The 52,183-nt window shown below is 36.0% G+C and carries 52 protein-coding genes and 1 other annotated feature (1 of these 53 cut by a window edge); of the genes, 20 read left to right on the top strand and 32 right to left on the bottom strand.

Annotation, left to right across the window (positions count from 1 at the left end; all coding sequences use genetic code 11):
- From MOC86_RS27575 to fumC, 3 genes are all read right to left on the bottom strand, one after another.
- On the bottom strand, positions 1-103 hold a 103-nt coding region (locus MOC86_RS27575), incomplete at its 3' end, for an IS3 family transposase (protein ID WP_419146690.1).
- Positions 104-234: 131 nt separating this feature from the next.
- Entirely contained in the window at positions 235-528 is a 294-nt protein-coding gene (locus MOC86_RS25625; RefSeq protein WP_268586717.1) for a transposase, read from the bottom strand.
- Positions 529-595: 67 nt separating this feature from the next.
- Positions 596-1,984: a class II fumarate hydratase gene (gene fumC / locus MOC86_RS25620; RefSeq protein ID WP_268586716.1), complete on the bottom strand. Its 1,389-nt coding sequence runs from the start codon at positions 1,982-1,984 to the stop codon at positions 596-598.
- 179 nt (positions 1,985-2,163) lie between these two features.
- On the opposite strand from fumC, the gene MOC86_RS25615 reads away from it, so the two are divergent.
- Positions 2,164-3,060 (top strand): LysR family transcriptional regulator, encoded by an 897-nt coding sequence (locus MOC86_RS25615; protein ID WP_268586715.1) that lies wholly within the window; start codon positions 2,164-2,166, stop codon positions 3,058-3,060.
- 147 nt (positions 3,061-3,207) lie between these two features.
- Positions 3,208-3,570, top strand: a complete 363-nt coding sequence (locus MOC86_RS25610) for a hypothetical protein (protein WP_268586714.1) — start codon at positions 3,208-3,210, stop codon at positions 3,568-3,570.
- A gap of 114 nt (positions 3,571-3,684) precedes the next feature.
- On the opposite strand, the gene MOC86_RS25605 is transcribed toward MOC86_RS25610, so the two are convergent.
- The gene (locus MOC86_RS25605; protein WP_268586713.1) at positions 3,685-4,518 is read right to left on the bottom strand and encodes a metallophosphoesterase; all 834 of its coding nucleotides are present in this window, start codon (positions 4,516-4,518) and stop codon (positions 3,685-3,687) included.
- A gap of 402 nt (positions 4,519-4,920) precedes the next feature.
- Positions 4,921-5,163 carry a YfzA family protein gene (locus MOC86_RS25600; protein WP_268586731.1) on the bottom strand — a complete coding sequence of 81 codons (243 nt, stop codon included), beginning with the start codon at positions 5,161-5,163 and terminating at the stop codon, positions 4,921-4,923.
- A gap of 311 nt (positions 5,164-5,474) precedes the next feature.
- On the opposite strand from MOC86_RS25600, the gene MOC86_RS25595 reads away from it, so the two are divergent.
- The 3 genes from MOC86_RS25595 (at position 5,475) to MOC86_RS25585 (ending at position 8,199) form a co-directional block, all read left to right on the top strand.
- The gene (locus MOC86_RS25595) at positions 5,475-5,915 is read left to right on the top strand and encodes an Rrf2 family transcriptional regulator (protein ID WP_268586712.1); all 441 of its coding nucleotides are present in this window, start codon (positions 5,475-5,477) and stop codon (positions 5,913-5,915) included.
- A gap of 88 nt (positions 5,916-6,003) precedes the next feature.
- Positions 6,004-6,885 carry an alpha/beta hydrolase gene (locus MOC86_RS25590; protein ID WP_268586711.1) on the top strand — a complete coding sequence of 294 codons (882 nt, stop codon included), beginning with the start codon at positions 6,004-6,006 and terminating at the stop codon, positions 6,883-6,885.
- Between the two features lie 573 nt (positions 6,886-7,458).
- Positions 7,459-8,199 (top strand): GntR family transcriptional regulator, encoded by a 741-nt coding sequence (locus tag MOC86_RS25585; protein WP_268586710.1) that lies wholly within the window; start codon positions 7,459-7,461, stop codon positions 8,197-8,199.
- Between the two features lie 34 nt (positions 8,200-8,233).
- Here MOC86_RS25585 and MOC86_RS25580 read toward each other — a convergent pair whose 3' ends face one another.
- The 7 genes from MOC86_RS25580 to MOC86_RS25550 all read right to left on the bottom strand — a co-directional run bounded on the left by MOC86_RS25580 (position 8,234) and on the right by MOC86_RS25550 (position 16,050).
- Positions 8,234-9,073 carry a fructoselysine 6-kinase gene (locus tag MOC86_RS25580; protein WP_268586709.1) on the bottom strand — a complete coding sequence of 280 codons (840 nt, stop codon included), beginning with the start codon at positions 9,071-9,073 and terminating at the stop codon, positions 8,234-8,236.
- Positions 9,074-9,086: 13 nt separating this feature from the next.
- The gene (locus MOC86_RS25575; protein ID WP_419146689.1) at positions 9,087-9,947 is read right to left on the bottom strand and encodes a carbohydrate ABC transporter permease; all 861 of its coding nucleotides are present in this window, start codon (positions 9,945-9,947) and stop codon (positions 9,087-9,089) included.
- Positions 9,948-9,970: 23 nt separating this feature from the next.
- Positions 9,971-10,849: a carbohydrate ABC transporter permease gene (locus MOC86_RS25570; RefSeq protein WP_268586730.1), complete on the bottom strand. Its 879-nt coding sequence runs from the start codon at positions 10,847-10,849 to the stop codon at positions 9,971-9,973.
- Between the two features lie 50 nt (positions 10,850-10,899).
- Positions 10,900-12,186, bottom strand: a complete 1,287-nt coding sequence (locus tag MOC86_RS25565; RefSeq protein ID WP_268586707.1) for an ABC transporter substrate-binding protein — start codon at positions 12,184-12,186, stop codon at positions 10,900-10,902.
- A 111-nt stretch (positions 12,187-12,297) separates the two neighbouring features.
- Positions 12,298-13,284 carry an SIS domain-containing protein gene (locus MOC86_RS25560; RefSeq protein ID WP_243520020.1) on the bottom strand — a complete coding sequence of 329 codons (987 nt, stop codon included), beginning with the start codon at positions 13,282-13,284 and terminating at the stop codon, positions 12,298-12,300.
- 142 nt (positions 13,285-13,426) lie between these two features.
- On the bottom strand, positions 13,427-14,530 hold the full coding sequence (locus MOC86_RS25555; RefSeq protein WP_268586706.1) for an ABC transporter ATP-binding protein: 1,104 nt from the start codon (positions 14,528-14,530) through the stop codon (positions 13,427-13,429).
- Between the two features lie 356 nt (positions 14,531-14,886).
- Positions 14,887-16,050, bottom strand: a complete 1,164-nt coding sequence (locus tag MOC86_RS25550) for an iron-containing alcohol dehydrogenase (protein ID WP_268586705.1) — start codon at positions 16,048-16,050, stop codon at positions 14,887-14,889.
- A gap of 232 nt (positions 16,051-16,282) precedes the next feature.
- Positions 16,283-16,514: a binding site (T-box leader), on the top strand.
- Between the two features lie 117 nt (positions 16,515-16,631).
- Between MOC86_RS25550 and MOC86_RS25545 the strand changes: the two genes are divergently transcribed.
- Complete coding sequence (locus tag MOC86_RS25545; protein WP_268586704.1) at positions 16,632-17,972, top strand: amino acid permease; 1,341 nt, start codon at positions 16,632-16,634, stop codon at positions 17,970-17,972.
- Between the two features lie 96 nt (positions 17,973-18,068).
- On the opposite strand, the gene MOC86_RS25540 is transcribed toward MOC86_RS25545, so the two are convergent.
- The 4 genes from MOC86_RS25540 to abc-f all read right to left on the bottom strand — a co-directional run bounded on the left by MOC86_RS25540 (position 18,069) and on the right by abc-f (position 22,545).
- Positions 18,069-18,581 (bottom strand): small multi-drug export protein, encoded by a 513-nt coding sequence (locus MOC86_RS25540; protein WP_268586703.1) that lies wholly within the window; start codon positions 18,579-18,581, stop codon positions 18,069-18,071.
- Positions 18,582-18,680: 99 nt separating this feature from the next.
- Positions 18,681-19,565 carry a Virginiamycin B lyase gene (locus MOC86_RS25535; RefSeq protein WP_268586702.1) on the bottom strand — a complete coding sequence of 295 codons (885 nt, stop codon included), beginning with the start codon at positions 19,563-19,565 and terminating at the stop codon, positions 18,681-18,683.
- A gap of 77 nt (positions 19,566-19,642) precedes the next feature.
- Positions 19,643-20,785 carry an N-methyl-L-tryptophan oxidase gene (gene solA, locus MOC86_RS25530; protein WP_268586701.1) on the bottom strand — a complete coding sequence of 381 codons (1,143 nt, stop codon included), beginning with the start codon at positions 20,783-20,785 and terminating at the stop codon, positions 19,643-19,645.
- 131 nt (positions 20,786-20,916) lie between these two features.
- A complete protein-coding gene (gene abc-f, locus MOC86_RS25525) occupies positions 20,917-22,545 on the bottom strand; it encodes a ribosomal protection-like ABC-F family protein (protein WP_268586700.1) in 1,629 nt (542 codons plus the stop codon).
- Between the two features lie 909 nt (positions 22,546-23,454).
- Between abc-f and MOC86_RS25520 the strand changes: the two genes are divergently transcribed.
- Genes MOC86_RS25520 through MOC86_RS25510 form a run of 3 tightly spaced genes read left to right on the top strand, consistent with a single transcriptional unit; the run spans position 23,455 to position 24,709 of the window.
- On the top strand, positions 23,455-23,994 hold the full coding sequence (locus MOC86_RS25520) for a TetR/AcrR family transcriptional regulator (RefSeq protein WP_268586699.1): 540 nt from the start codon (positions 23,455-23,457) through the stop codon (positions 23,992-23,994).
- An 11-nt stretch (positions 23,995-24,005) separates the two neighbouring features.
- The gene (locus MOC86_RS25515; protein ID WP_268586698.1) at positions 24,006-24,335 is read left to right on the top strand and encodes a DMT family transporter; all 330 of its coding nucleotides are present in this window, start codon (positions 24,006-24,008) and stop codon (positions 24,333-24,335) included.
- A gap of 23 nt (positions 24,336-24,358) precedes the next feature.
- Positions 24,359-24,709 carry a DMT family transporter gene (locus tag MOC86_RS25510; protein ID WP_268586697.1) on the top strand — a complete coding sequence of 117 codons (351 nt, stop codon included), beginning with the start codon at positions 24,359-24,361 and terminating at the stop codon, positions 24,707-24,709.
- 29 nt (positions 24,710-24,738) lie between these two features.
- On the opposite strand, the gene MOC86_RS25505 is transcribed toward MOC86_RS25510, so the two are convergent.
- Entirely contained in the window at positions 24,739-25,629 is an 891-nt protein-coding gene (locus MOC86_RS25505; RefSeq protein ID WP_268586696.1) for an AraC family transcriptional regulator, read from the bottom strand.
- Positions 25,630-25,735: 106 nt separating this feature from the next.
- On the opposite strand from MOC86_RS25505, the gene MOC86_RS25500 reads away from it, so the two are divergent.
- A complete protein-coding gene (locus tag MOC86_RS25500) occupies positions 25,736-26,686 on the top strand; it encodes a DMT family transporter (protein WP_268586695.1) in 951 nt (316 codons plus the stop codon).
- Positions 26,687-26,715: 29 nt separating this feature from the next.
- On the opposite strand, the gene MOC86_RS25495 is transcribed toward MOC86_RS25500, so the two are convergent.
- Positions 26,716-27,276, bottom strand: coding sequence for a helix-turn-helix domain-containing protein (locus MOC86_RS25495; RefSeq protein ID WP_243519996.1), 561 nt, complete (start codon positions 27,274-27,276; stop codon positions 26,716-26,718).
- Positions 27,277-27,383: 107 nt separating this feature from the next.
- Here MOC86_RS25495 and MOC86_RS25490 point away from each other — a divergent pair, with 107 nt between their 5' ends.
- Positions 27,384-28,859 carry an L-lactate permease gene (locus tag MOC86_RS25490; RefSeq protein WP_268586694.1) on the top strand — a complete coding sequence of 492 codons (1,476 nt, stop codon included), beginning with the start codon at positions 27,384-27,386 and terminating at the stop codon, positions 28,857-28,859.
- A 191-nt stretch (positions 28,860-29,050) separates the two neighbouring features.
- Here MOC86_RS25490 and csaA read toward each other — a convergent pair whose 3' ends face one another.
- The 3 genes from csaA to MOC86_RS25480 form a co-directional block, all read right to left on the bottom strand.
- Positions 29,051-29,380, bottom strand: coding sequence for a chaperone CsaA (csaA, locus tag MOC86_RS25485; protein WP_243519993.1), 330 nt, complete (start codon positions 29,378-29,380; stop codon positions 29,051-29,053).
- A gap of 143 nt (positions 29,381-29,523) precedes the next feature.
- A complete protein-coding gene (locus tag MOC86_RS27570; RefSeq protein WP_419146688.1) occupies positions 29,524-29,664 on the bottom strand; it encodes a hypothetical protein in 141 nt (46 codons plus the stop codon).
- 252 nt (positions 29,665-29,916) lie between these two features.
- Positions 29,917-30,333, bottom strand: a complete 417-nt coding sequence (locus MOC86_RS25480) for a YfmQ family protein (RefSeq protein WP_419146686.1) — start codon at positions 30,331-30,333, stop codon at positions 29,917-29,919.
- A 221-nt stretch (positions 30,334-30,554) separates the two neighbouring features.
- Here MOC86_RS25480 and MOC86_RS25475 point away from each other — a divergent pair, with 221 nt between their 5' ends.
- Complete coding sequence (locus MOC86_RS25475; protein ID WP_268586693.1) at positions 30,555-31,742, top strand: RtcB family protein; 1,188 nt, start codon at positions 30,555-30,557, stop codon at positions 31,740-31,742.
- Positions 31,743-31,793: 51 nt separating this feature from the next.
- Here MOC86_RS25475 and MOC86_RS25470 read toward each other — a convergent pair whose 3' ends face one another.
- The 8 genes from MOC86_RS25470 to MOC86_RS25435 all read right to left on the bottom strand — a co-directional run bounded on the left by MOC86_RS25470 (position 31,794) and on the right by MOC86_RS25435 (position 41,747).
- Positions 31,794-32,540: an SDR family NAD(P)-dependent oxidoreductase gene (locus MOC86_RS25470; protein WP_268586692.1), complete on the bottom strand. Its 747-nt coding sequence runs from the start codon at positions 32,538-32,540 to the stop codon at positions 31,794-31,796.
- A gap of 15 nt (positions 32,541-32,555) precedes the next feature.
- Positions 32,556-33,737, bottom strand: coding sequence for a sialidase family protein (locus MOC86_RS25465; protein WP_268586691.1), 1,182 nt, complete (start codon positions 33,735-33,737; stop codon positions 32,556-32,558).
- Between the two features lie 24 nt (positions 33,738-33,761).
- Positions 33,762-35,180, bottom strand: coding sequence for a sodium:solute symporter family protein (locus MOC86_RS25460; RefSeq protein ID WP_268586690.1), 1,419 nt, complete (start codon positions 35,178-35,180; stop codon positions 33,762-33,764).
- 146 nt (positions 35,181-35,326) lie between these two features.
- Positions 35,327-36,331 (bottom strand): 4-hydroxythreonine-4-phosphate dehydrogenase PdxA, encoded by a 1,005-nt coding sequence (gene pdxA / locus MOC86_RS25455; RefSeq protein ID WP_268586689.1) that lies wholly within the window; start codon positions 36,329-36,331, stop codon positions 35,327-35,329.
- Between the two features lie 24 nt (positions 36,332-36,355).
- Complete coding sequence (locus tag MOC86_RS25450; protein ID WP_268586688.1) at positions 36,356-37,669, bottom strand: four-carbon acid sugar kinase family protein; 1,314 nt, start codon at positions 37,667-37,669, stop codon at positions 36,356-36,358.
- Positions 37,670-37,689: 20 nt separating this feature from the next.
- Positions 37,690-38,856, bottom strand: coding sequence for an iron-containing alcohol dehydrogenase (locus tag MOC86_RS25445; protein ID WP_268586687.1), 1,167 nt, complete (start codon positions 38,854-38,856; stop codon positions 37,690-37,692).
- Positions 38,857-38,880: 24 nt separating this feature from the next.
- A complete protein-coding gene (gene dapA, locus MOC86_RS25440; protein ID WP_268586686.1) occupies positions 38,881-39,774 on the bottom strand; it encodes a 4-hydroxy-tetrahydrodipicolinate synthase in 894 nt (297 codons plus the stop codon).
- Between the two features lie 203 nt (positions 39,775-39,977).
- Positions 39,978-41,747, bottom strand: coding sequence for a sigma-54-dependent Fis family transcriptional regulator (locus MOC86_RS25435; protein ID WP_268586685.1), 1,770 nt, complete (start codon positions 41,745-41,747; stop codon positions 39,978-39,980).
- 230 nt (positions 41,748-41,977) lie between these two features.
- On the opposite strand from MOC86_RS25435, the gene MOC86_RS25430 reads away from it, so the two are divergent.
- Entirely contained in the window at positions 41,978-42,421 is a 444-nt protein-coding gene (locus MOC86_RS25430; protein WP_268586684.1) for a MarR family winged helix-turn-helix transcriptional regulator, read from the top strand.
- Between the two features lie 53 nt (positions 42,422-42,474).
- Here the strand turns inward: MOC86_RS25430 and MOC86_RS25425 are convergent, their stop codons facing one another.
- On the bottom strand, positions 42,475-42,888 hold the full coding sequence (locus MOC86_RS25425; RefSeq protein WP_268586683.1) for a GNAT family N-acetyltransferase: 414 nt from the start codon (positions 42,886-42,888) through the stop codon (positions 42,475-42,477).
- Positions 42,889-42,973: 85 nt separating this feature from the next.
- The gene (locus MOC86_RS25420; RefSeq protein WP_268586682.1) at positions 42,974-44,080 is read right to left on the bottom strand and encodes a threonine synthase; all 1,107 of its coding nucleotides are present in this window, start codon (positions 44,078-44,080) and stop codon (positions 42,974-42,976) included.
- 406 nt (positions 44,081-44,486) lie between these two features.
- Between MOC86_RS25420 and MOC86_RS25415 the strand changes: the two genes are divergently transcribed.
- The 3 genes from MOC86_RS25415 (at position 44,487) to MOC86_RS25405 (ending at position 46,447) form a co-directional block, all read left to right on the top strand.
- Positions 44,487-45,134 carry a helix-turn-helix transcriptional regulator gene (locus MOC86_RS25415; RefSeq protein WP_243519964.1) on the top strand — a complete coding sequence of 216 codons (648 nt, stop codon included), beginning with the start codon at positions 44,487-44,489 and terminating at the stop codon, positions 45,132-45,134.
- Between the two features lie 390 nt (positions 45,135-45,524).
- Entirely contained in the window at positions 45,525-45,953 is a 429-nt protein-coding gene (locus MOC86_RS25410) for a DMT family transporter (RefSeq protein ID WP_268586681.1), read from the top strand.
- Positions 45,954-45,994: 41 nt separating this feature from the next.
- Entirely contained in the window at positions 45,995-46,447 is a 453-nt protein-coding gene (locus MOC86_RS25405; RefSeq protein ID WP_243519959.1) for a DMT family transporter, read from the top strand.
- A gap of 474 nt (positions 46,448-46,921) precedes the next feature.
- Here the strand turns inward: MOC86_RS25405 and MOC86_RS25400 are convergent, their stop codons facing one another.
- Complete coding sequence (locus MOC86_RS25400; RefSeq protein WP_268586680.1) at positions 46,922-48,142, bottom strand: MFS transporter; 1,221 nt, start codon at positions 48,140-48,142, stop codon at positions 46,922-46,924.
- 141 nt (positions 48,143-48,283) lie between these two features.
- Between MOC86_RS25400 and MOC86_RS25395 the strand changes: the two genes are divergently transcribed.
- The 4 genes from MOC86_RS25395 to MOC86_RS25380 form a co-directional block, all read left to right on the top strand.
- Positions 48,284-49,261 carry a LacI family DNA-binding transcriptional regulator gene (locus MOC86_RS25395; protein ID WP_268586728.1) on the top strand — a complete coding sequence of 326 codons (978 nt, stop codon included), beginning with the start codon at positions 48,284-48,286 and terminating at the stop codon, positions 49,259-49,261.
- A gap of 137 nt (positions 49,262-49,398) precedes the next feature.
- Positions 49,399-50,871, top strand: coding sequence for a glycoside hydrolase family 32 protein (locus tag MOC86_RS25390; protein ID WP_268586679.1), 1,473 nt, complete (start codon positions 49,399-49,401; stop codon positions 50,869-50,871).
- 35 nt (positions 50,872-50,906) lie between these two features.
- The gene (locus MOC86_RS25385) at positions 50,907-51,893 is read left to right on the top strand and encodes a carbohydrate kinase family protein (RefSeq protein ID WP_268586678.1); all 987 of its coding nucleotides are present in this window, start codon (positions 50,907-50,909) and stop codon (positions 51,891-51,893) included.
- Positions 51,886-52,183 carry the 5' end (the start) of a sucrose-specific PTS transporter subunit IIBC gene (locus MOC86_RS25380; RefSeq protein WP_268586677.1) on the top strand. It continues 1,604 nt past the right edge of the window, so 298 of the gene's 1,902 nt are visible here — the first part of the coding sequence; its start codon is at positions 51,886-51,888; the stop codon falls past the right edge of the window. The genes MOC86_RS25385 and MOC86_RS25380 overlap by 8 nt, the downstream gene beginning before the upstream one ends.

Raw genomic sequence — 52,183 nt, 5'->3', positions numbered from 1 at the left:
GATTTACCTTGATTCCCTTCTTCTCAAGAACCTTTGTAATTCTTAAGGATCCATACCGCCCCTTATGTTCCTTAAATATCTCCTCTATTTCCGCACGTAACACGTTGTTCTCTAAAGCCCTTTTAGAAGGTTTTCTCTGTAAATATTCATAGTAACCTGATCGTGAGATGTTTAACGTTTTACAAGCCTTCTTGATGTTATATTTGTGTTTATTTTCTTTTAGGAATTGAAATCTTACACATTCTTTTTCTTCAAGAAGACCCGGAACTTTTTTAGTAAATCCAGCTCTTTTCTAAGTTCTTCATTCTCACGCTTGAGCTTTTTCATTTCATACTGAGAATTATAAAGTGCGCTTCCACGACCTGGAAACGCACTTTCCCCATATTCTTCATATTCACTTATCCAACGATATAGCGTATTGGGATGAATAGATAATTCGTTCGCAACCTCTTTTACAAATAGGTTCTCTTCCAGCACCAACTGAACTGCAGCCATTTTAAATTGACGATCATAAACTTTTCTACCCATAAACCGAATCACCTTTTTCTCTTAATTTAGTGTCCAGTTTATCGTACCATCTCCACCTTTATTAATATTATATAGAAGGATTAATCATGTTTTCAGGTCTTACGATGTTATCAAATTGCTCTTCTGTCAACAAGTTAAGTTTGAGAGCTGATTCTTTTAAGGTTAAACCTTCTTGATGAGCATATTTTGCAATTTTAGCTGCATTTTCATATCCAATATGAGGATTTAAAGCTGTTACAAGCATAAGGGAATTTTGTACATTCTCTTGGATTTTTTCAATATTTGGTTCGATCCCTACGGCACACTTGTCATTGAATGCTTGCATCGAATCCGCAAGAAGTCTTGCTGATTGAAGGAAGTTATAAATGATAACCGGTTTGAACACGTTAAGTTCAAAATTTCCTTGGCTTGCTGCAAAGCCGATGGTTGCATCGTTTCCCATCACTTGTGCCGCCACCATCGTCATGGCTTCACTTTGAGTAGGATTTACTTTTCCTGGCATAATAGAACTCCCAGGTTCGTTTGCGGGAATGATAATTTCTCCAATACCACATCGAGGACCACTGGCTAACCAACGCACGTCGTTAGCAATTTTCATTAAGTCTGCAGCAAGTGCTTTTAAAGCTCCGTGTGCATACACCATTTCATCATGGCTCGTTAACGCATGAAATTTATTCGGTGAGCTCTTAAAAAGTTGACCTGTAAAACGTGTTATTTCATCTGATACACCCTCTCCAAATTGTGGGTGGGCGTTAATCCCTGTTCCTACAGCAGTCCCCCCAATCGCTAGCTCACGCATCTTTTCCGTTGCTTCCACAATCATTTCTTTTGAGCGATCAAGCATATGGACCCAGCCACTAATTTCTTGTCCAAGAGTTAGAGGTGTTGCATCTTGAAGATGGGTACGTCCAATTTTTATAATGTCTTTGTATTGTTTTGCTTTTTCATCTAATGTATGACGAAGTTGATCAATTGCAGGGAGCAACTGTTCATAAATAGCCAAAACGCCTGCCACATGCATAGCTGTAGGGAACGTGTCGTTTGAGCTTTGACTACGATTCACATCATCATTTGGATGAATTGTAGTTGTAGACCCTTTTTCTTGTAACAATGTCGTCGCCAGATTTGCTACAACTTCATTCATATTCATATTACTTTGTGTACCACTTCCTGTCTGCCAAACAACAAGTGGAAAATTATCATTGTACTTACCTTTAAGTATTTCATCACAAACAACTACAATTGCTTCTGCTTTTTCACTCTCTAAATTACCAAGGCGATGATTAGCCTTAGCCGCACTACGCTTAAGTATAGAAAAGGCCTTCACCATACGTTCAGGTATTTTCTCAGTGCCTATCTTGAAGTTCTCTTTACTACGTTGAGTCTGAGCCCCCCAAAACTTATCGGCAGGCACCTTTATTTCTCCAAGGGTATCTTTTTCTATTCTATAATTCATTCCAGTTCCTCCTCTTACATGCACTAAATATCATCCGTTTTTTATAAAAACAAAATAGATTAGTCTAAAACTTTTCTAATAAAGTAATACTAGCATTGATGGTTTATGATGTATAATGCATAATAAACATGTTTTCAATGTTTATATGTAATGCAAATGTTAAAGGAGACGAATTATTAATGGAATGGGAACAACTTGAGTACTTCCAAACTCTCGCTCGGATTCAACATGTAACTAAAGCTGCTGAAATTTTATCCATTACCCAGCCTGCTCTTTCACGCTCTATCGTGAGATTAGAAAACCATTTAGGTGTTCCCCTGTTTGATAGACAAAAGCGCTCGATTAAATTAAATAAATATGGAGAAATATTCCTCAAAAGAGTCGATTCTATTATGAAAGAGTATCAAGAAGGGAAGGAAGAAATTCAGTCCCTTTTAAAGCCGGATCAAGGTGAAATATCGCTGGGGTTTTTACATACACTGGGGACCAGTATAGTTCCTAGCTTAATTGCAGGGTTCAAGAGGAAATACCCTAAAGTGCATTTTCAACTCCATCAAAACCACTCTAATTGGCTTCAAGAAAAGCTAAAATCGGGTGAATTAGATCTCTGTTTACTTGCTTCTTTCCCTATTGAACCCCCTGTGAATTGGACTCCCTTATGGAATGAAGAGCTTTTTTTGTTTCTTCCTAAGGGACATAGGCTAGCTATACGAGAACGTGTCACCATAGAGGACATTGCTGAAGAGCCCTTTATTTTAATGAGAGCAGGCTACGCTCTTCGAGTGACCATTGATCAGATTTTTGAACAGGCGAATATTCGTCCTAATATTGTATTTGAAGGGGAAGAAGCTGCTACGATCGCAGGTTTCGTTGCTGCTGGCTTAGGAGTCTCCATTCTTCCGGATCTTAAAGGATTAGATCAAACAAATCTTACAAAGGTACGCATTGTTTCACCAAGCTTTCAACGTACAGTTGGGCTTTCATGGATTGAAGGAAAATATCTATCCCCCGTTGCTGAAAGTTTCAAGCAGTATATTATTAATCATTTTGATCAAGTGAATGACATAGAAAAATAAGATGTAATATGTATTTCTAGTTAACATAACACTATTTATCGGAAATAAACCACTAAGGAGACCTTTTTAAAGTATTATATTAATCTATAAAATAAGAAGTATGTTACATTAGAAATGGTGATAATCTTTGGAGGTATTTTACTCAACATGAAATTAATTTGTAACGCTTGCAAACTAGAGGTATCTAAAAATTTAACTGAATTAAAGGATTTAAATTTACTTGACGAAAATAGTGGTAAAGATTATATTCCTCAAGGATTTTTTATAATTGACGATGGACAAGAAGATATACAAACAAAAGGTTTTATTATTATTAATGTTAAAGATTTAATAAATTCTAATTATCATTCTGACGGCAGTAGGTTAAACGGATGTTGTGGTTATGATGGGTTAGATGGCATGAATAGAGTGTGTTTGAATGACCATGAAATCGGCACTGAGAATTCAGATTGTTGGATGCCACATTATGTAGCGTTGAATCCAGATTTAATTAATTTTGTTCAATCTTAAATTAGGCCGGAGAAATAATAAGTGGGAGACCAAATATTCGTTTGGTCTCTCTTTTTTATCTATGTATGTTTTTATAAAAAAAACTTACTAACTAAACTTTATTAAACTACAGAATTAGTCATCTATTGATCTTAGTGTTACAGCAACTATTTCTGGACGATTAAATATCCTTAAAGGAATAACACTGTTTCCAAGGCCCCTATTCACAATCATTGTAGTGTTATCGGAAGTGTACTTTCCAGCTGTGTATTTTGGAAACCATCCTTGGTTAGGTGCAATTAAACCACCGACAAAAGGCATTCTAACCTGTCCCCCATGCGCATGACCCGAAAAAACTAAATCAAATTTATTCTCCACATAAAGAGAAAACATTTCCGGTCTATGGGCTAACAAAATTTTAAATGGTTCTTCTTTAAGTCCTTTAGCAGAACGTGTAATAGCTTCGTAACTGTCAATCCCCTGAGCCGGATCATCAATTCCTACAATATAAGCTTTACTCCCTCCCATAGTTATTACATCTGCTGTATTCCTCATTACGTGTACACCTATATCATTTAATTTACTTTCTAACGAGTGGAAATTCCCTGACCACCATTCATGATTTCCAGTCACAAAATAAGTAGGAGCAATTTCCACTAATTTCTCCATTAATCTCATACTAATTTCTTCATTATATTTTTCTGAGTCAACCAAATCACCTGTAAATACAATCAAGTCAGGTTTTAGCTTATTAACCTTTTGAACTAACTTGCCTTGGTTTTCCCCAAATTCCTTACTGTGAAGATCCGATAGCTGCACAATTTTATACCCATTCATATTTGATGAAATCTTTCTTGAACTAATCGTCATTTTTGTTATTGCAATAGAGTTATTTTGAAAATAACAGAAGAATAGCAAGAAAATTAGTGCAAGAAATATAACTATCCACCTCTTTTTCTTCTTTCTCAATTCTTCTCCTCCTTTGAGTTTTATTGAGTCCATAGTTAAATATCATACCGTCTTTCTCCATATTTAAAAAGATGAGGAGAAAAAAAGAGAAATAGGATTAATGCAGTAACGAGTTTACGCTTTTTCTTTTCCCTAAATTCGAACATATTAATAATTATCCCCACCACATAACTAAAACAAATATGGACCATAAAGAAATAAGTAAACCAGGAATTACAGCAACAAACCCATACAAGTTTAAGATGTTACCCTTTAGTACATTCCTTCTTTAGAGTATGTAAGTCCAGCCAATTGTAACAAGGTATAAAATATTTTACTAAATTTTTTTATCAGTGACGAAATATTCTACACTTGTTCTGTCTGGTTATACTCTACCTCAAATAGCACTGAATGACAGACTAGTTAGCTAGTATGATTATTAGTTTGTTTCCTTGAAGAAATGTCTTTTATTGCCCCCGTTATCACGGATGGAAGTAAAACAATGGCGAAAAATGCAGTGAAAAAATTTAATTGTGGCATTTCATATGGAGAAAACCATTCAGTAAAAATCTTATGGTTAGAAACAGCACCCGTTAAGGATCCATCTTTAAAATTTTGCAACCATGAAGAATTATCTAAGAGGATAAAGATTAATTGTAAAGCCAGTAATGCTATAAGGGTTTGTAACCATCTCTTTTTAAAAAAGGTTTTTGTTTTCTTTGATTATTCCTCATATCACCCTTCTCCTTCTTTCAATATAACAATTAATAAGTTTTCCTTCTTCTAAAATGTACTGTTTTCATAAATATTAACATTTTTTTAAAAAGAGAAATATAAATTCTAATAAAGTACCTATCACCTTTTCTACTTACTTATTACATACCATTTACATTGAGCTATTTTCCTATCATTGACTTACTTTTTAGTTGACAATCTTTTCCGTTGTAAGTATATTATTAACAACGAGGGGTGATAGAATGAAGATTAGTAATCGGTTCACCATTGCCGTACATATCCTTTCCCTCATTAACGTCCGCAGCGATCATTTAACTTCACAACAAATTGCTAATAGTGTAAATATTAATGCAGGTTATATCCGTCAAATCAGTGGTCTTTTGAAAAAAGCTGAATTTATTGGCATAAAACGAGGGTCAGGTGGAGCTTATTTATTAAAAGCACCAACGTCTATTTCTTTGTATGATGTTTATAAAGCTGTTGATGTAGTAATGGAAGGAGAACTTTTTCACTGGCATGAAGACCCTAATCCAAACTGTTGGGTTGGATCTAATATCCAAGAGATTTTAGATATCTTTTTATTAAAGGCTCAACAAGCTATGGAAGGGGTTCTACGAGAGGTTTCTATTCAGGAAATTACGGAATTGATTATCAAAAAAGAGAATGCTTCTACGGAAGCATAATTTTTTATATATGTTGTAAGTGAATTACTTACAACTAGCGCTGTTTTCTTAGAAAACATCATCCAACACTCAAGGAGGAATTGATTAAATGGTGAACTTTGAATCAGAAATTAAAGAGCTTAGTTGGGAACAAAACGTAAATTCCTACGTTCAACTTATTCCAAACCTTTCCTATTCTAAGATTGGAGATTCGTCCCTAAAGCTGAATTTATTGGTATATAGAAACCCAATGGATGCCTTATTTCAACGAGAAGAAAATCAAGAAGTCTATCCTTTAATCATTTATCTACAAGGCTGCGGTTGGGGGTGGAGTAATCAAGATTTGTTCGCCTTCATTCCACAATTATCTGAGATTGCTAAACACGGGTTTGCTGTGGCTAGCGTTCAATATCGTCTGAGTTCGGAAGCTCTATTTCCTACACAACTAGAAGATGTAAGGACGGCTATACGCTTTCTTAAAACAAATGCTTCCAAATTCAATATCAATCCTGAAAAAATCGGAATATGGGGAGACTCATCAGGCGGACATTTAGCTTTACTAGCAGGCTTGACAGCATCAGAGAGTAACCAAAAACATCTTCAAGACTGTCGTGTGCAAGCAGTAGTAGATTGGTTTGGCCCTACCAATTTTCTATCTATGAGTCAATATCCATCCGTATTTGACCATGATTCTCCACAATCACCAGAATCTAAACTGATAGGAGGAGCCGTTCAAGAGAATAAAACTAAAGCCCAACAAGCAAGTCCTATTGAATATGTACATACTGATGCACCTCCTATTTTAATCATGCATGGTGACGCGGATGATGTTGTGCCCTATGAACAAAGTGTAGAACTATTTAATAAACTTAGACAAGCAGGCAATGATGCTACTATGTATCGGATTAAAGGAGCAGGGCATGATGCCTTCACACAAAAGCAAACCATGGCTATTGTTAAATCATTCTTTGAATTTAAACTGAAGTCATAATATATACACTATATAAATTGAGTTAACGTAAAACATGTTAGAGATAGTAAAAAAGCACAAACCTGTTTAATAAAAACGAGTTGGCGCTTTTTTTCTATTATGAACGAGCATAATTCCCATATCCATTAATCACCTTTATATTCCATAAAAAGTGAATACAAACAAATAGTTCGCAAAATGAACGTCCGCAAAAGTGTAGGTTTACAGACTTTTCTTTTTTATAATAAATCTATCCTTTTTGATGTTCATTTAACTTAAAAATTAAATTACAAATCTCCTTGAAAACACATACACTTTTACAAACGTTTTTAATAAGAGAATAAGGAAATAAATACAAAGGGAATATAAAAAAGAAAAAAAGTCTTATTCATATTAGAACAGGACTTTTTATTACCTTTATTTAAATCAAGGTTTACATATGTATCTTCTGTATTATCCATAATATCTTCAAGACCTCCCCCATAAAATATCCAGCACCTTAAATTAAATGATTTAAACCTTGATTTGTCTTATAACATCACATGACGTTATGGTATAATCAAAGTTCAACAGTTGTTTAAAAGGAGGGAAAACATGAAGCTAAACACTCATAGTTCTACACCTTTGTATATTCAATTAAAACAAACGCTTACTGAAGATATTAATAAAGGCGTTTACTCACCAGGAGAAAAACTACCAATTGAAACAGATTTATGTGATATATATGGAGTAAGTCGTATTACTGTCAGAAAAGCTATATTGGATCTCGTCGAAGACGGTCTTCTTACACGTCAGCAAGGAAAAGGCACATTTGTACAGTACCCAAAAGCAAAAAGAGAGCTATTCGCTGTCAACGGACATGCGGAATATATGTCTGAAATGGGGAAAGTGCCTAAAACAAAAATGCTGTCTTTTGGACTTAAAGCAGCAAAAGCAAACATTGCTGATATTTTGTCCCTTTCTCCTGAAAGTGATATTCTTGAACTACAGCGTATTTTATTTTACGATGACCAGCCCCTCACCTTAGAAATTTCTCATTACTCTTTAGAACTGCTACCAAAGTTAAACGAATATGTTCATAATTCTGTTTCAATGTATGAAACCATTAAAAAGTATTATAACGTAACCCCTGTTCATAACAAAAAGTTATTAAACATGGTATTTGCCAATGCCGATGAAGCAAAGCATTTAAAATGTGAAGTAGGAGAGCCTCTTTTTAAAGTAGAGAAAGTGGCCTATGATGCCAAAAAAAGACCCATTCACTCTTCTTTTCTTTACTATCCTGCAAATCGCGTAACATTTACAATTGATAGCTCAATGTCAAATGGGGAATAAGAAAAGACTCTGCTAAACTAGGCAGAGTCTTTCTTTATTGAACCATTTTATAATTTGGATTATACTCTTTTCCATATCCAAAAGCTCCATAATTTTGACACGTTTGGGAAGCAACAGTTGCTCCTTTTTGCATTGCTTTAGCTACATCTAGCTCTTCTCCATATGAAGAAAGGAAGCCTGCAATAAAAGAATCTCCTGCTCCTAATGTATCAACAACTTCGGTAGGAATAATCGGTTGTTTGAATATCTTATCATGAGTAGAAAGCAGAGCCCCTTCTCCACCTCGTGTTATACAAACCATTTTTGTTCCTAATGAATGAGCTTTTTTCATTAGTTCCATACACTCTTCTTCAGATAAATCACTTCCTGAGAAAAAGGCATAATGAATGTATGGACACACTCTTTTTAAATAGTCATCTTCGTAGTTTGTCGAGAAATCAAACGAAATATCGATAACCTCACTCAATTGTGGTAGACGGTATTCTAAACGACTAAATACACTTGTATGAAGGAGATCATGCTTGCTAATATAATCAATATCTTGCTCATCTAAAATAAGGCCAAGCCTTGATTGAATGCCTCCTTTATTTGAACCTTCAAAAACACGGTCCCCATCTTTATCTAGTGCAACAAAAGCCATTCCATTTTCACCAATTGCCCTTCTTACTCTGCTCGTATCAACTCCCTCTTGCTTCAATGAATCGATAACATGTGCAGCACATTCATCGTTTCCGACAATCCCCATATATGCGCAAGGATCATCTGTAAGACGATTATAGAAAACCGCTACATTTAGAGCATTTCCCCCTGGATAAATCTTTCCCTGATCTCTGTAATAGTCAACAACATTATCTCCAATTCCAATTAGTTTCATTGTAAGTCCTCCCTTATTTGACACTTCCACTAGCAATGCCTCTGATAAAGTATTTTTGCATAAATAAAAACAAAATAACGATTGGTGCTGCTGATATTGTTAAGCCTGCTAGCAGTACGCCCCAGTCTGTTTGCAAGGCATCTCTGAACTGCATTAATCCAGCTGGAATCGTGCGTAAGCTATCATCATCAATAAAGATGATTGCAAACATAAACTCATTCCACGTGTAGTACGCTGTCAAAATGGTTGTTGTTAACAAAATAGGTACGCTCATTGGAATAAAAATCCTAAATAAAATACCTATACTTGTACAACCATCAAGACGAGCTGCTTCTTCTAATTCTTTTGGAATGGATAGAAAATAAGCTCTAATAAGCAAGATTGTCAGAGGGATGCGATATGCCACATAAGGCAAGATCAAAGCCCAATGTGTGTTATAAAGTCCTAGTTTTTGAATAATGTTATATAAAGGAATTAAGCTGACTTGAGGTGAAAGCATTAATCCTCCTAAGCAAATCACAAGAATAAACGTTTTTCCCTTAAATTCAAAACGCGATAATCCATAGGCACCTAGCGCACTAACAAAAACCGTCAATATGCAAGACAAGCCTGTAACGATTACACTGTTTAAGAAATAGGAAGAAATTCCGCTCTCCCATGCAGCTACGTAATTTTCAACTAACCATGTTTCCGGAAGTGACCAGCTGTTTGTGAAGATTTCCTCTGTACTTTTAAAAGAGCTCATTACCATCCATAATAATGGATAAGCAATAATAAGAAAGTAGAAAATTAACCCAGCATAGACGAATGTTGCGCTTCCGTATCCTTTCTTTCTTTTTACTCTTTTCACATCACGTATCGTTTCTGGAGTCATCATACTTTGTTTAGGAACTTGCATCATTCATCCCCCTTCCCTGTTTTAAATGCTTTCATTTGAAAGAGTGAAAGAAGTAGCGTAATGATTAAAATAATTGTAGCAATTGCAGAAGCATAGCCCATCATATCTTGAGAAAAAGCCGTTTTATAAAGATACGTACTAAGAACCTCAGAAGAAGTACCAGGTCCTCCTCCTGTTAAAATATAAGGCTCATTAAAAACCGTAAAGGCTCCTGTAAGAGTCAAAATAACAGCTACAAATGTCATCTCTTTTGTTTGGGGCACTGTAATATGAAAGAAACGACGAATTTTATTTACGCCATCAATTTCTGCTGCTTCATATAGCTCAGGCGGAATCTTTTGAATAGCAACAATGTACAGCATCGCAATATAACCGATAGACTGCCATTGAGACACTGCAATAACAGCATAAATAGCTGTATCACTATCTCCTAACCATGGTTTTGCTAGACTTTCTAACCCAATCATTTTAAGAAACTGATTTAACAATCCAACTTCAGGGTTATAGAAAAAAGTGAAAAGTAAAGCAATAACAGTCATCGAGACAACGACAGGTAAGAAATAAACTGTTCTAAAAAGGGGTGAGAATCTACGAATTAATTTATCTTCTAATATAGCGGCAACAACTAATCCTCCGAAAACTTGAAAAACAATCGAGATTACAGCATAAAGGACGTTATTTTTTAAAGCCTCATAAAAGACAGGATCTTTGAAAAGGGTAATATAGTTATCTAATCCTACAAATGCTTTTTCAGGAGAAAAGGTACTCCATTCGTATAAGCTATCAAAAATATTTTGAAAGATTGGAATGTAAACAAGTAATAAAAACGCTAAGGCTGGAAGAAGATATAAGTACGGTATTAATCGATTTAACTTCATTCTCATTTTTTCACTCCCTTATAAAAAAGGAAGGAAGAGTAACTCTTCCTTTACTTTTTAGATTCCGCACGCACGCTATTTGCTGCTTTTTGCACATCCTTCATTACTTGCTTTGGTGTTTTATCTCCGTTTAACATAAGCTGTGTTCCTGTTAAATACGCATCCGCAATACGGCTATCAATCGCCATATCAAACCATGGCGCCATTTCCTCTGCTTTTAAGATCTTATCTACAGCATCAAGCTGTTCTGGCGTTGTATTTTCACTATTTGCCGTATTTTGTACAGCACTATATTTCCCAACATCTTTGACAAGCTTCTCTCCCATTTCTTTAGAAGCTAGAAACTTAAGAAATTCCATTGCTTCTTCAGGATGCTTTGTTTTAGAAGAAATCATAAATCCTTCTGGTGCTCCTGTTAAGTTGGTTTGATTTCCTTTTCCATCTTCTACTTTAGGGAAATTAAACATGCCTAATTCAAACTTGATTGGTCCAAAAAGCTTAATCTCTGCTGTTTCAGCAAAAATCATGGCTGCTTTTCCATTTGAAAATTGCTGTCTTGCATATTCATGATCAATCGAGTTTGTATTTTTATTAAAATAAGGGGTTAGTTCTTTAAACTTTTCGAGAGCTTGTATGTAGCCTTTGTCTGTGAACTTGCCTGTCTCACTTTTATAATCTTTTGCAAGCACGTTTTCTTTTACAATACGCTCATTTAATGTTCCAACATAGTGAGAAATTGTCCACGTGTCTTGACTACCAAACTGTAATGGCGTATATCCATTCTTTTTTAATACTTTTAATACGTTGATAAGTTCATCCCATGTTGCGGGTGGTTTTAAATTCAATTTTTCGAAGATTGATTTGTTGTAGAAAAACATTTTTCCGTCCATTGTGACAGGAACACCGTAAATTTTTTGATCTACTGTGTACGGTTTAACTTGGGATTGGACGAGTTGAGAAGACCATTTGGCGTCTTTTTCATAGTAAGACGTTAAATCTAAAGCTTTATTTCCTCGTACAAATTGGCGAGCAAATTCATCGCTCCAAGAGAAATAAATATCAGGCGGGTTGTTTGTTCCAGTCATGACTTTAATCTTATCTTTGTAGGAATCATTTAAAACAGCTTCTGTTTTAATTTTAATATTAGGGTGTTGTTTCTCAAATTCTTTCACAACGTCATTGAAGTATGTTTTTTCTGGCTCTTTTGGCCATCTATGAAAGAATGTTAACACCGTCTTTCCATTCTCTGACTCCGAAGTTGTTTCTTTGCTAGAACATCCACCAAGCAGAAGTGCAAAACTTAAAAGCAAAAGTAACATAACTTTTGTCTTTTTCATTTCTTATCCCTCCTTCAATAAGATCATATACTATTAAGTTATACTATAATGTTATAAAACATTATAGTATAACTCGTAAGTAAAATATACAGATTTTTCAGTATGTTTAACTTAATATTCGACTTTCCACATGTAGCGTCTTTTACTTAAAGGATGATTGCGTGCTTCTGCTAGTTCCTCTGCATACTGTCTGAGGACACGATTTAAAATAAGTGGAGCAATGTAACCTTTCATTTCTTCGTCAATACCTGAAAGGTCATATTCTTTTGCATCGAGTACAGTCAGTTTCTTACCGTATCGTTTTGAGAAAGATAGAGCTCTTTCTTCAAGTGGGCGCGTTTCATCTAAGCCTAGTAAAATCATGAATGGTACATTTTCATCAATAATTTCAAACGGTCCATGGAAGTATTCCCCTGCATGAATAGCATGTGAGTGAATCCACTGCATTTCCATCAAAATGCAAATGCTGAAAGAGTATGCCGCTCCATAGTTTGCACCGCTTGCCATTGTATAAATCACAGGTTCTTCCTTGTTGGCTTCAGCATATTTTCTTGCGTTTTCTTTCTCATATTGAAGTGCTTTTTCATAAACAGATTGCAAGTTTTCTAGAGAAGAAACAGCTTTAGCGAACTTTTCGTTGTTTTCTACAACAGATAAAACACCGAAAACAAGTTGATAAAGAACACCTAGATTTGTTTCAAATGCATCAACATCATTGCCCCACTCATATTTAATTACGCTATCTGCATTTTGAGCAAGTGGAGAAGTTGGTTCGTTTGTTAGTGCAACAGCGTAAGCTCCTTTACTTTTAGCAAACGTTGCTGCTTCTGCTGTTTCAGGAGTTGTGCCAGACATGGAGCATAAGATGACGAGAGATTCTTTTCCTAGTTGTCGAGGGTTACGATGAATGAATTCATTTGAGCTGTATAAGTCTGAAGTAAGGGTTGTAGCTTCCCGATCTAGTACATATTTTGCTGGATACATAATGGCTGAAGATCCTCCGCATGCTACAAAGAAAATGTTTCGAATGTTTTTGTTTTCTAATTCATTTAACACCGCTTGCACATCACTTTTTACATTTACAACAGTTCTACTCATACTTTCACTCCTCTAATTTTTATTAAGATATATAACATTATATATTGTTATATATTGTTATATTAAGCTTTAAAGACTCAGTCGTCAATATATTTATCAGAAAATTTAAAAATATCTTTAAATCTCCTTTTTCTATTTGATACTAATATTTATGGTCGCTAATACACTCTTCTGTATCAACATCAAAGAAGCTAGCTTTTCCTAACTGAAAATGAAAATGAATTGTCTCCCCTATAGTGAATTCTTTTGGAGAATTTACGCGAGCTACAAAAGATTGATCTTCTATATGTGTATATAAAATAGACTCTGCTCCAAGCATCTCTACGACTTCTAGCTTTGCCGCTACTTTGGCTGTATTTTCAAGCTGAACATCGCTATAAACAATATGCTCTGGGCGGATACCTATAATGACTTCTTTTTTATCATACTTTCGAGCTTTTAACATTTCTAACTTGCTTTGTGGAATTCTCATTTTCGTTTTTCCGACAATAAAATAACTGTCTTCAATCATCCCCTTGAAAAAATTCATAGCAGGAGAACCAATAAAGCTTCCAACAAATACGTTTTTAGGATGATGATAGATTTCTTGCGGAGTTCCTATTTGTTGAATTACTCCATCTTTCATGACAACTAAGCGAGTAGCCATTGTCATTGCTTCAACTTGGTCATGTGTAACGTAGATTGTTGTTGTTTGCAATCTTTGGTGAAGCTTAATAATTTCAGCACGCATTTGCACTCTTAGTTTTGCATCTAAATTAGAAAGCGGCTCATCCATCAGAAAAACCTTTGCGTCTCGTACAATAGCTCGTCCTAAAGCAACACGCTGACGTTGTCCACCAGAAAGCGCTTTTGGTTTTCGATTTAAATAGGTTTCTAATCCTAAAATTTTAGCGGCTTCATTTACACGTCGTTTAATTTCTTCTTTCTTTACCTTTTTCAATTTCAATCCAAAAGCCATGTTATCATAAACTGTCATATGTGGATAAAGAGCATAATTTTGAAAAACCATGGCAATGTCCCTGTCTTTTGAAGCAACATCGTTCATTCGTTCTCCATTAATGTAGAAATCTCCGTTTGAAATTTCTTCTAGCCCTGCAATCATTCTAAGAGTTGTTGATTTGCCGCATCCTGATGGTCCAACAAAAACAATAAACTCTTTGTCTTGAATATGAAGATTAAAGTCCTGTACGGCAATATTCTTTTTGTCATACACCTTTTGAACCTTCTCCAAATCTAAAACAGCCATATCAAATCACTACCCTTCTGAATATTCAGATATCTTTTAAAACATTCCTACTTTTTCGTTACTTTCCTTAAAAATAGGTTCTCTAACTTACTCACTATCTTAATGAAATATCGTTTAAGGAGAAATAACTGTGTAAAGTATCATAACAAAAAATATCCAAACTGTGTTATATGTTTTTTAAATTTAAGACAAAACCTCCTTAATCTCAGTTTGTAAACGTTTCCATGAACCTATTATAGGAGAGGTTGTGAGAAATGTAAATATTCATCATTTAAAAAAATAAAATGCTCTTTTGCCTTCTCTTCTCAAAATAGGTTCAGTAAAAAAAGAGTCGCTTTGAAAAACGACTCCCTTTTTTAAATTTGATTATACGCTCTTTCTAGTATTTTTTGATAATCTTGGGCCGTTATTTTTCGAACATTGCTACTCGTTGAACCGTTTTGTACAGCGAGTTTCACAAGGTGAGTAAAATCTTTTTCTTGTACATGGGGTAAGTCTTTTAGCTTTGGAATATCTAGCTTTCTTGTAAAATGTTCAATTCCCTCTATCAACTTTTCGGCTGCAACTTCATCCTTATCATTATCTTCAGCAAAAAGCATATAGCGTGCAATATCAGCATGCATTTTTTTATTTTCTTCAGCGTTAAATTTTAAGACGTAAGGAAGAAAAACCGCATTTGCTATTCCATGTGGGGTATCATAAAGACCACCAAGCGCTTCTGCCAAGCAGTGCACAGCTCCTACATCAGAAGAACCAAAACAAAGACCTGCAAGTAAACTGCCTTCTAACATGTGAAATCGAGCTTCTTTATTTCTTCCATCTTCATATGCAAGCGGCAAGGAAGAAACAATTTTTTTCATTGCACTCGCGCCTAGCGCTTGTGAAATAGGGTTTGTTTTTTTACATGTGTATCCTTCAATGGCATGAACAAGAGCATCAACTCCTGTTGCAGCCGTTACTGAAGAAGGAACCGTAAACGTTAATTCTGGATCAAGCACAGCTAAAACAGGACGCAACATCTCATGTTTTAACGTTATTTTACGATGTGTTATTGCTTCTGTAATAACAGACGACCGTGTTACTTCTGATCCTGTTCCAGCTGTTGTGGGAACACAAATAAGCGGCGCTATATTTTCGTAGCTTCGCTTTCCATCAGCATAATCCGTTGGCGTTCCTCCATTTTTTCCGCACAGTGCAATGGCTTTTGCCGTATCCATTGCACTTCCTCCTCCAACAGCGATAACGGCATCAGCTGTGAAATCTTGAAATTGCCTCGCTCCTTCTACACAATGAGCAAAACGAGGGTTTTGTGCGACAGAATCAAAGACTGAAACACGATAGCCATAAGCTTCTAAATCGTGTTGAATCGGCGTTACAAGTCCTGCTTGAATAACTCCAGGATCGCTTACAAGCAAGATTGAAGAACCAATCTCTAGAGATACCAACAACTGTGGTAGTTTTCGTGAAATTCCATTTCCCATTTCAATTCGCGTCGAACAAAAATAGCTGTATGATTCCATTTATATTCCTCCTGTTATGTAAACAAAGTGTTTCCTTTTTATTTCTACTGTTCTACTCTTTTCCCTTTTAACGCACATTTTAACAATTGAAAAAAATAAAATTTAAAACCACGTGGAACATCTTAAACATACCCTTTTAAGAGAATTTATTGAAAATTGATTGTTGACAAAAAATAATTCGTCCTTTATAGTGATTATTAATTCGAAAGACCTAACAAACACAACTACATGTATAAACGCAATGAATGGGAGTAGTAAAAGTTTTTCATAGATTCAGAGAGCTGCGGGTTGGTGCAACGCAGTCTATAAACGCTTTGAACTCGCCCAGGAGCAGCAAGATAGAACGGAGTGAAAATCCCCTATATTTTGACGAATAACCTACGTTATAAGGTATACGAGCAGGATTCGAAAAGAATCAACAAGAGTGGTACCGCGGTTTGCCTAAGAAGCTTATCGTCTCTTTTTTCATTCAAAATGAGAAAAGAGACGATAAGCTTTTTTGTTTTTTAAAACGTTATCCGGCCGGAATAAAATATTGAGATATTAGAAAGCTTGATTATGGAAAAGTGGAGGTAAGTGTTATGAGAGACAACCAGAATTTACAACGCACAATGACTTCTCGTCATATTATGATGATGGCATTAGGAGGAGCTATCGGGGCAGGTTTATTTAAAGGAAGCAGTTCAGCCATTGATATGGCAGGTCCCTCTGTTGTTATTGCATATCTTATTGGAGGCATTATTTTATTATTCATTATGCAAGGTCTCGCTGAAATGGCGGTACAAAACAATAAAGCAAGAACATTTCGTGATCTTGTTCAGTCTCATTTAGGCAAATATCCCGCTTATTTCTTAGACTGGATTTATTGGAAGATGTGGGTGCTAAACATTGCAGCTGAAGCTGTAGTTTCCGCAATATTCTTACAATATTGGTTTCCACAGTATCCAATTTGGTTTTTGACATTACTTGTTTCTGTACTAGTTACTGTTGTAAATCTACTTTCTGTAAAAGTTTTTGCAGAAACAGAGTATTGGTTAGCTTTGATTAAAATTAGCGTTATTATCTTGTTTATCTTAGCAGGTGTATTGCTTTTATTCGTATCATTTGGCAGTCATGAAGCAGTTGGATTTTCAAATTTAACAAAGCATGATGGATTTTTCCCGAATGGTTCTGTTGGCTTAATTACAGCAATGCTTGTTGTTATTTATTCTTACGGAGGAACAGAGATTATCGGCGTTACGTTAGCAGAAACTAAAAATCCTGAGAAAGTGGTTCCAAAAGCGGTTCGCAGTACGTTAACACGTATTATTGCCTTTTACATTTTTCCATTTTTTATTATCGTCAGCTTGATTCCTTGGAATGAAGTAAATGGTGTTCAAGAAAGTCCGTTTGTAATGGTATTTAAAATGATTGGAATTCCTGGTGCAGATCATATTATGAATGCGGTCATTTTACTTGCTATTATTTCCTCTATGAATTCAGGGTTATACGGTTCATCTCGCGTTCTATATACACAAGCTGTTGATGGTCGCCTTCCAAAAGTATTTGCTAAACTATCAAAAAGAAAAGTTCCTGTTTATGCAATTTTAACATGTACCTCTTCTTTATATGTAGGAGTAATCATTTCCCTTGTTGCAGGAAGTAAAACGTTTGATTACTTAATGGGCTCGTTAGGATATACTGTTCTATTTATTTGGTTAATCATTGGTCTTGCTCATGTGAAGTCACGTAAGAATTCATTTGAAGTTAACTCTTATCATGTGAAATGGTTTCCTTACACAACGTGGGTTGCGGTTATTGCTTTGCTTTTAATCTTAGTTGGCGTTATTTTTACAACTTCTTTTATTATTACAAGTATCACCCTTGCTATCTATCTTTTGATTACTTTAACGTATTTTTTCAAACTACATCAAATTCAATAAGGTATTGTGAAAGTGTTACTTCATATAATTATTTATTAAGTAGACCGTTCTTTATAACTAGCAAAAAAGCATGGTGGTTATGTCCATGCTTTTTTGCTAGTTTTTTAACCATTGATAGGCATCTATTCCATAGAAAAGTAAAAGCCCGCTGCCTATCCCCCATACGCTGATGCTTATGACTTGCCACAGCACTATATTTTCTTTTCTCGCACCTGCTACCACAGATACTAGTGCACTAATATGATTAGCTCCAACAATTGGACCTAAAAGCGCTAGACCAGGTACTCCATACTTATCAAAGTAATGTCTTGCTTTTGCAAACCGTCTGTTTATAGAAGGATAACGGTCATGGTGATTTAATTTATCCTTAATAAGAGTAACAATCAAGACAACAAGTAACACGGAGATAATATTTCCTCCAATACCTAAAAATGCGGTTAAAACGAATGGTAACTCCAATAAAACTCCTAAAGGAACTGCTACATGAGCTTCAAGAAATGGGATAAATCCAATCAAAAAAATCATCCCAAAACGATACATTAACTGCATTTCTTTAATTCTATACAAAATTTCTTCAACCAATCGATCTCCTCCATCCTCCCTTTTCAATAGGTAAATCTTACAGTTTTCAGTATAAAAGGTGACGTGAGGAGAGGTTCAAACCATTTTCAAAAAAAAGAAGTTCATTTTTTGAACTTCTTTTTCTTGCTAAAAACTTAATCGACCTATTTTATTACATTCTTGGGCAAACCATAGCGCCCCATCAGACCCTAGGATAATACCATGTGGTTCAGCACTTTTTGTTGGAAGTTGATATTCTTTAAACTCCCCTTCTGTTGTAATGCGCCCAATTTGGTCTCTTCCCCACTCCGTAAACCATAGGGCATCATCAGGACCCTTTGCAATGCCGTGTGGACGAGCATGTGATGTAGGAATTTTATATTCTGAAATTTCTCCATCAAGGGTGATGCGTCCAATTTGATTCGCATTGATTTCAACAAACCATAGGGCGTTATCAGGCCCCCCTGTTATACCAACAGGACCGGCGTTCTCTGTCGGCAAATCAAATAGTGTTATATTTCCTGCTACCGTAATTCTTCCAATCTGGTTACTCTGATTTAATGTAAACCACAGTGCCCCATCAGCACCATATACAATATACGACGGAAAAGTAGCCCCAGCAGGTAAGCTATATTCAGTAATCTCTCCTGACGAGGCAATTTTCCCAATCCGGTTCCCTTTTGTTTCTGTAAACCATACATCACCATCAGGTCCTTTTGTAATACCAAATGGAGCTGAGTCTTCGTGTGGAAGAGGATATTCCTTTATCTCTCCTTCAGATGTTAAGCGCCCAATTTTATTTCCCTTATTTTCTGTAAACCATAGTTCATCATTATATGATGACGTAATAAGCAATACACCTGCATCAGCGGTCGGAACTTTTGTATACGTAAGCTGTCCATCTAGCGTAATCCGTCCAATACTGTTTGCTTTATGCTGCGTAAACCACAACTCTCCATCCGTCCCTACCGTAATTCCATAAGGACCTGAGTTTTCGAGTGAAAGGTTGTACTCGTTATATCTCATCTTCATAAGGAACCCTCCTTTTTATGTATAGCTTCTTACATGCTTCTTCATAAAAGGAAAGAATTCCTGTATGAAACAGTGCTTCACACGAGTTTTTTCTTTTCAAACCGCTCTAGTGAAAATAGCGAAAGATCTTGCTCAGTCTCTCCTTTTGTTACGAGCTCGCTTAGCGCTTTCCCAATGGCACTGCTAAATTTAAATCCGTGTCCAGAAAATCCAGCAGCAATTGCAACATTTGGATAGTTCGGATGAGAGTCTACAATAAAATCTTCATCAGGGGTCATCGTATACATGCACGTTTTGCCATACTTTAAGCTTGGTTCCTGCACAATAAACTGTTTTAAAAAGTTTGTTAAATCTTGCTCATCTTCCTTATATGTAGAAAATTCTTTTAACGGATCATTAGGGTCTACAGGATGTCCTGTATCATGACGGCCTACTTTTAACCCCGCCCCGTTAATACTCGGAAAACCGTAATACATGCCTTCTTCCGTCTCAAAACCAAAGGCTGGGAACGCTCTTTCGTTATATATTTCTTCATCACTATTAAACCAAGCAAATGTTTTGCGAATCGGCTGTAGCGGTAAGTCTAAATGAAGCATAGAAAGCAGCTCATTTGAATAAGCTCCTGCTGAAACAATAAGAGATTCAGAAGTAAACGTTTCATTATCCGTTTCTACTGTCACCCGTTCCTCACTTACTGTAAGATTTATCACTTTGCGATATGATAAAAGAGTCGCTCCTTCCTCCTCTGCAAGCTTACGATATGCTTCAATACATCTTTCACTATGAAGAACGCCTGACGTTGGCTCGAAGCATCCTGTTAAATGTTCATTAACTGAAATGCCTTTCCACTTTGCATTCACTTCTTTAGCTGTCATAACGGTTAGTGGTAAATCGTAGGTTTTGGCACTTGAAATGACGTTTTGGACAAATGTCGAATCTTTCGGACCAAGGGTTAAAACACCTGTTTTCGTAAATAAAGTTTGTCCCCATTCTTTTTCAAGTTCAGCCCACAGCTTTTTAGACTGCAATAATAGGGGTACGTATTTTTCTCCTTCACCATATGCATAGCGAATAATCCTCGTTTCTCCATGATGACTTCCTTCTGTGTGTGGAGGATCGAATGCATCAAGCAATAATGTGTTTTTTCCGCTTTTTGCTAAGTAATAGCCCGCTGCCATTCCCATGGATCCAGCTCCAATAATAATGATGTCATAATGCATAGTGATGTCTCCTCCTTTTTTATCGGTTTTTAGTTGATTATAAGATGTATGTATAGAATATTCTCTCTATTATAACAAAAAAGCAGAAGAACTAAATATTCTTCTACTTTTTTGCTATAGTCTATTTTGATTTAAAGCTCTAAAATTCTTTTTGTTAACTCTTTAAATTTTTGGTCAAGTTCCTCATATTCTTTATGTCCTGGAGCTATAAAACTAAGTCTCCCTAATACTTCTTGCCTTTCCGTTTCAAGTTTTAACTTCAATTCTTCTCTATTGTCTCTTTTTTCGGGCACTTTATGGAATTGTTTTTGAATGTTTCCTTTTGTTAATAAGAGGTTCGTCTCTGTTGTTTTCCCAAGAAAATAGCGATCGTGGGAAACAATAAGAAGCGTACCGTTGTAATGAGATAGCGTCTCTTCAAGCTGTTCACGCGATGGTAAATCAAGATGGTTTGTGGGCTCATCGAGAATAAGCACGTCTTTTTCTTCTAATATATACATCATTAACTTACATTTCACGCGCTCCCCCATGCTCATCTTTTCAATGGGTTCTTTCCACTGTGAAGACATAAAACCTAAGTGTTTCATTAAGTTTTGAACTTCACCTCTTTCGGCAAACGTTTCCCGGTAAAAAAGTTGCTCTGGTGTTTGTGCAAGAGGCAGGTCAAATACTTCTTGTGTTAAATAGCCGATATGAGCAGATGGCGATATCCATATGTCTCCTTCTGCTGATTCTTCTCCCATTATGATTTTCAGCAATGTTGTTTTCCCACTTCCATTTTCTCCTATAATCGCTACTTTCTCTCCATGCTGAATCGTAAAATTCGCATTTTGGAACAATATCTTTTCGTTAAATGCTTTTGTTAGCTTTTTAACTTCTAAAAAGCGTTTTCCAACTTTATGGTGAGAAGAAATAGAAAACTGAACCGTATATTCATCTTCGACACGCTCCACTTTCTTTTTATCTAACTCTTTTTCAAGTCGTTTTCTTTTCGACTTCACTTGAGAATCCGTTCTTTTCGCTTTCACACGATGATATTCTTTAAAGCCTTCTTTTTTAGTGGACTCAGCATGTGCTTTCTTTGACCATGAAGAAAGTTCATCCATTTGAGATTCAATCCGTTCAATCATTTTCTGCTGTTTTTCATATTCACGCTGCTCAGCGCGTCTTCTTTCTTTTCGCATTTTCATATAGCTGGAGTAATTTCCGTGGTGCTCAATAAGTTGTTCGTTTTCAATAGCCCATATTTTAGTTACCACATCATCTAAAAAAGCACGATCATGGGAAACAAGAAGAATTGTCCCTTTATAAGCAGCAATTTTACTTTGTAAAACATTTAAACTTTCTTTATCAAGATGGTTTGTGGGTTCATCGAGCAATAAAAGGTCGCTCTCTTCTGCGAACCCATGTGCAAGGCTCGCTTTTAACTTTTCTCCACCGCTTAATTTTGAGAAATCATGGAGCGGCACTCTCCATTCGTTTAAAAGTTTTCGTTGTAATGGGAGTTCATAGGTCGAAGTGTATGCTTCCTTTTCCTGTTCAACAAACACAACATTTATATTTTTTTCGAGCCACTGAATATGCCCCTTTGTTGGCTGTATCTGCTGATGAATCAGGTTTAGTAATGTAGACTTTCCCGCTCCATTTTTACCAATAATCCCGATTACTTCCCCTTCATGAACCGTTCCATTGATTTTGTCAAACAGGTTATTTTCCGTCACTTCATAGCTTACATTCTGCAATTTCAACATTTCTTTCATAAAATCCGTCCCTTTCTATAATGAGAGGACAAAAAAATCCTCCCAAATTAATTGGAAGGATTAGCCGTACCGATACATAGACAAATAAGCTACTGTAAAATAGCTAAAGAGTTATAAAAGTGGGCAGACTAATCCTATTTTGTGTCATTTGAAATATCTAATTTCAAATTTTAAAAAATAAGATTAGTTAATCATCGTCCACCCATCACTCCTTGTCATATTATTACTGTAAGTATAGCATACATTTATAAGAGATAAAACCGTGTATTTACTTTTGAGTCATTAGCCGTTTTTATAATGAACGTAGTTACGCAAATATTCTATATTATTACCATATATAAAATACACTATAATGCTTAGAACTTTGCTACATGTTAAGTGTAGCATTTTAAAGGAGCCTTTAGTTTGACTAATCCTACATTATACGCAAAAGAAAATATTCATTTATTGAAGTGGAAAAAATACACCAATGGAGAGCATGCTAAAGCATATCTTCTTCCTCTTATGAAAAGAGATTCTCACTATTCCTTGAAGAAGAGCCTTATTTATTAAATAACAAAGTAATGAAGCAAGGACTAAAGGGTTTGTTATCTTGTTTAGGATTTTTTAAAAAATGGGGAAAGCTGAATAAGGTAATTTATATTAATAACTGGCTTCTTTCTACAAATTTTTATGAATCTTTACCAAGGGTTCAAGTAAAAGATATTGTTTCTTTTCTCTCATTAACTTTTCCAAAACATACGCTTTCCTTTCGTTCTGTTCCTTCTTTCTTTGAGTAGCGTTTTTATAAGATGGTTAAGGACGGTTTATTCTTTTCATAAACTTTAAGCTTGAAAAAAAGACCATCTGGACGGTATAATTGTCAAAGAACAAAAAAGACCGTCTGGACGGTTTTATAGAGGTGATTTTATGACTACAAAATCTGAAGCAAAACGAATGCTTATTTTAAACGCGGCTACAGAGTGGATTCTTGAACATGATTTTCACAATTTAACGCTTGAAGCAGTTGCTAAAAAAGCAGGCATTAGTAAAGGTGGGCTTCTTTATCATTTTCCAAGTAAAGAAGATTTATTAGTTGGCTTGACCCAATCTATTTTTGAGGAATTTACACTGTTGCTGGATGAAAAAGCAGAGAAAGATCCCATTGAAAAAGGAAAATGGTCTAGATCTTACATTGAGCTATCAAGATGGGATCTTGAAAATAACTCAAAGCTTAATGTGGCAGTGGTCGCTCAGTCCCTTTTAAATCCAGAAGCTTCTAAAACAATGGTTAAAAGCTATGAATATGCTCAAGATCGACTGTTAAACGATGGAATAGACCCTGTTATAGGAGCTATTATTCGCCTAACGATAGACGGTCTTTATTATTCACAGTTGCTCGATATTGCTCCAATTGAAAAAGAGTTAAAAAATGAAACGTTTGAAAAATTATATAAAATGACAAAGTAAGGAGGATTCACATGAACGCTATCATTCTTTTAGCTTTTGCGATTATCTGTGAAGTTTTTGGCAGTACAATGCTCAAAAAGTCAGAAGGATTTAAGAAGGTTTTGCCTTCGATAGGAGTTGTAGCAGGAATGGGATCAGCCTTTTACTTTCTCTCTTTAGCCATTCGCACTCTTCCTATAGGAACGGTTTATGCGATATGGGCTGGCGCTGGTACTGCTTTAACTACACTTGTCGGCGTAGTTGTTTTTAAAGATCATTTTAATCTAAAAAAAGGAATCGGATTAGCTTTTATTATCTGTGGTGTTATCGCTTTAAAAATCTCTACAGGTCAAGCTCATTGATTCATAGCGGAGGAGGAATTAGAATGAAAGGATATATTTTTCTAGCTCTATCCATTGTATGCGAGGTCTTTGGAACAAGCATGCTAAAGTTATCTAATGGGTTTACTTTTTTACTTCCCTCCTTTGGGGTTATAGTAGGGTTTGCGCTCGCTTTTTATTTTTTATCTCTTTCTCTCAAATACATTTCACTAAGCCTTGGATATGGCATCTGGGCTGGTGCTGGTACTGCATTAACTACACTTGTTGGCATCATCTTTTTCAAAGACGCAGTTAACAGTAGCACATTTATAAGTTTGGCCGTGATCATCATAGGCGTAGTTTTATTAAACTCTTCTAGTTCTGGTAAGGAAGAAGAAAAGCCATCATCGGCTTAAGATGATGGCTTTTTTAATACTACACTATATCACTGTTTTCCCCTTCTCTCTTGTTGATAAACAAAAGGCGTGATCTTCATCATTTTCTTAAACTGATCAATAAAATAACTCGTACTATTAAAACCTACCGCATACGCCACATTCGTCACACTCGCTTCTTCCTCTAGCAATAAGAGCAGGCTCTTTTGTACCCGATATTCCGTTATATAGCTGATTGGAGTTGTGTGTAAAATTCGTTTGAAATATCGACAGCACTCAGAGCGGCTGAGTTGCCCTGATCTAGCAATATCATCTAATGTAATTTTCTCTTTGTAGTGCTCGTGAATCCAGTTCAACATCCTTTTCATACGCTCATTCTTCAGCGTATTTGTCTTAGGGTGATTTTGTTGAAAAGCATGAGAAACTAAGTTTTTCCATATTGTTGTTAACTGAGTCGCAATATCGATCTCAAAGAAAGGAGCTTTTTCATTCAGAAGCTCTTTAACTTTTAAAATCGATTCTATTATACTTTTCCCCCATGCCTTTGTTCTATCTATAAAAATATACGATAAATGAGGGGCTTTGACATATGGATAACCGTACGTTGTATAAAGCTCTTGGGATAAAAATAAATGCGGAAGTACATTTAAACAAATATAGACGCAGTTTGACCCTTTCTTTTCTTCTGCCATGTGCAAACAGCCGCTGTTTATAAAAAGAGCATTTCCCTCTTTGACAGATGTTTGATTTTCATTAATTTGAAAAACGGCTTCTCCCCTTAGCACAACAACAAGCTGAATTTCTTCATGCCAATGAAGCGGAATATAACCGTTTATATTTTCTCTAATGGTTGTTTCATAGCATGCAATAGGCAATGTCTCTGTACGGTGTTTTGTAATTTCCTTTAAATTTACATCAATCTGAAAACTTCTCTCTTTCAATAAGGTCACCTCAATATTGTTATACTTTTCAATCCTATATCGGTATTCCTAACCTTTTTGTTCTTTTATTATAACAATATCGTGATATAAAGATAGGAGAGATATAATGAACGAACAAAATCGAAAAATAGGGTTATTTCTAGTTATAACAGGAGCTATTTTTTGGGGGATTGGCGGAACGGTCTCTAAGAAAATTTTTCAAGAATATAATATTGATGTGAATTGGCTTGTAGTCATTCGCTTACTTATCGCAGGACTTCTTCTTTTAAGTCTTAAATTTGTGACGCAAAACTCGCGCGAAGTTTTTAAAGTGTGGAAAGATAAAAAAGCAGCTCTTCATCTTATTATCTTTGGACTCTTGGGGATGCTTGGTGTTCAATATACGTATATGGCAGCCATTAATTATGGAAACGCGGCTACTGCAACGCTGCTTCAATATTTATCACCTGTGATGATTATTGTATATCTTCTTTTACGAAAGCGTACCGTTTTCACCATGAATGATATGATAACCGTTTTGCTAGCTCTTTTAGGCTCTTTTCTTTTATTAACAAACGGGTCTCTTTCTCAAATGTATGTCCCTGTTCCAGCTATCGTATGGGGTGTGTTATCTGGAGTTGCCGCTGCTTTTTATACTTTATATGCAGCGCCGCTTTTAAAGAAGTATGATTCTCTTGTTGTGGTAGGATGGGCAATGGGGATAGGTGGAGTTGCTTTAAACTTTATTCATCCTTTATGGGCAGCAGCGTGGACATCCTTCACATTAAAAACTTATTTATATCTAGCTTTTATTATTGTGTTCGGAACAATGATTGCTTTTTGGTTTTATATTAAAAGCTTACAATCTCTCTCTCCAAAAGAAACGAGCCTTTTAGGCAGCTTAGAACCTTTAGCAGCTGTCATCACAACCGTCTTTTGGCTAAAAGAACCGTTTGGAACGTTTCAATGGCTTGGTGCATGTTGCATCATAGGAGTTGTGTTTATTTTAGCTTTTGGAAGCAAAACTCATTCTAAATTAAAAAAATCTCAAACAAAAGTTAGCTCAAAAATTAGCTAACGTAATGCTTCATCACCCAAAGGCACCTTTTAAAAGGTGCCTTTGGATGAATCAATTACTAAATAATAATGACATTCTTCTTCCCTCTCATTAATAAATCGATGCTCTATGTCTCCTTCAAAATAAAAAGAATCTCCTTCTTTTAACTCTTCTAAGAACACACCGTTCCCTAACTCAACCTTTAATGTTCCTTTAGCTACAAATATATATTCTTTTACCCCTTTTTTATGTGATGGAAAAGTTCCCGATTCCGTAAACGGGGGAACAACATTTAAAATAAATTCCACTCCTTTTGAAGGGAGTGATGGCGATAATAAATGTCGCTCAAATCCTGACTGTTCATCACGGTATATAAGACGTTCTTTTTTCCTTATTGTGATCGTTTCCTTTTGTTGTTGCTCTTCAATAAGGAACGATAATGTTGTATGTAATGACTCCGCAATTTGGCAAGCTACTTGAAGCGTTGGGTTTTTTTCTTCTCGCTCAATTTGTGAAAGCATCGAAACGCTCACATTACTTTGCGCAGAAAGCTCTTGAAGGGTCATCTTTTGTTTTTTTCTCATATTTTTTATATTTGTTCCAAAACCCATTTTTATCACACCTTCTACACAATTTTTTCAAAAATAAGGGTAGAAATCAATTATACTATAGTGTAATATTTTATTCTATAGTATAAAAACAGATAGGAAGTGTTATTATGCTCAAGATTATTTTATCTTTTCTTCCCCTTTTTAGTATCTTGTCGCTTCTTTTCTTATTCAAAAAGTCTTCTATTTTCACAGGCGTGTTCACTCTTATTTTAACAGCTCTGCTTGCCCTATCTCCATTCTTTCATAAGAGTCCAACAGCGTTGCTACATCCTATGGTTAAAACTTCTTTAACAACCTTTATGATTCTCTACATTTTATTCTTTGGTATTTTACTTTTTCATCTTATGGAAAAAGCAGGGGCTGTAAAAAAAATCGCATTCTTTATCTCTCTATCAACAAACGACCGAATTTACCAAGTATTAATCTTATCATTAGGACTATCTCCTTTAATAGAATCTGTTAGCGGGTTTGGTCTAGCTATTATTGTAATAGCTCCTATTCTTCTTGCCTTAGGTTTTAATGGTATTCAAGCTTCTCTTCTATCTTTAATTAGCTTATGCGCAATACCTTGGGGAACACTAGCTTTAGGAACGATTATCGGCGCTGAGCTAAGCGATGTAGATTTAGATATGCTTGGTGTAGGAAGTGCCTTGATGTCTTTCCCCCTTTATATCTATTTTGCTATTTTAGTATGTACAATTGCCGCTGGAAAAAGGGAAGTTCTAAAAAGACTACCCGAAATTATTTTTGTTAGCTTAGTTCTCAGTAGTAGTATTTTCGTATGCAATAAGTATATAAGCGTTGAACTTGCAGGCTTATTCGGCTCACTTATTACAATAATTATTGTGTTTTCACTCATTAAACTACGAAATAAAACACCTGATATTTCTTCTACAGAAAAGTTAACGTTTATTAAAAATATAAGCCCTTATCTTTTATTAACTTTTGTTCTTCTCACTTCTAGAATGATTCCTAGTTTTCAAGAAAACTTAAATAGTACCTTTAATATTAAAATGGCAAACTATGATTTTGAGCTTCCATTGTTATATTCTCCAGGTTTCTTTCTTATTTTGAGCTGTATTTTCGCAACCATTCTTTTTAAACTCTCAATACTAAACATCTTAGAAAGTTTAAAATTAAGTGTTGGAAAATGTTTTCCAGTTGTTCTTGCGACATTTCTATTTATCTTCATTTCAGAAATTATGACTGAATCCGGAATGATCCATATTCTTTCAAACTTTGCTGCTTACTCATTTGGAGCATATTTTATTTATCTTTCTCCTTTTATTGGAGCTGTCGGTGGATTTTTAACAGGAAGTAATACAGCTTCAAATACAATGTTTATTAAGTTACAAACCCAAACAGCTGCTGAAATTGGCTCCATGCCCCTTTTAGCAGCCTGTACTCAAAATGTAAGTTCTTCAATGATTACTATGATGAACCCACCTAGAGTTACATTAAGCACTTCTGTGTGCAAAGTTGGAAAACAGGAGAATATCATTCAAAGGAAAATGACTTTCATAATAGGGGGAACGTTAAGTTTTTTAGTTCTTGAAATTTTTCTCTTCTCACTATGTATTTAAAAATACATAGTGAGTTGAAATTATGCCATAGTATGGATTATTTAAAAGTTTAGGAAATAAGGTGTACATTAGTGTGACATACAAGCACTACAGTTTAAAAGATAAGTGAAAAAACCTGCTTGTGAGCAAAGCTGCAGGTTTTTTTGAAAGTTATTTTGTTCCTGTTCTCGTAGAAATTCATTTTTTAATGCTCAAGCAATAGGCGTACCGTTTTTTACAGGCTGATCTGGCTTTAATAAAACCACATCACCTTCTTCAGGTACGCCACCTATAACAAGTACCTCTGACTTAAAACCAGCAATTCGCATAGGAGGAAAATTAACAACAGCAATTACTTGCTGATTTATTAGCAGCTCTGGTTCGTATCTTTTTGTAATTTGTGCTGAAGAGCGTTTAATTCCTATTTCACCAAAATCAATTTCTAATTTAATTGCCGGCTTTCGAGCTTCCAGAAACGGTTCCGCTTTAACAACCGTACCAACGCGAATATCTAAGTTTAAGAAATCTTCGATTGTTGCCATTGCTATGCCTCCAAGATTTAGTTTGTTTTTATTAATTTAACAGAGTATTCCGGATATTTATAAGGTAATAAAGTGAAAAAATCCACTTTTACTGGCTTTCTTCTTTATTGATAATGTCTATATTTGTTTGTTGTAAACAGAATTTAATTCTGTTTCACGGTTTTAATGACAATTCGATCTGTTGTTCCATATGACATCCCAATACGTACTGCTTGTTTTTCTTTCCCACCATATGTCTCATCTTCCGTTACTTCTGTAATTTTTTTTAAAGGAATATGAATTATGGCTAATCCTCATTGAATAACGAATTCTTTTTCTCTCTTTTCGACGTCCATGCCTACTGTGATCAACACCCCTTTTTCCTTATAATTACATTTTAACATATAAAGGGCAAATAAAAAAAGGAAGACTAGAGGGAGATCGTTTTAAGACCTTCTTTCTCTCATAAACCTAACGAAGAATGAAAAAAGATGAACATCAAACTTAGCTTTAATACAAAAAAGACGTTCAAGATAATGTTGAACGTCTTTTTTTATTTAATAAGCAGCTTCTACTCTGCTTGGTTCTTGTAAGCAATCTGAAAGAAGACGATATGCAACAGTGCTTTTCTTATATTGCTTAAAAACGTCCACATGATTGTTATAGCGATAAACTAGAAATGTAACATCCTTGCTTCCTTTTTTCGTCTCAATCACAAGAGGGGTGCCATTTGTTTTAGGAAAGAGATCATAGCGATTTAAAAAAACGGCTTCGTTAAACGAGCGAAGAACCTCGTTTTTGTCTTGCCCTTCTATTTGACTTTCCCCTATACGAATTATTACATCTTTTTCTTCGAGCTTTGGATGAAGCTCGAACTTTCCTACAAGCCGTTCTGCCAGAAAGTTTGGCGGACATGCAATTATTATTTTAACTAAACTAATTACAACTAATGAAATTATAAAAAACCAGGTCACATTAATCATCTCCATTATACTTCAACTACATGTAATATTTACATCTTTTATCTTATCATACAGGCATCCTTTTATCTTTGTCATATTCGTGACATCTCTGCCCTTCCCCCTCAAAGGTAACGTTCATTCATCATGAAACAATCAACTTCTCATAAAAATAAAAGATGAAAAATATACCAATATATAGTAACCTCTTAATAAGACATTTAAAGGAGAAAAATATGATTGAACTAAGCGGAAAGTACAACAAAGCAAAAGTATTCACGACTAACTTAGACAACAAAGCAAGAGAACAAATTGTGGAACTTTGTGATCAAGAGTTTGTGAAAGATAATAAAATCCGCATTATGCCTGATACTCACGCAGGTGCTGGATGCACAATTGGAACAACAATGACAATTGGAGATAAAATTGTTCCTAATTTAGTTGGAGTTGACATTGGTTGTGGGATGGCCGTTGCCAAGTTGAATGTAACAGTGGAGCAAATATCTTATGATCAATTAGATGAAGTGGTCCGCAAACACGTTCCAAGCGGCTTTGCGATGCGTCACAATCCACACGTTTTATCAAATACCATTCCATACGATGAAGTACGAGCTCCAATTAATGTTCATCGGGCAAAATACAGTATTGGGACGTTAGGCGGAGGTAATCATTTTGTTGAACTTAATCAAAGTAAACATGGTGATGTTTACCTTGTCATTCACTCTGGCTCCCGCAATCTCGGAAGACAAATCGCCGATCACTACCAAAATCTAGCATATGAAAGATTAACAGATTTAAGCGAACAGAAAAGAGAGCTTGTTGAGAAACTAAAGAAAGAAGGCAGGCATGCTGAAATTCAAGATGCTTTAAAAGCAGTCGCGACCCCAAACATCAGAAAAGCACTCGCTTATCTAGAAGGTCAAGGATTTGAAGATTATATGCATGACATGAAGATTGCCCAGAACTACGCCCTTTACAACCGTCGCGCTATGATTGAGGAAATCGTTCATCATATGAAGTGGAACATCACCGAGCGATTTGATACGATTCATAACTATATTGATATGGACAATATGATTCTCAGAAAAGGAGCCATTTCCGCTCGAAAAGATGAGAAAGTCATTGTGCCAATGAATATGCGCGATGGAAGTATACTTGCGTATGGAAAAGGAAATCCAGACTGGAACTACTCTGGTCCTCACGGCGCTGGAAGACTGATGTCGCGTACAAAAGCAAAACAAGTCGTGCCTTTTGAAGACTATAAATCAACAATGAAGAATGTCTGGTCAACATCTGTTGTGGAATCTACGCTAGATGAAAGTCCAATGGCATATAAGTCCATGGAAGAAATTATCGAGCATACAAAAGACGCGCTTACCATTGAAGAAGTAATTAAACCGCTTTATAATTTTAAAGCACATTAAAGAATAAACATCTAAAAAAAGGAGACTAGCATTCTAGTCTCCTTTTCCCCTTTAATTCATATATGTTCCACCATTAATATTAATAGTCTCTCCTGTAATAAAGTCAGCCATATCTGAAGCTAGAAACAATACGCTATCTGCAACGTTTTGCGGTTTCCCTAATTTTTGAAGTGGAATGCGTCCTGTTACAGATTGACGATATTCCTCTGTCCATTGACTGCTCATATCTGTCTCAACAGGACCTGGACATACGGCATTAACATAAATATTGTAAGGGGACATTTCTAACGCAAGGTGCATCGTTAAATAGTTTACTGCTGCTTTGGACGCTCCATAAGACGGTGCCGCATTTTTATGCGCTGTTTTTGCCGTTGTTGAGCTAACGTTTACAATTTTCCCTCCGTTTTGTTCCATCATATGAGGTAAAACCTCTTTGCAAAAATAGAGCGTACCATTTAAGTTTACGTCAAGCACTCGCTGCCAATCTTCAAGTTCTATTTCGAGCGTAGATGTTCTCATATTCATCCCTGCATTATTGACTAAAATATCTATTCGACTAAACCTATGAATAGCTACTTTGACAACTTCTTGAGCTACATGTGGATCTGCTACGTCTCCCGCTTTTACAATACATTCTCTTCCTAATGATCGGATTTCATTTGCCAAATTTTCAAGAAGTTCAACATTTGTTCCATGAATAATAAGAGAAGCTCCTTGTTTAGCAAGCGTTAAGGCAATGGACTTCCCAATTCCACGACTCGCTCCTGTTACAATCGCTATCTTATTTTCTAGCAGCATCGCAAGTTCCTCCACTTATCGTTTAATTTCTTCTTCAGTAAGTTGAACATACTTGATCGTTTGCCTAAAATACGTAAACGCAATATGAAGATCTCCATCACTACCTTGCTTAATCGATGGATAAGAATATTCTCGGTTAAGCTTATCCTTTGAATTATTCGTCATTGCATAGCCGTCTCCAATTTCAATATCTTTCACAAATGGCCACGTCACACCGTTGTCTTCTGAAATAGCAACTGTCATCGGAGCACGAGGAGCTCCCCAGAACGCTTCTCTCTCTCCACTATCCTCTACCGCTTCTGTCACTACATTTTCTTCACTTTCTTCATCCTCAATATCATCGTAAAGAGACGCTCTTCGTTCAGTGCAATTTTCAGCATTCATATTGTTGAAAACAAGAGCTAAATGACCATTTGTTAACTTTGTAAACTGAATTGAAGAATTGTTGTTTGGCAGTTCTGTTGCTTTAGGCTCACTCCATGTTCTTCCATTATCAGTTGAATAGCTGCTGTAAATATAATCTGCCCACCTGCTTCGAAATAGGGCTAAAAGCGTTCCATCATCAAGCTTCTCAATATTCATATGAACACATCCAGTGCTGTTTGGTACTTCGTATTCTTCCCATGTGTTCCCTTCATCTTTTGAAATTTTTACAGCACTTGTATCTCTATGCCCTGTCCACTTCCTCCCTTTCGTTGTATGACAATAAAACACAGGAAGAAGCCATTCACCATTATCTAACACAACAATTGGCTGACGAATAAATGTCCCTGCTTGATTAAATAGCGTTTTAATAGGGCCAAATGAATACCCATTATCTTCTGAGATGCGGTAGCGTACAATAGCTGTATCTTGATTTCCCGACTTTTGTGCTGTATACAATAACCATATCTTCTCGTCTGGAGCTTTAAACAACACAGGATTTTGTTCTGAACGAGTTGGATCATCTGATACTTTAACTGCTTTGCTCCATGAACTTTCTCCTTTTTTTAACCGAGACATATAAATATGAATGTCCGGAATTCCTTCTTGTGTTCCTGCAAACCATGTGCATAGTAGATCTCCATTGTCTAAAACAAGCAAGTTTGCTGCATGATTTTGAATGCAATCAGAAGGTAAATAGGATTCTGTTCTTTTTAACCCTTCTGTTACCTCTTTTAATTTTCCATCTGAAGTAATGGTTGTTTGATTACTCATGTCTTAACACTCCCTTTGATTTATTTAAACTTTCGCACTCTTTAATTCTGAACTTTCAGATATTTTTCGTTTTTTATTTCCTCCGATGTAGCGATCAATCACCATCACGATAAATGGTGTGATAACAGCAATATACATATTATCAATACCGTATGGATCTCCAAGTAAGTACCATACGGAAGTTAATATACCTGACAAACCAAGACCAATCGTTGCCCCTCGATTCGTGCTGAAAAACGGAAGGTAAAATCCCATAGCAGCTACAACAGCAATAGATGTTCTTAATGCACGAGTGAAAAATGACAAACTTAGCAATTCTGGAGCTAATACAACCCCAATTAAAGGCACAAAACCAACCACAATAGAAGCAATACGCGTTACTTTCATAAGTTTTTCAGGAGATGGTTTTGCTTTTGGAGCATAAAAGTCATCGATAATTAGTGTTGTTGTTGCAAGAGCAACAGTTGATACTCCTACAAAAATAGAAGCGACTAGAGATGTTGCGACAATAGCTGTTAAGACAGGATTCATATGTTCTAAAAATACTGGAAAAGCATAGATAGGGTCAATATCCGGATACAAATAGCGGGCACAAACTCCGATAATTCCAATCGCAATCGCTAATGGTAAGCATAACAATGCAGCATACAAACTTGATCTTTTCGCTTCTTTTGCACTTTTGGATGAAGTGATCGCTTGGATGATAAACTGCGTGGAAAAAATAGCACCCATATTTCCAATAAGCCAAGCAAAAATCGTTGCACCACCAATTGTTCCATCCCATGTAAAATAGTGTGTTGGAAGCTCTGCTGCTACAGGCTTAAATCCACCGCATAAGTAAACGGCTACCACTACCGTGATCATAATTCCCGCATATTTTACGAGTGAGTGAAGAATGGTAACCCATGCTACGCCTTTCATTCCTCCAAAAGTGAAGTAAAATGTACTTACAACTGCTGTAATAATAGCACAAGTCATAAGCGGTAATCCTAATATAGAAGCAATAGCTGCTGAACCACTTAAATAGTTTCCTAGATTCACAAGAAGAAGTGCTACAATCATAATAACGGATACTACCATCTTTGTTGACTTTCCAAACTTTTGTTCAATAATGCCTGAAATTGTATACTTTCCAGTACCATAAAATTTATTGACAAGAAAGAAAGAAAAAAGGAAAAAGGCAATTGTTACAGTAATCAGTGACCAAGAAGAAGCAATTCCGTTTGTAAATGATGATTCTGCTGTCCCTACTGTAGACTTTGTTCCAATGAACTCTGACATTAATAGAATTCCAACAACAATCGCTGGCAGTGATTTTGCTGCATTGTTGAATTCAGCACTCGATTTACTTCGCAACCTCATTGTTAGCCATGTTGTAAATAATATATATACGACAATAACACCTAGTACAAAAGTTAAACTACCCGGATTTAACGTTTCCATCCTCCGCATCCCCCTATAAGGATCTTTCCCAGCTTTTAGATCCTTGTTTTATAAATCACTTTGCAATTCTATCTACCCTACAAAAAGATAACGCTTACATGTATGCTCCTAAAGGAGAAGGCCTTAAAAGCCTTCACTTCCTTATGCTATTTCACCGCTTCTTTTGGAGCTAATTCCGCCGCTGAAGCAATAGCTGCCAGCATACTACGTTCATCAACAACCCCAGTTCCTGCAATGTCAAAAGCTGTACCATGATCAACTGATGTTCGGATAATTCCCCCGTTTAGCCCAACTGTAATATTAACTCCTTCTTCAAGTCCTAATACTTTGATCGGCACATGCCCTTGATCATGATAGCAAGCAATCACAATATCAAAATCTCCTCGAACCGCTCGGAAAAAGAGGGTATCAGCCGGATATGGGCCTGTAACATTCATTCCTTCGTTCGCTGCTTTTTCAATAGCAGGAACAAGCTTTTCTTCCTCTTCTCCTTCACCAAAGAGGCCATTTTCGCCAGCATGAGGATTAATCCCGCAAACAGCGATCTTCGGAGCACTGTGCCCAGCTCTGCATAATGTTTCATGCGCTAATTTCACCACTGTATACGTTCTTTCCGGATTAATTAAATCAATCGCTTTTCTTAATCCAACGTGAGTTGTAAGGTGAATCACTTTTAGTTTTGGCGATGATAACATCATGGAGTAGCTTTTTGTATCTGTCAGTTCTGCTAAAATTTCAGTGTGACCAGGATACGAATAACCACCTTTATGGAGCGCTTCTTTATTTAACGGTGCTGTGCAGATAGCGTGAATCGCTTTCTCTTTGGCTAGATGAATGGCTTTTTCAATAAATTTGAATGCAGCGCTTCCTGCCTCAGGTGAAACTTCCCCAAATGGTAAATTCTCTGGAAGAAGATCAAGACTAAGGCAATTTATCACACCATGAATGAATTTCCCTTCCTTAACATCATGAATCTCATGTATATCTGTAGAAGACTCCAGCAATTCTGCGGCTCTTTTCAATATTTTTGCATCGCCAATAACAACCGGATCACACATTTCATAAACAGAAGAATGAGCAAGTGCTTTGATGATGACTTCAGGTCCTACCCCTGCTCCATCTCCCATCGTAATTCCAATAATAGGTTTCATAATAGCCTCCTCAAGCTTCAAATTTTAAACCGTTTTATGATTTAAAACATCTAAACGATCGCTTTTTCTCCCTTGCAGTTTATAAAGCGATTTCACCATTGCTAGTTCAGTTCCAAAGCTGCCTGCTTTTGTAACGGCAAAAATCTCTTGATTATCAAGCTTTCCGAGTGGAATCCCAGCTTCCACCTCATCCATAAGTTGAAAGGAGTTTGCGTTTAACCTTTCTAATACTTGCTGAGCGGTATCTCCTCCTGTAAGAAAAAGGTTCTTAAGATCGTAAACTTCTATAAGTTTACGCGAAACGTCTCCAAGCATAGCTGAAATTTCGTTGCTTACCCTAACAGCACTATAACCGTATTTCCTTCCCATTTCTTGTGTTTCTTTCACTTTTGCAGACGAGAACAATGCAACATTTTTCCCGTATTGAAAAGCTTCGCCAGCTTCAGTTAGAATACGATGAATTTCTTTTCTCAACCCTTCCTTTGTCTCTAGCATATTTTTAGGATTTATTTCTAAGCCAACTGTATTTGTTCTAGCTTGGAGTGTCTGCAGCTGATTTCTACCAACTTTACTTACGCTTCCTACAACGAATAAAACTGGATTATTATTATAAGTAAGCTGAAGCTGGTCTCTTTTTTTTTGTAATCCGTAAAGAGGTGGTAAGTAGTGAATAAGCCCTGTCGATCCGACCCAAACAACCGAAAGATCTGTTTGGGCAATGGCTGTGACAAGAGAGTTTAAATCTCTTTCTTCAATCGCATCAACTGTTATATATGAAATTCCTTGTTCTTTAAATTGGGCAAGCTTCTTACTCACATTTTCGCTGCCGATTCGCAAGTCTTTATAAAAAAGGTGACCAACCTTTCGTTTAGCTTGTTGTTCAATTAAATGTGAAATTTCCGACTCTCTTACAGGAGTTTTAGGATCATTTGCTACTTCTGTTTCGTGAAGCTCCTTTTGATGAAGAAAGTGAATACCATCTACAACTTGACGTCCTTCTTTAGGAAAAGCGGGTGAAATTAACACAAAATCAGGACAAAAAACATCCGCAACAGCATTGATTTCTTGCCCGATGTTCCCCCTCATTGTGGAATCAATTTTTTTGTATACAATATCAAATGGTTGCTTTTGAACCCACTTCGCTACTTTTTTCACTCTTTTATAGGCTTCATTTTCAGCTAAAGCACGGCTATCTGTATTAAAGATAACAGCTTGATTTTCTTGCACTTTTTCATGATATTTTTGCAAAACAACAGATACATCAAGCCCATATTGGACTAGCTGACCTCCGCAATCACTTGCTCCAGTTAAATCATCAGAAATTACGGATATTCTCATCAATCATCATCACCTTTACGTTAAACAAGTAGTTTGCGGTAGATTGCTTCCATATCTTCTAAGCTTAGCTCTTTTGGATTGTTATTTAAAAGACGCGTTACTTTTGAAGCCGAAACCGCTAATGAAGAAACGTCTCCTTCTGTTACTCCATACTCTTTAAGATTTTGGGGAATTTCTAATAGGTTAGTCCATTCCACGATTTTTTCGACTACTTTTTCTGCTGCTTCTCTTGCGGATAACTCTCTTGTGTCAATTCCCATTGGTTCAGCTACTAGAGAGAGACGTTCTTCAATTGCGTCCATATTAAATTTCATTACGTGTGGAAGGAGCATAGAGTTCGCAACACCGTGTGAAATTTTAAATTTGCCTCCTAACGGATAAGCTAAGGCATGAACCGCTGCTGTTCCTGCGCTTGTTAAAGCCATTCCTCCGTACATTGAACCAAGAAGCATTTTCTCACGTGCTACAACAGAAGAACCATTTTGATATGCTTCAACAATGCTAGCTGAGATAAGACGAATAGATTCAAGTGCTACCATGTCACTAATTAAATTTGCTTTATTTGAGATAAATGACTCAAGTGAATGCGTGAACGCATCCATCCCTGTTGCAGCCGTAATTGACCGAGGCAAACTAAGCGTTAAAATAGGATCAAGAAAAACAAGGTTTGGAAGAAGATGTTTACTGACTACCCCTATCTTCAGTTCTTCATCAGGAATAGTTACAATGGCATTTGGCGTCACTTCAGAACCTGTTCCTGAAGTGGACGGAATTAAAAGTGTTGGAATTCCTGGTTTCCTCACTAAATCCGTTCCTAACATATCTTTAAGGGATTGATTATTTGTTGCTAGAACAGAGAGAATTTTAACTGCGTCAAGAACGCTTCCTCCCCCAAGCCCAATGAACAAATCATATTGTTGATGTTTTATAGATTCGAAAACTTCTTCAATATTTTGAAGTGTAGGTTCTGGAAGGACATCAATGTTTATATCTGATTCAATCCCATGTTTGGCTAAGTCATTCTTCACTTGCTCAACGAAACCCAAGCGTTTCATCGTTGGCTGTGTCACAATTAACGCTCTTTGAAGCTCTCTATCTAAAAGATGAAGATACTCTCCTATATTTTTGAGACTATCAGCACCTGAAATAATATGATCAGCTGTTTGAAATTGATATAAATTTGTCATCTACTCGCCCTCTTTCTTTTTCTATCATTCACTTACACTTTGTTTTTTATAGCCCTCAACCATCTTCTGAATATGAGCAAGTTCCATTCCTGAAATCGGTTGAACAGGGAACTTCGGTGGTCCGACCGGAAGGCCAGAAAGTTCTACAGCCTTTTTTAAAGCTGCTGGTAATGTTCCATATTGAAAGGTATCACGTAAAGGCTGTAACTTTTGTTGAGCTTCCTCTGCTTTGTCCTGATTATCTTGGGACCAATTGTTGTAAATATCAACAACTATTTCAGGAATCATATTGGCAGTTGCTGCTATTGCGCCAACGCCACCTTCTTGTAACGTTTTGAGAATAAGAGAATCTGTACCTGCTAATACGCTAAAGTCTTCTTCCTTTGTTTCATAAATGTACTGTTTAATATTTTCGAAGTTTCCACTGCTATCCTTAATTCCGATAATATTGTCAACCTTAGCTAAAGTTGCTACTGTTTGCGGATCTAAGCTCATCCCTGTTTTTGAAGGAATGTTATATAAGAGAACAGGTAGAGAAGTTGAGGAAGCTATTTTTTGAAAATGAACAATTACCTCCTCTTGCGTTGGAGTAACAAAATAAGGAGTAATAATAGAAAGAGCATCAACTCCTAATGTCTCCATCTTGTTAGACAAGGAAATCACTTCTTCTGTGCTATTCCCTCCTGTCCCCACAATAACGGGAACTCTTCCATTTACTTCTTCTACAAGCACTTCAGTAATTTTCAATTTTTCTTCTTCTGTTAATAAATGAAACTCACCGTTTGTACCTAGAGCAAAGAGCCCGTGCACTCCTGCATCAATAAGCGAGTTTGCTAACTGACGTAATACAGGTTCATTAACTTTCTGTTGAGCTGTTAAGGGTGTTAATAACGCTGGAATGATGCCTTTTACTTTCATTTTGATTTCCTCCTCTATCAAAAGCGAGCTTCATTGTTTATTTTTGAAACACAATGTGTTTTCAACTATGTAAAGCGTTTACAATATTCATTGTATTACCTTGCGTTTAATTTAGCAACATTAAAATCATAAATTTTTAAAAAATAACAAAAATTGTTTAAAAATAAAACAGTTGCCTTTTTTTATAAAGGCAACTGTTTTATTTACTTCAACTTTCGCCATAGGGTTGTGCGGTTGATTCCAAGTCTCTGAGCCGTTTTCGTTTGGTTCATTCCTTCTTCTCTCCATACTTTTTGGATGATTTTCCGCTCAATCTCTTCTAATGTGCCGTTCAAGTCTATGTTAGCTGAAACTTCAGCTCTTTCTTTTATCACAGTAGCTCTCTTAACATCTTCGCATTCTAAAAACGGACCTTTGGCAAGGACCATACTCTCCTGAATAAAGCGCTTTAGTTCATTTAAATTACCATTCCATTTCAACCGTTTCAGTTCTTCTACTGCCTGGGGACGAATTCCAACAATTTGTTTTCCAAGCTTTATATTTAATTCTCCAATAAGCAAAAGAGTCAAACTTTCAATATCTTCCGCGCGATCACGTAAGGAAGGGAGGGAAAGGATCGTTCCAGCTAAAGCATAGTACAATGGCGGGTATAACTCCTCAATTTCTAGCAAGTGTTTTGGGTCTTGCTGAGATGAAGAAAGAAAACGACATGCTTGAGCCTCATTATTCAAATAAAAAGCGAGCTTTTTTTGAAGTGATAAAGGAAAATGTTCCACATTTTTCAAGAAAATGCTGCCATGAACATGATTAGAGAAAAAGTGCTGGGGACTTTCGGTGCTTAGTAACTCTTCCCATTGATCAGCATCTACAACATTGCAATCAATCACAACAAGCGGATACTGACGTCTACCGCTATTAAAGTGAATGTACCGTGCAAGTCTGCTTTTTCCTGTTCCTTCTTCACCACTGATCCATACGGATACATCTGTATTGGCACACATTTCAGCATTTGCGATAGCTTCTTTCATTACATTACTTTTTGTTGCTATTCCACCTAAACTGTTTTTGGTTATATATTCAGTTGAAGGTGAAATAACAGATATACCATTTGCCTGCCTTTCATCTAGAAGTCCCTTCGTTATTCGAAAAACAAAAAGCTCTGAACTCTCATTTCGAAGCTTGTTCTCTGTGATGTTCCATAAAGATCCGTTCATCTGCAGCATCGTTTTGAATGTTCCTTGTGTTAAAGCATAACGGATGGCTTCTTTTATATTGAAATGATTCTCAAATTCATTCCCAATCTTCTCTGAGAAAGAAGGATTAGAAAATAGAGCAGCTCCGTTTATATCATATACAACAATTGCCTCTTGCTCTTCTTGTAGAAGCTGATGCGAGATTAAATATTTTTTGTGCAAAGAAGAGAGAAAACGATAACTTCTTTTCGCTTGTTGAAACGATTTTAATACACTCTCTTTTCCAGACGTTAATAAAATTCCATTTAACCCCAATCCCTCTGCTTTCTTTGTTGTACTAGCATCACCAATAATATTTTCATAGCCTTTTTGCTGTAAATTAACTAAAATAGGCTGAATTTCGTCTTCTTCTGTTATCTTAAAAGAAGAAATATCAATATCTAGGATTTCGCAAATTGTAGCAGCTCCCTCTGAAATAGGAGAAAACCCTACAATAGCTGTTTTACCAGGGTAACCTTTAACAAGGGTTAAAACACGAAGCATATCGTAACCTGAAACTTCTATTTCAACAACGGGAATCGAAACCTTTCTTTCAATAAGCTCCGCTGTTCCACCGCGACTAATAATTACATCTACACCTTGATCACAGGCTTTTTTCGCAAGTGACAACCCTTCCTCTAAATCTCCAATCTCTACTTGAAGTTCAAAATCTTCCTGCTCTCCTAAACTTATCATTAACTCTTTTAGCCCTGTATAAGGTGCAATGGCCATTACCTTCATCTCATCACCTTCTGTTTCTGTTGCAAATTTAAACACACCTTTAATATATCAAACTTTCCTATTTATTCAAAAGTAAAATAATTGTGGAAAAGAGATTTTAAAGATAAGACGATAAGCAACATCCCTTTACACAATAAATCGTTACAACTTATATAGAAAGAAGTTCATCTCTATCCAACAATCAGAAAAAATGTCATAATAAAAGCAGCTATCTTATGAGGAGTCGAAGTATGGAAAAAAAAGAGCAAAAAGAACAAAAACTTGCGGAATTTCAGGACGTATTTCAAAACGTATTTCGAAAGCTAAAAAAGCAAAACGACCTTTTCCCTAAAACAAAATATAACCTAGCAGATGGACATATTTTAATTCTTCTCTATCTTTCTAAAAAAGGAAGATGTACAGCTTCTGAAGTGACGTCTTATTTAGGAATCACGTCAGGAGGGGGTACAGTGTTAACGAGCACCCTCTTTAAACATCATCTAATTGACCGAGTTCGCTTAGAAAGCGATCGAAGAGTTATTCAACTTTCACTAACAAAGGAAGGAAAAAAGGTTGTAAATGAAGTGATAAAGCAACGAGCAGAGGCATTTATTGAACTTTTTCGAGATATGAAAGATGAAGAGATTAATCAAGTGACAAATGTGTTTAAAAAGTTGGATAACTTGTTAACATAAAGTAGAAAAGCTGTCCTTTACTAATAAGGTCAGCTTTTCTACTTTAAAATATTTTAAGCAAAATATTTTTCCATGATAATATACGATTGTCCCCCTTTTATAAATGCCTTACCCTTTTCATATAATCCAAACTTTTTATAAAAATCGATCTTATTCTTTCTTGCGTTACACCAAACTTTACATGCTCCCTCTTCTTTAGCTCTTTCTAGTGTATACCTTAACAACTTGCTTCCATATCCTTTTCCTTGCTTTTCTTGGGTTGTTGCAAACTTTCGAAACTGCGCTTGTTCCCCATCTACGAAAAGAGAAACTACAGAAATTAACTTTCCTCTTCTAAAAAGACCAAGATGAATGCCAGATGAATCATTTTCTAATTTTATGTACTCTATGCTTTTATTCGGCCACATCACTTTATGCCTTATATCCCAAGCTTGTTCTTTCTCTATGTTAGCTATTGTCCACTCCATTTTCTCACTCTCCCAAACGAAAGATTGCGATTAAGGCAAACTGAACTATCAATATCCCCTCTTCTTAATAGCGCAGTCCAGCCGTTTATTTATCTCCTTTAATTCCTGCTCCGCAAAGCGGAATTACAATACGCTCACTTTTTGCACCTTCATATTTGGAGTAACCCGCATAGTTTGCGGCTGTTGTAGGCTCCACGTAAAAACCTTTGTGAGCTATCTCGACGCGCGCTTTTTGAATTTCTTCTTCTGCTACTGTAATAAACTGGCCGTCTGTTGCACGAACAGCTTTTAAAATTTGCGAAGCTCGTGCAGGTGCTGCAATCGCTATTCCTTCTGCTACTGTTTCTTTAGTACCTTTTCTTTCTTGTTTTTCATTATCACTAAAGGAATCTGCTAAAGGTGAACAGTTTTCAGCTTGAACAGCAATTAGTTTTGGCAATTTATGAATTAACTTACACTCTTGTAATTCTTTTAATCCATAATATGTGCCTAACAGTAATGTTCCATTGCCAACAGGAATAATAAGCGCATCTGGAAGCTCTTGACTTTGTTCAAAAAGCTCATAGACATAAGTTTTAGTACCCTCATAAAAGAATGGATTGTAAACATGGCTTCCATAAAATACTTTTTCAAGCTCAACAGCTTCTTGAGCCGCTGAAGCTACTTCTTCTCGTGTTCCTTGAATAGCTCTTACATTAGCTCCATGTGCTTTAATTTGAGCTATTTTCTTAGGAGATGTTGCTTTGCTTAGAAAAACATCACAAAGGATCCCTGCACGTCTCGCATAAGCAGCAATTGACGTTCCTGCATTCCCGCTGCTGTCAGCAATCACCTTTGTAACGCCTAATTCTTTTGCTTTCGCCATTAAGACAGCTGCTCCTCGGTCTTTAAATGACAAAGTTGGCATCATGTAATCCACTTTCACAAAAGTATTGGGTACATTTTCGTCTAATCTAATAAACGGCGTATAACCCTCTCCCATTGTAATCGTCTTCCATATCGAACAATCTTCACTAAATGGCATAGAAGAAACATATCGCCACATTGTACCTTGTCCTTTTTTCCATTCCTCTGGATTTATCTCCCCTTTCTCTTTCTTTAAATCTAACAAACCTCCGCATTTACACTTCCAAATCATTTCGGTGATATTATACTTAGTTCCACATGAATGACACATATACTGCTCTTTCATTTCTAATCCCCTTCTCTATTTTAGTTTTCAAGAGAGTTTCTATCTCTATCTTAAGTTCGTCATGCCCTCTATTTATTGGCGCAATAGAATTTAAAATATGTTCTCACAAAACTATTAAGATTCTTCATTTAGTTATTCCGAGTTCTCCTCGCATTATAGAATTAGTCTAAAAGTCGCTTTGAAATAATCTTCAGATAAACTCTATTCATAATAATTTATAAAAAATTATACAACAGAAAGAAGTTATAATGTTTATACGTATAATTATATAAAAAATTATATAAAATTCAACTAATATAATGTTTTATATATTTTTTTCTATAAATTATAGTATAATACAGAAAAGGTTATAAGAATGAACAAACCTATATCTAATAAGATGCCAATACAAGGTGGTTGTTATAAAGTGAATGTTTCTAATCAAGAATTAAAAAAATATATTCCTATTGCAAACTTAATTGCTAAAACATTTGGGAAAGATTGTGAAGTTGTGATTCATGATTTAACGGTTCCTCAAAACTCCGTCATTTATGCAGTCAATAATCATGTAACAGGAAGAACTGTTGGACAGCCCTTTGATCACTTAGTAAAGGAAGTATTATTATCTCGCGAATTTCATGATGATTATGTAGCAGGTTACAAAACATATACCGAAGATGGGGAAGAGATAAAGTCATCTACGGCTTTGATACGGGGAACAGATGATAAAGTAGTTGGAGCTCTTTGTATTAATTACAGCATAAAAAATATGATTCATCTTCAAGCATTTCTGCAAGATTTTATAGGAACTGATCAAGAAGAGACAAAGGAAGCCACAATAGAGCCGGTAGAAAATGTGGTTGAAATTGCAGATGATTTAATTGACCGAATCATTTCAAATCATCATCAACAACAATTGAAAAGAAAAGATAAGATTAAGCTTATACAATTTATGGACGAAAAAGGGATCTTCCTTATTAAAGGATCTGTTGATAAAGTAGCAGATAAGCTTGGAATTTCAAAAGTAACGGTATATAGCTACTTAGATGAGATTAAAAAGAATGGCTTTAAATAACAAGAGAAACCCCTTTAGAGGTTTCTCTTGTTATTTTACTCTATTTCCTCTACAAACCAAATTTCCCTTTCTTCTACCTCATAGTTTTTTCATATTAATATAATTTCCTCTTCCCCTAAAATGAGTATTCTCTCTTTTTAATTCTTAAGTTAGGATAAAACTAGTAGAATAGAATGATATTGTAAAATATAATTATACAGTAAGATAAAAGAAAGTCTAACAGAGAAAGAAATAGCCCATAGTTTCAAAAAGACAATTAAACAATCGTCTTTTTAAAAATTTCTATCCTCGCCCTGAAATCTGTCAACAGTCCGTTGCCCCACTCCCTCTGTTCCTTTACACTTAAGAAAGTGTAAAAGCAAAATCATTCAAAAGGAGGAAATGAGAAACATGCAAGGAATTTTATTTGCCTTTTTAGGAGGAGCATGCATTACTCTTCAAGGCGTTATTAACACAAGAATTAGTGACACAGTCGGCACATGGCAAGCTGTTTCACTTACCCAATTTGTTGGGTTTCTGCTTGCCTTATGCATTTGGATTGTAAAACGGGATGGACATATAGCTCAAATTAAAAAAGTAAAACCACTTTATCTTTTAGGAGGTGGCTTTGGTGCTCTTATTATATTTAGTGAAGTTACCGCTATTCAACATATTGGAGTAACGTTTGCTATCTCTATTCTTTTAATCTCTCAACTTTGTACGGCTTTTTTAATTGATATAAAAGGTTGGTTTGGGCTTATAAAACAGAAAATGAAGCTTCCTCAATTTTTAGGGATTGCGATTATGATTGTTGGTGTTCTTATTTTAAGTTATAAATAAGCAAGATACATATTCATCACCTTATGAAAGAAGGCATTCATATGATAATTGGTATTTTGCTCGCTGCACTTGCAGGAGCTGTTGTAAGCCTACAAACGGTTTTTAATAATAAAGTGAACGAAAAAACCGGTTCATGGACAACAACAACAACTGTACTAGGAATGGGATTTTTATGTTCCTTCATTGTAAGTTTGATTGTAGAAGGAAAAAATACGTTTGAGCTACAAAATTTACAAACATGGCAATGGTTTGGAGGAGTAATTGGAGTTGGAGTTGTTTTTTGTTTAGTACAAGGGATGAAACGACTTGGACCAACGTTTACAATCTCCATTGTTTTGACATCACAGCTCGGAACCGCTCTTTTATGGGATTCGCTAGGATGGCTAGGATTAGAAAAAATCCCCTTTACATTTAATAAGCTTTTAGGAGTTCTTGTTATTATTGCTGGCATCTTAGTATTTAAGTTCGGAAAAGGGAAAGAGGAAAAAAGCTAGCAATCACATTTAACCCTCTATACATACATGAAAAAGGCAGCCATAAGGCTGTCTTTTTAAATACTTTTCCTTTCTATCTTCCCTTTTACTTTCCTTTGTCCTTTATGTACTGAAATCCATATAAAAGCAGAGAATCCATAAAGAAAATGAGAGCTAGCCCCCACTTTTTCAAGCGTACTAACGACACAATTCCTCGCTACGAAAAAACCCTCAGACAAGCAGAGGGCAGAAGTGAATTTATGGAATATACAAGGAGCCTTATAAAAACTAATGCTCCTTTTACATACATATGAAAAAAGAAGAAAAGGTGTGCATACATACACCATATGAAAAGTATATGATGATCTCATATACCTTTTTCTTCTCTTGTTATTAGGATGGCTGTAGTAGCTCAAGGCATGAAAAAATACATCCTTTTACTAAAAACACTGAATATATTATGTTCGTTTAAGATTTTAGACACCGAGACATCTCTTACATTCTAGTTAACACTTGAATTTTCTCTTTCTTCTCTGACAACCTTAACCATACTCCACCAATTAGTATTGCGCCTGTTAACAAAAGAAATGGAACACCATACCCATGGAAAAAGTCGACGAACAATCCAAATATCATAGGAGAAAGCACAATTGCTAACTGGTTCAAAGTCAACGCAAAGCTAACTGTTAAACTAATAAAATGCGACGAGGCTTTCTCAGAAACTAAAACAATAAATAAACTAAACCAACCAATTCCTAAAAACCCAACAAAAAAGCAGAGTACGGTGTTTCCTGCTATTGATAGATGACTTGGTAAAAAGATAAGAGCTAGTAGAAAAAAGACTGTAGCCAGTATTGTAAGCTGAAGCGGCTTGCTCCGATTTCCGTTAAAAACGGTATCGCTTATAAAAGCAAGCACAATTCTTCCGATCATGCCTCCAATTAAACAGACACTAAGCAGAAGACCTGCTGTACCTAATCTAATATGAGAAGCTTGATGAAGATAACTCATAAGATGGGCAACAAGGATGATTTGAAACGAAATCATCGTTACGCCAATGAAAAAAACAGGATAAAGACTTTTGTTATTTCTAATCTGGTGAAGTTTTTCCATAAATCGTTCTTCTTTTCTATCCTTTCTTTCTATTTTCATATCTTTATAGAAAAGAAGAAAAATAATCCCCCCTATTATGGCAACAAAAGATTGCAGAAATAATGCGGAAGCTAAAGCTCCTCCAGTCGGAATTCCCGTCTGTCTAATCCCCATCGCAAGGCCTCGCTGTTTTTTAGGAAACCATTTTATAATAACGCTGCTCCCCCCTGGTTGGGCCGTCCCGTACCATACCCCAACAAAAGTGAGTACTACAATAAGGAACGCATAATGATCAATAAAGGCGGCGAAAAAAATGTTCAAACCGAGGATAATTGCGCCTCCTCCCACAACCCATTTTTCACCAAACTTATCCATTAAATCTCCAAAAAACAACATTGAAAATATTGGACCAATGTTAACGGCAGAAACGATTAAACCTGTTTGGAACTGTGAAAGAGCATATTCTTGTTGATAAAAGGTCGCGAGCGGTCCCATTCCATACGTAACAAATGTTGCCGCTGTTTGAGCAACAGTGGCAATAAGTAAAACAATCCATTTGTAGCTTGTTTTTTCTAAAAGGTGCTGATTCATGTAAGAAGGTGGTAATCCCGATTTGTTAGCCATTGTACCAAGCTCCTTTTAATTTCTAATGTTTTTAGAAAGAGACGTAAAAGTTTAGCTCCCTTTCCTTTTGAAACAGAGTTAAAATTAGTATAATATCTTATATCTATAAATGGTAGGGTTCTTAAGGAAGGAGTTTTTCATATTAAAACAATCGCTGATATCGCCAAGCTTGCTGGAGTAGCAAAAAGTACTGTGTCTCGCTACTTAAATGGCGGCTCGGTTAGTTTACAGACAAAAAAGAAAATCGAGCAAATTATTCAAGAACAAAATTATATTCCAAATACATTTGCTCAAAGTTTAAAAGCTAAAAAAACAAATATGATCGGAGCTATTGTCCCTCGTCTAGATTCTTATGCCACCTCGCAAACATTAACAGGAATGGACAAAGAACTAAGAGCTCAAAATTATCATTTGTTAATTTCTAATACAAATCAAGAACAACATCGGGAAATTGAGGCTATCTATGATTTTGCGAGGCAGAAAGTGTCAGGGATTATCTTGCTTGCTGCAGAAGTAACAGAAGCTCACCTAACCGCTATCGAGAAGGTCAACATCCCCGTTATTTTAGTTGGGCAAAAACACAGTCAGTTACATAGTTTAATTCATGATGATTTTAAAGCTGGCTATATAATGGGAAAACATATTTTAAAAAGCGGCCATCACCAAATCGCTTATTTAGGCGTAACAGAGAAAGACGAAGCAGTTGGAATAAAAAGAAAACAGGGATTTCAAAAAGCCATTGCTAAACACAATTGTGAGGTTCAATATTATGAAACAAGCTTTAAAATTAAAGATGCGATAGAAGTAGCTTCAAACATTTTTGATGCCTCCCCCCCTTCTATTGCTGTATGTGCAACAGATAATATTGCACTTGGGGTCATGAAAGCTGCCCATGCGAGAGGCATCCGTATCCCAGAACAACTCTCTATTACAGGATTTGGTGGCTATGACACATCTGAAATTGTTCATCCTGCTCTAACAACTGTGCATTATGCTTACCTACAAGCAGGTGAACTTTCTGCCCAACAAATTATTCAGCTCGTAGAAGATCAAAGCGTTAATATGTGTTCTACGCTAGATGTTACACTGATTGAAAGAGAAAGCGTTGACAAACTATAATACTATCTATTATGATAAACACAACAAAACCGGTTCCACTCCTTAAACTGAAGTTGGGATTGGTTTTTTCAAAAGTCTTTTTGGAACCGGTTCCTAAAACCCCTATGATTTAAAACTCGATGATGAGGATGAAAAGAATGGAAAAAATGACAAGAGAAGAGAAGTACAGGTATATTGAACAAGCTCTTCCTGAAGAGCTCGAGCGCTTACAAGAAAAGGTGACAAAAAGTCCATGGCGTCAAAAATATCATATTCAACCTCAAACTGGATTATTGAATGATCCAAATGGATTTTCTTATTACAATGGGGCTTATCACCTCTTTTATCAGTGGTTTCCCTTTGGTCCTGAGCATGGAATGAAGTATTGGTTTCATACGACCTCTAAGGATTTAGCTCACTGGGAAGAGGTTGGCATTGCTATTAAGCCTGGCGGACCCTATGATTCTCATGGAGCATATTCAGGTAGCGGAATTGTTAAAAATAACAAACTATATCTTATGTATACAGGCAACACACGTGATCATTCTTGGGTAAGGCATCCTTTTCAGTGCTTGGCAGAGATGGACAAAAACGGTTTAATTACAAAGTTTGATAAACCCGTTATTTTCGAAATCCCGCCTGGATATACAGATCATTTTAGAGATCCGAAAGTATGGAAATCAGATGAAGAATATTTCTGTGTTATTGGAGCACAGCGAGATAATAAAACAGGATGCATCGTTCTTTACCAATCAAAAGACCTCCTTCAGTGGAACTTTAGAGGTGAGATTCTTACAGACCTTAATGAATTCGGTTATATGTGGGAATGCCCAGATTACTTTGAAATGGATGATCATGGTGTCCTCCTCTTTTCTCCTCAAGGGATTGAACAAGAAAACGAGAGATACAATAACATTTACCAATCAGGTTATCTTATTGGAAAACCTTTAAATATGGAGTCGCGAGCCTTTGAACATCAACCATTTCAAGAGTTAGATAAAGGATTTGATTTTTATGCCCAACAAACAACCGAAACTCCTGATGGTCGTCGAATTTTAGTTGGATGGATGGGGCTTCCTGATTTAGAATATCCAACAGACAAAGAAGGTTGGGCACACTGTTTAACACTTCCAAGACAAATTAATATAAAAGATGACAAATTAATTCAACGCCCTGTTTCAGAACTAGCTCTTCTCCGTAAAAAGGAGAAAAATATAAATATTAGTGTTGATAATGGAACAAAACAATTAGAGGATTTTTACGGTACAGCTTATGAGCTTATCTGTGATATTGAAGACATAAAAGCAGATCGAGTTGGAATTGAATTCCGAGCAAGCAATACCGAAAAAACAGTACTATCTTACGATTCTGTGAGTAACAAAATAATTCTAGACCGCTCTCTATCTGGGCAACCTTTAGAGAAAAAAAACGGATCTATACGTCGCTGCTCTTTCGATGCACAAACACTTAAGATTCACATGTTTGTAGACGTCTCCTCTGTTGAGATTTTTATAAATGACGGCGAAGAAGTCTTTACAAGCCGGATTTTCCCTAGTGAGAACAGTCAAGCTATTCGTTTCTTTGCTCAAAAAGGAACCGCTAAGTTTAAAGCAGTTAAATGGGATTATTAAAAAATAACGATTTTAAAAACGTAGAAGGTGAACAGATGGGAACATTATTTGCAATTGGTGAAGTATTAATAGATTTTATTCCTTTAGAAAAAGGAATGGCTTTAAAAGATGTTAAATCATTTGAACGAGCTGCCGGAGGTGCCCCAGCAAATGTGGCAGCTGCAGCTACTACATTAGGGGCAAACGCCTCGGTCATTACAAAACTAGGTAACGATGCATTTGGAGACTTCCTAATCGATCAATTATTAAGTGTTGGCGTACAAACAAACCTTATCAAAAGAACAAATGAAGCCAACACAGGCTTAGCTTTCGTTTCATTACAAGCTGATGGAGAGCGTGATTTTTCTTTTTATCGAAATCCTTCTTCTGATTTACTTTTAACCGAAGAAGAAATTGACTCAAATTTATTTACAAACCAAGATATTTTACATTTTGGATCCGTGGACTTAATCGAATCACCGATGAAACACGCTCATTTGCGAGCAATTGATGAAATGAAGAAAAAAGGTGGCCTCATTAGTTTTGATCCTAACGTTCGCCTTCCTTTATGGAATGATCATGAGCAATATCGTCATACCATTCAATCTTTTATTCCAAAATCAGACCTTTTAAAAATATCAGAAGACGAATTAGAATTTATAACTGGAATTCAGGACAAAAAGAGAGCCATTTCCTCTCTTTTTATAGGAGATGTACAAGCCATTCTTTACACAAAAGGAAAACAAGGCGCCGAGCTGTTTCTAAAAAATCAAAGCTTTGGTTCAAACGGTTATCAAGTTGACGCACAAGATACAACAGGTGCAGGAGATGCTTTTATGGGAGCTTTCTTATATCAGCTGCTTCAATATGATGTACAAAAGGAAAAACTCCATTCTATTCTACTAGAACATCATAAAACATTGCTGCAATTTGCTAATGCAAGTGGAGCTCTAACAACAACTCGAAAAGGGGCTTTTCCAGCTCTTCCAACTCTTATAGATGTACAACAATGTATAAGGAAAGGAATGAACATCAATGTCTGAAAATCAAAGAATTGCAAAAGAAGTCTTAGAAGCGATTGGTGGAAAAGAAAATATTGCATCTTTTGCTCATTGTGCTACTCGCCTTCGAATTATGGTTCATGACAAGGAAAAAATTGATCAAGACAAAGTTGAAAATATTGATAAAGTAAAAGGAGCTTTCTTCAATTCAGGTCAGTTTCAAGTCATTTTTGGAACCGGTACTGTCAATCGTATTTTTGAAGAAGTCGAAAAACTAGGAATTGAAAGTTCCTCAAAAGAAGATGTGAAAAAAGAAGGTAAAAAACAAGGAA

Source organism: Priestia endophytica (assembly GCF_026790145.1).
In the GTDB taxonomy this organism is placed as follows: domain Bacteria; phylum Bacillota; class Bacilli; order Bacillales; family Bacillaceae_H; genus Bacillus_I; species Bacillus_I endophytica_A.
Note: the sequence above shows the minus strand (reverse complement) of the source record. Positions and strands in the feature narration are given on the sequence as shown.

What these genes read in the sequence shown, in the direction of transcription:
- MOC86_RS25625 (WP_268586717.1), bottom strand. Translation starts at nt 528, where the DNA reads ATGGGTAGAAAAGTTTATGATCGTCAATTTAAAATGGCTGCAGTTCAG.
- fumC (WP_268586716.1), bottom strand. Translation starts at nt 1,984, where the DNA reads ATGAATTATAGAATAGAAAAAGATACCCTTGGAGAAATAAAGGTGCCT.
- MOC86_RS25615 (WP_268586715.1), top strand. Translation starts at nt 2,164, where the DNA reads ATGGAATGGGAACAACTTGAGTACTTCCAAACTCTCGCTCGGATTCAA.
- MOC86_RS25610 (WP_268586714.1), top strand. Translation starts at nt 3,208, where the DNA reads ATGAAATTAATTTGTAACGCTTGCAAACTAGAGGTATCTAAAAATTTA.
- MOC86_RS25595 (WP_268586712.1), top strand. Translation starts at nt 5,475, where the DNA reads ATGAAGATTAGTAATCGGTTCACCATTGCCGTACATATCCTTTCCCTC.
- MOC86_RS25590 (WP_268586711.1), top strand. Translation starts at nt 6,004, where the DNA reads ATGGTGAACTTTGAATCAGAAATTAAAGAGCTTAGTTGGGAACAAAAC.
- MOC86_RS25585 (WP_268586710.1), top strand. Translation starts at nt 7,459, where the DNA reads ATGAAGCTAAACACTCATAGTTCTACACCTTTGTATATTCAATTAAAA.
- MOC86_RS25580 (WP_268586709.1), bottom strand. Translation starts at nt 9,073, where the DNA reads ATGAAACTAATTGGAATTGGAGATAATGTTGTTGACTATTACAGAGAT.
- MOC86_RS25575 (WP_419146689.1), bottom strand. Translation starts at nt 9,947, where the DNA reads ATGACTCCAGAAACGATACGTGATGTGAAAAGAGTAAAAAGAAAGAAA.
- MOC86_RS25570 (WP_268586730.1), bottom strand. Translation starts at nt 10,849, where the DNA reads ATGAAGTTAAATCGATTAATACCGTACTTATATCTTCTTCCAGCCTTA.
- MOC86_RS25565 (WP_268586707.1), bottom strand. Translation starts at nt 12,186, where the DNA reads ATGAAAAAGACAAAAGTTATGTTACTTTTGCTTTTAAGTTTTGCACTT.
- MOC86_RS25560 (WP_243520020.1), bottom strand. Translation starts at nt 13,284, where the DNA reads ATGAGTAGAACTGTTGTAAATGTAAAAAGTGATGTGCAAGCGGTGTTA.
- MOC86_RS25555 (WP_268586706.1), bottom strand. Translation starts at nt 14,530, where the DNA reads ATGGCTGTTTTAGATTTGGAGAAGGTTCAAAAGGTGTATGACAAAAAG.
- MOC86_RS25550 (WP_268586705.1), bottom strand. Translation starts at nt 16,050, where the DNA reads ATGGAATCATACAGCTATTTTTGTTCGACGCGAATTGAAATGGGAAAT.
- MOC86_RS25545 (WP_268586704.1), top strand. Translation starts at nt 16,632, where the DNA reads ATGAGAGACAACCAGAATTTACAACGCACAATGACTTCTCGTCATATT.
- MOC86_RS25535 (WP_268586702.1), bottom strand. Translation starts at nt 19,565, where the DNA reads ATGAAGATGAGATATAACGAGTACAACCTTTCACTCGAAAACTCAGGT.
- solA (WP_268586701.1), bottom strand. Translation starts at nt 20,785, where the DNA reads ATGCATTATGACATCATTATTATTGGAGCTGGATCCATGGGAATGGCA.
- abc-f (WP_268586700.1), bottom strand. Translation starts at nt 22,545, where the DNA reads ATGAAAGAAATGTTGAAATTGCAGAATGTAAGCTATGAAGTGACGGAA.
- MOC86_RS25520 (WP_268586699.1), top strand. Translation starts at nt 23,455, where the DNA reads ATGACTACAAAATCTGAAGCAAAACGAATGCTTATTTTAAACGCGGCT.
- MOC86_RS25515 (WP_268586698.1), top strand. Translation starts at nt 24,006, where the DNA reads ATGAACGCTATCATTCTTTTAGCTTTTGCGATTATCTGTGAAGTTTTT.
- MOC86_RS25510 (WP_268586697.1), top strand. Translation starts at nt 24,359, where the DNA reads ATGAAAGGATATATTTTTCTAGCTCTATCCATTGTATGCGAGGTCTTT.
- MOC86_RS25500 (WP_268586695.1), top strand. Translation starts at nt 25,736, where the DNA reads ATGAACGAACAAAATCGAAAAATAGGGTTATTTCTAGTTATAACAGGA.
- MOC86_RS25495 (WP_243519996.1), bottom strand. Translation starts at nt 27,276, where the DNA reads ATGGGTTTTGGAACAAATATAAAAAATATGAGAAAAAAACAAAAGATG.
- MOC86_RS25490 (WP_268586694.1), top strand. Translation starts at nt 27,384, where the DNA reads ATGCTCAAGATTATTTTATCTTTTCTTCCCCTTTTTAGTATCTTGTCG.
- csaA (WP_243519993.1), bottom strand. Translation starts at nt 29,380, where the DNA reads ATGGCAACAATCGAAGATTTCTTAAACTTAGATATTCGCGTTGGTACG.
- MOC86_RS25475 (WP_268586693.1), top strand. Translation starts at nt 30,555, where the DNA reads ATGATTGAACTAAGCGGAAAGTACAACAAAGCAAAAGTATTCACGACT.
- MOC86_RS25470 (WP_268586692.1), bottom strand. Translation starts at nt 32,540, where the DNA reads ATGCTGCTAGAAAATAAGATAGCGATTGTAACAGGAGCGAGTCGTGGA.
- MOC86_RS25465 (WP_268586691.1), bottom strand. Translation starts at nt 33,737, where the DNA reads ATGAGTAATCAAACAACCATTACTTCAGATGGAAAATTAAAAGAGGTA.
- MOC86_RS25460 (WP_268586690.1), bottom strand. Translation starts at nt 35,180, where the DNA reads ATGGAAACGTTAAATCCGGGTAGTTTAACTTTTGTACTAGGTGTTATT.
- pdxA (WP_268586689.1), bottom strand. Translation starts at nt 36,331, where the DNA reads ATGAAACCTATTATTGGAATTACGATGGGAGATGGAGCAGGGGTAGGA.
- MOC86_RS25450 (WP_268586688.1), bottom strand. Translation starts at nt 37,669, where the DNA reads ATGAGAATATCCGTAATTTCTGATGATTTAACTGGAGCAAGTGATTGC.
- MOC86_RS25445 (WP_268586687.1), bottom strand. Translation starts at nt 38,856, where the DNA reads ATGACAAATTTATATCAATTTCAAACAGCTGATCATATTATTTCAGGT.
- dapA (WP_268586686.1), bottom strand. Translation starts at nt 39,774, where the DNA reads ATGAAAGTAAAAGGCATCATTCCAGCGTTATTAACACCCTTAACAGCT.
- MOC86_RS25435 (WP_268586685.1), bottom strand. Translation starts at nt 41,747, where the DNA reads ATGAAGGTAATGGCCATTGCACCTTATACAGGGCTAAAAGAGTTAATG.
- MOC86_RS25430 (WP_268586684.1), top strand. Translation starts at nt 41,978, where the DNA reads ATGGAAAAAAAAGAGCAAAAAGAACAAAAACTTGCGGAATTTCAGGAC.
- MOC86_RS25425 (WP_268586683.1), bottom strand. Translation starts at nt 42,888, where the DNA reads ATGGAGTGGACAATAGCTAACATAGAGAAAGAACAAGCTTGGGATATA.
- MOC86_RS25420 (WP_268586682.1), bottom strand. Translation starts at nt 44,080, where the DNA reads ATGAAAGAGCAGTATATGTGTCATTCATGTGGAACTAAGTATAATATC.
- MOC86_RS25410 (WP_268586681.1), top strand. Translation starts at nt 45,525, where the DNA reads ATGCAAGGAATTTTATTTGCCTTTTTAGGAGGAGCATGCATTACTCTT.
- MOC86_RS25405 (WP_243519959.1), top strand. Translation starts at nt 45,995, where the DNA reads ATGATAATTGGTATTTTGCTCGCTGCACTTGCAGGAGCTGTTGTAAGC.
- MOC86_RS25400 (WP_268586680.1), bottom strand. Translation starts at nt 48,142, where the DNA reads ATGGCTAACAAATCGGGATTACCACCTTCTTACATGAATCAGCACCTT.
- MOC86_RS25390 (WP_268586679.1), top strand. Translation starts at nt 49,399, where the DNA reads ATGGAAAAAATGACAAGAGAAGAGAAGTACAGGTATATTGAACAAGCT.
- MOC86_RS25385 (WP_268586678.1), top strand. Translation starts at nt 50,907, where the DNA reads ATGGGAACATTATTTGCAATTGGTGAAGTATTAATAGATTTTATTCCT.